We start from the raw sequence: 44471 nt of genomic DNA on the forward strand, positions 1-44471 counted from the left end.
TTCATTGAGTATTAGAACATACAAAGGAGGTCGTCATGGACAATATCATCGATGTGTCAATTCCCGTTGCAGAAGTGGTGGACAAGCATCCAGAAGTCTTGGAAATTCTAGTGGAGTTGGGTTTTAAACCCCTTGCCAATCCCTTAATGCGCAACACAGTTGGTCGTAAAGTATCGCTCAAACAAGGTTCTAAGCTTGAAGGAACTCCTATGGACAAGATTGTCCGCACGCTGGAAGCAAACGGTTACGAAGTGATTGGGTTAGACTAATGGCAGATGAACGAATTCATGTCCTGCGGGATATTTTGTTAGAATTGCATAATGGCTCCTCTCCTGAGTCGGTTCAGGAGCGCTTTGATGCGACCTTTACAGGTGTTTCAGCCATCGAGATTTCCCTTATGGAGCACGAGCTGATGAACTCAGACTCAGGTGTCACCTTTGAAGATGTCATGGAACTCTGTGATGTTCATGCCAATCTTTTTAAAAATGCTGTTAAGGATGTCGAAGTTGCAGATACCGAGCACCCAGGTCACCCAGTTCGGATTTTCAAAGAAGAAAATCTAGCCCTCCGTGCGGCCTTGATTCGTATTCGGAGATTGTTGGATACCTATGAGTCTATGGAAGATGAAGAAATGCTGGCGGAGATGCGCAAGGGCTTGGTGCGTCAGATGGGTCTTTTGGGGCAATTTGACATCCATTACCAACGTAAGGAAGAGCTCTTCTTCCCCATCATGGAGCGCTATGGACACGATTCACCTCCAAAAGTTATGTGGGGAGTGGATGATCAGATCAGGGAACTCTTTCAAACAGCTTTAGCGACAGCCAAGTCACTACCAGAAGTGTCAATTAGCAGCGTAAAAGAAGCTTTTGAAGCTTTTGCGACAGAGTTTGAAAGTATGATTTTCAAGGAAGAATCTATCCTTCTCATGATTCTCCTTGAGTCCTTTACTCAGGATGACTGGCTTCAGATTGCGGAGGAGAGCGATGCCTATGGCTATGCTATTATCCGTCCGTCTGAGAAATGGGTGCCAGAACGCCAGAGTTTTGTTGAGGAAAAGAGTGAAGAGGAGCCTGTACAGCTAGATACGGCAGAGGGTCAAGTTCAGCAGGTTATTGATACGCCAGAAGGACAGTTTACCATTACCTTTACCCCTAAGGAAAAGGAAGCAGTGCTGGACCGCCATAGTCAGCAGTCTTTTGGTAATGGCTATCTTTCAGTCGAGCAGGCTAATCTCATCCTCAATCACCTCCCCATGGAAATTACCTTTGTCAATAAAGACGATATTTTCCAGTATTACAATGACAATACGCCAGCTGATGAGATGATTTTCAAACGAACGCCGTCCCAAGTCGGGCGCAATGTCGAACTCTGTCATCCGCCTAAGTATTTGGACAAGGTCAAGGCTATCATGAAGGGACTTCGTGAGGGGACCAAGGACAAGTATGAAATGTGGTTCAAGTCTGAGTCGCGAGGTAAGTTTGTCCACATCACCTATGCTGCAGTACACGATGAAAACGGAGAATTCCAAGGTGTACTGGAATACGTTCAGGATATCCATCCCTACCGTGAGATTGATACGGACTATTTCCGTGGATTAGAATAAGGAGAAAAAATGAGTTACGAACAAGAATTTATGAAGGAATTTGAAGCTTGGGTCAATACCCAAATCATGATTAACGACATGGCGCACAAGGAAAGCCAAAAAGTTTACGAAGAAGACCAGGACGAGCGTGCCAAAGATGCCATGATTCGCTACGAGAGTCGCTTGGATGCTTATCTGTTCTTGCTTGGTAAGTTTGAAAACTTCAAAGTAGGCAAGGGATTCCATGATTTGCCAGAAGGCTTGTTTGGTGAGCGAAATTATTAAACGAGAAAGATTCTTGATTTTTCACTAAAATCTTGATAGAATGTTTATGTTAAATCCTTGTCAGAGCAGGGATTTTTTATTGAAAGGATTTTATCATGTCAAAGAAACTCAATCGTAAAAAACAATTGCGAAATGGCCTCCGTCGCGCAGGTGCCTTTTCAAGTACTGTGACTAAGGTTGTAGATGAGACAAAAAAAGTCGTGAAGCGTGCAGAACAGTCAGCAAGCGCAGCTGGTAAGGCTGTTTCTAAAAAAGTTGAACAAGCAGTAGAAGCTACCAAAGAGCAAGCTCAAAAAGTAGTTAATTCTGTAGAAGATTTTGCAGCAAATTTGGGTGGACTTCCACTTGATCGTGCCAAGACTTTCTATGATGAAGGAATCAAGTCTGCTTCAGATTTCAAAAACTGGACTGAAAAAGAACTCCTTGCCTTGAAAGGAATCGGCCCAGCTACCATCAAGAAATTGAAAGAAAATAGCATCAAGTTCAAGTAATTTTTCTTTAGTCTTGCATTTCCGAGAAAAACTTGCTACAATAGAGCCATTAGAGGTGTTTTGAATCCCACATTTTACAGAAAGTGGCAGCGCTGAGAAGTCCACAAATGTGTCAAAACTGGTTGCTAATGACTGAAAAAATGAAATATTTCTGTCTTTTTATTTTAAAGACTAAAGATGCGGGCTTGGCCCGAAATTGGGTGGTACCGCGGATAAACACATTCGTCCCTGTCATGTAGATGGCAGGGATTTTCTTTTGCGTCTTAGTCAAAGGAGCTTGTTATGAAGCAATCTTTTAAAACAAGTAAACTCTATTATGGTTTTCCTATCTTCATTTTGGGGTATCAGGATCAGAATTTTGGACACAATATTACGACCTGTAGCTCCTCTTATAGCTTGGGAGATTGGCTAGCCATTGGTGTCGGAGCTGAGGAAAATGCGGCTGAGCAAATCAAGCATTACCAGAAGTTTACTGTGAATATTCCTGATGAAAATCTCATGCTCGAGATGGAGCAGGCTGGTTTTATCAGTCATAGAGAGAAATTGAAACACCTGGGGCTAGACTACGAGATTTCTGAACGGACTCAGGCACCGATTTTAGAGGTTTGTCCAGTCGTGTTAGAATGTCAGGTAGATAGGATTGATGAGGAAGAGGGAATTTGTCATATTTTCGCTAAGATTGTTGAGCGATTTGTTGACCCAGAACTTTTGGATGAAAAGGGACATTTTAGAAATGACCGTTTTGCACCTACTTACTTTATGGGGATGGCCACCAGCGCGTTTATCGCTATTTAGATGACCGAGTAGACCCTATGGGGAGCTTCATTAAGAAAGCGAGGATGAAGGATGTCAAGAGCTGAATTACCAGAACGATTAGAAACCGAACGACTCGTCCTACGAGTTCGTACAGTGGCAGATGCTGAGGATATCCATACCTACGCTAGTTTGCCAGAGGTCGCCTATCCAGCAGGTTTTCCTCCAGTCAAGACCTTGGAAGATGAGATTTATTATCTGGAGCACATTCTTCCGGAGCGTAATCAAAAGGAAAATCTCCCAGCAGGCTACGGGATTGTCGTCAAAGGAACGGATAAGATCGTTGGCTCTGTCGATTTCAACCATCGCCATGAAGATGATGTGCTGGAAATCGGTTATACCTTACACCCAGACTATTGGGGGCGAGGTTATGTGCCAGAAGCAGCGCTTGCCTTGATTGACTTAGCCTTTAAAGATTTGGGTCTTCACAAGATTGAACTAACTTGCTTTGGATATAACCTTCAAAGTAAACGAGTCGCGGAAAAGCTTGGCTTTACCCTCGAAGCTCGCATAAGAGACCGAAAGGATGTTCAAGGAAACCGCTGTGACAGTCTGATATATGGCTTGCTGAAGAGCGAGTGGGAGGTGATTTGATGCATCTTTTCATCATTGGTGCTCCAGCATCAGGAAAAATGACCATTGGTCAAGAATTATCTCGACTGACGGATGCTACCCTATTTTATAACCATCAAGCCATTGATTTTGCACTAGAAATCTATCAGGACTATACAGAGGAAATGTGGGAATTTGTTCGTGGAATCACTTTTTCATTCCTTGGAGCAAGTGCAAGAAATCAGCGATCAGTAATTTTAACAGATGTAATTGATTTTTCAAATCAGTATCAGCTGATGTATTTAAAGCAAATTCAGAATTTGTTGGATGATTATCATCAAGAGATTCTTTTTGTTGAGTTGGAAACAAGTCTTGAAGAGTGCATACGTCGAAATCGAACGGAGAATCGATTAAAGCACAAACCCTTAAAACGGCATATTGAGGTATCTGAAAGAGAAATTTTAGAGACCGCTGAAACACTTCAATTAAATTCCCAATATCAACCGAATGAGTTGCACCACTACTTTAAAATAAATAATACGAATTTGTCTGCAGAAGAAGCTGCTAAGCAAATTCAAAATAAAATGAATACAATAGAGAAAGGACACACACATATCTAAACAACTTCATGAAGACGTTCTCAAGACTCAAGAAGTTCAAAAGTCTCAATCTTTTTCGTTCGTGATTCCTACCACCAAATGTAACTGGAAAACTCTACCTTAATCGCGCTTGGAGTACACCCTTCAAAGTAAACGAATCATAAAGAAACTGGGATTTCCCATTTAAGCCTGTATCCGAGGTCGTAAGAATATCCAATACAGCAGAGGTAGAGTTTGATTTATTGAAGAATGAGTTAGAGGAGAAAATAGATGGCTAAAAAGAAAAATAGAAAAAAGAATTAAACCGCCAGCAAAAGTTGGATATCAAAGTCGTTTCTGAAGAAGAGGTTGTCTGGACAGAACTACTGGCTAAAAAACCAACTTTTGTAGAACGTCGGACCATTCAAAATTTCGATGAACTACATACAACAGTGATGCAATATGCTGATGAACATGGAGAGTATCCAGATGTTCAGCTAATCAATTACCAACTGAAAAATAGGATTTTTGATTAGAATCAGGATCATGCTTTATTTAGAGAAGCTATGCATACTCCAAATACACAGAAGCGAAATGAACTGTTAAAACAAGTTTTAAAGATCAATCCAGATTATTTTGCTGCTGATTTTCACCCATTCTTATCAGAGGTTGAAGATTTTGATTTACCAACCTTTAGATTAGATTTAGGAGGCAAAGATTGAAATTAATGTATTATTTTAATACTGACAATAGATTGAAGAATCTTTTTGCTCAAACTTGGAAAATACTTATGTATGCGCTAACGTATTTTCCAATAATATCTCTAATTGTATTCTGTCTTACCGATTTTAAATTAGTTATAATTTTACAATTTGCCTTGATACTAATATATGTGTTTAACTATAAAAATCGATTTAATAAGTTTAGAGTTTTTCTTACTAAAAGTACTAAATCTTTAGCTTTTATGAACGCATGGGATGGAATATTTTGCGGAATCTTGACTTACATTCTTTATAACCTAAATCTAGTTGAATCAACTTTAATCAACTTATCTCAATATTTTTTTATTAATTATGGCATAAGTAAAAATCACATAAATAACTGGATTATCATTGTAATACTTTTAATATTACCATTTGTATTATCTGTTATAAAAACTGTAGGATCAATCAAGATATTTCAAAAAGTTAATAAAATAGATATCGTAAAGGGAAAGACACTGTGGAATGTATATGCCACGATGCTTATTATTTCGTTTTTATGGTATTATATCTATATTTATTACTTTATTTCTAATGTTATTGATTTTCATTCTGATTTAATAACTGACATTCTTATGTTCAGTTCACTTATTGCACTTTATTTAATATGCTGGTGGATGATTTATAATCTAATTAGACATGGTGCAAAAGATACCAAAGAAGTAATAGCATCATGGTTAATTGGTTCAATCTGTATATTACTGTTAGCAGTATTTAATCAAGTTGAAAATGAATTAATAAATGCTTTAACATGGTTTTTGCCAATTTTAATTCCTAGTCTAATTGGAGAAATAAATTCTCAATTCGATACAAAAAAACATAAGAAAAAACCAATAAGAACTGAGAAAATGGATAGACACCTCTATCGAACTCAACTATATGGTTTTCTTACTCTATTAATGTTGAGTATTATTCCAAAGTTAACCGAAATTATTTGGGGTTTAAAGATTAAGAAGAAATTGGTCGAATTTATAACTCCCGAAGCTGATTGGATGTCTGAATTATTTGCCTCAACTATAATTATTTTCGTTTGTTTCATATTATCATTAGTTATTGGGAAGATTATAATTTGGTTATTACAATATTTCTATTTAAACACCTATAATGGATATTACGTGTATCGTGACAATATGCATAGTATATTAATAAATCGTAGATATAAAATAAATATTCATAAAAGGAGAAAAAATAATGTCTAAAGAACTTTCACCTAAATACAATCCAGCCGAGGTTGAGGCTGGTCGTTACCAAAAATGCCTTGATACGGATGGTTTCAAGCCGTCAGGAGATCAAAAGGCTAAGCCTTATTCAATTGTGATTACCACCACCAAACGTAACTAGAAAACTCTACCTTAATCACACCTGGGGTACAACCTTCAAAGTAAACGAATCACAAAGAAGCTTAGATTTCCCGTTCAAGCCTGTAGCTGAGTCCCGAAGGATATCTAAGTCAGTTGAGTCGAATCTATTGCAGGATGAATTAAAGGGGAAAATAGATGCCTAAAAAGAAAAATAGAAAAAAAGAATTAAAACGCCAGCAAAAGTTGGATATCAAAGTTATTTCTGAAGAAGAGGCTGCTTGGACAGAAATCATGGTCAAAAATCCAACTTTTGTAGAACGTCGTACCATTCAAAATTTCGATGAACTACATACAGCAGTGATGCAATATGCTGATGAACACGGAGAGTATCCAGATGTTCAGCTAATCAATTACCAACTGAAAAATAGGACTTTTGATTGGAATCAGGATCATGCTTTATTTAGAGAAGCTATGCATACTCCGAATACACAGAAGCGAAATAAATTGTTAAAGCAAGTTTTAAAAATAAATCCAGATTATTTTGCTGCTGATTTTCATTTATTCTTATCAGAAGTTGAAGATTTTGATTTGTCAACTTTTAAAAAAGTATTGGATTTTGAAATTCTAGTTTTAGAAAAATGGAAAGTGAATGGATACAATAGTTGGAATTATTTTGAAGCACGCTCTATCCTGTCTGCTCTGATGTTTCTGATTGAGTATTATATGATGGAGAACTTCAATTCTAAGGCTATAGAATTGATTGACCTATATTTGAGTAAGCGACCAGAACGGTTTCCTCCTAATTTTGTCTTCTGTATGCTTTCCTTGTATCATATCACCGGTCAGGAGCTAAAGGTTGAGCGTTTCTATCGTGAAGAATTGAATAAAGGGAAACGGGATGATACCATTCTTATTCATGCCATCATCTCTGCTTTTTCTCAAGGAAAAATTGAAGAAGCAAGTCAGCTATTTGCAAAATTAGTGGAAATAAATGATGAAGCTGTTGAATTCTTTATAGAGGAAGATTGGCAATTCAAAGTTATAGATATAGAAGACCAAGAATGCTATTGTTCAAATTCAGTTGAATCGCTACAAGCTAGTTTGTATCCTCTGTTTGATTATTTACTAGAAAATATTATTTTAACGAAATTTTTAACAAACGAATCCAAGAAGTTCCGTCGTAAACCAGTATTTTCGAATCATTCCAGTATGATAAGAAGTTTATCCAAGGTAAACGACTGGTACTCCTTTATGAGCGAGGAAAAAATGAAGGGAATTCGGATGGATTTTGTTCACATCTTTGTTGAAAATGGGATTCGTACGTCTTCAGATTTCAAAAAATGGACTGAAAAAGAAGTTCTCGCTTTGAAGGGAATTGGTCCCGTAACCGTTAAAAAGCTGAAAGAAAACGGCATAAAGTTTAAGAAAGAGAAGTAATTGTTTATGGAAGGGGGGAGGTGAAATTGTCTTGAATGAAATTTCTAATTTCATCCTGTATACTACACCAAATGGCGACGTTCAGCTAGATATCCTTTTACAAGATGAAAATCTTTGGTTGACTCAAAAAGGTCTTGCAGAGCTCTTTGGAGTTGAACGAAGTGTCATTACAAAGCACTTAAAAAACATTTATGATAGTGGTGAGTTGGATAAGGTGTCAACTTGTGCAAAATTTGCACAGGTTCAACAAGAGGGAAATAGAACTGTCCGACGTGAACTTGAATATTACAATCTGGATGCTATCATTTCAGTTGGCTATCGCGTAAATTCCAGCAAGGCTACTCAATTTAGAATTTGGGCAACCAAGACCTTGAAAGAATTTATCATCAAAGGTTTTGTTTTGAATGATGAACGCTTGAAACAAGGACAGACAGTTTTCGGACAAGATTATTTCCGTGAACTTTTAGAACGAATTCGCTCTATTCGTTCTAGCGAGCGCCGAATCTATCAACAAATTACGGATATCTTTGCCGAATGTGCCATAGATTATGATCGAAACTCGGATATTACTAAAAACTTCTATGCTATGGTGCAAAATAAATTTCATTATGCAATTACTGGAAGTACGGCTGCAGAAATTATCTATCAGCAAGCTGATGCTAGTAAAGAAAAAATGGGATTAACTACTTGGAAACATGCACCTGATGGACGAGTGCTCAAATCAGATGTAACGGTAGCCAAAAATTATTTGCAAGAAAAAGAAATTCGACAACTAGAGCGAACTGTTACAGCCTATTTTGATTATATCGAGGGTTTAGTTGAGCGCCGTAATACGTTTACAATGCGAGGATTGGCAGATAGTATTGATCGCTTTCTATCCTTTAATGAATATGAAATCTTAGAAGGAAAAGGAAGCATTTCCAAGAAACAAGCAGACTCAAAAGCCATCCAAGAGTATGAAAAATTTAACCGAACTCAAAAAATTATATCGGACTTTGATAAACATATTCTGAAGATAATGAGAGAAAGTTAATGTAAAATTTTTATACAGTTTCTTTTTTACTAATAGAAGATACTGAAAAAATCAGATGTGCTGAATCAAGGCATATCTTCTACATACTAATTTTATTTAAAGATATTAACTAGAAAGGACAAACACATGTCTAAAGAACTTTCACCTAAATACAATCCAGCCGAGGTTGAGGCTGGTCGTTACCAAAAATGGCTTGATGCCGATGTTTTCAAGCCTTCAGGAGACCAAAAGGCTAAGCCTTATTCAATCGTGATTCCACCACCAAATGTAACTGGGAAGCTTCACCTTGGTCACGCTTGGGATACGACTTTGCAAGATATCATCATCCGTCAAAAACGCATGCAAGGTTTTGATACCCTTTGGCTTCCAGGGATGGACCACGCGGGGATTGCCACTCAGGCTAAGGTTGAGGAGCGCTTGCGTGGCGAGGGTATTTCCCGCTATGACTTGGGTCGTGAGTCTTTCTTGACGAAAGTCTGGGAATGGAAAGACGAATATGCCACTACTATCAAGGAACAATGGGGTAAGATGGGGCTCTCTGTAGACTACTCTCGTGAGCGTTTCACTCTTGACGAAGGTTTGTCAAAAGCTGTTCGTAAGGTCTTTGTGGACCTTTACAAGAAAGGGTGGATCTATCGTGGTGAATTCATCATCAACTGGGACCCAGCTGCACGCACAGCCCTTTCTGATATTGAAGTTATCCACAAGGATGTCGAAGGTGCCTTCTACCACATGAACTACATGCTGGAAGACGGATCTCGCGCCCTTGAAGTTGCGACCACTCGTCCTGAGACCATGTTTGGGGACGTTGCGGTTGCGGTCAATCCAGAAGACCCACGCTACAAGGACTTGATTGGTAAAAACGTCATCCTTCCAATCGCTAATAAACTAATCCCAATCGTTGCAGACGAACATGCCGATCCCGAGTTTGGTACTGGTGTTGTTAAAATCACGCCTGCCCACGATCCAAACGACTTCTTGGTTGGTCAACGACACAACTTGCCACAAGTCAATGTTATGAACGACGACGGAACTATGAATGAGCTTGCCTTCGAATTTGCAGGCATGGACCGTTTTGAAGCTCGTAAGGCAGTCGTGGCTAAGTTGGAAGAAATCGGTGCCCTCGTTAAAATCGAAAAACGTGTCCACAGTGTTGGTCACTCAGAGCGTACAGGTGTAGTGGTGGAGCCACGCTTATCTACGCAATGGTTCGTTAAGATGGACCAATTGGCCAAAAATGCCATTGCCAACCAAGACACAGATGATAAGGTAGAATTCTACCCACCTCGTTTCAACGATACCTTCCTCCAATGGATGGAAAATGTCCACGACTGGGTCATCTCACGTCAGCTCTGGTGGGGTCACCAAATCCCTGCTTGGTACAATGCTGAGGGTGAAATGTACGTCGGTGAAGAAGCTCCAGAAGGAGACGGATGGACTCAGGACGAAGACGTTTTGGATACTTGGTTCAGTTCTGCCCTTTGGCCATTCTCAACCATGGGCTGGCCTGATGTCGACTCAGCAGACTTCAAACGATACTTCCCAACTTCAACCTTGGTTACAGGTTACGACATCATCTTCTTCTGGGTGTCTCGTATGATCTTCCAATCTTTGGAATTCACTGGCCGTCAGCCATTCCAAAACGTGTTGATCCACGGTCTTATTCGTGACGAGCAAGGACGCAAGATGTCTAAATCTCTCGGTAACGGGATTGACCCAATGGATGTCATTGAGAAATACGGTGCGGATGCCCTTCGTTGGTTCCTTTCAAACGGTTCTGCACCAGGTCAAGACGTGCGCTTCTCATACGAGAAAATGGATGCTTCATGGAACTTCATTAACAAGATTTGGAACATCTCTCGCTACATCCTCATGAACAATGAAGGCTTGACCCTTGAGCAAGCAACTGCCAATGTGGAAAAAGTTGCCAACAAGGAAGCTGGAAATGTCACAGATCGCTGGATTCTCCACAACCTCAATGAAACCATCGGAAAAGCAACTGCCAACTTTGACAAGTTTGAGTTTGGTGTGGCTGGACACATCCTCTACAACTTCATCTGGGATGAGTTTGCGGACTGGTATGTTGAGTTGACCAAGGAAGTCCTTTATAGTGACAACGAAGAAGAGAAAGTCATCACGCGTTCTGTTCTCCTTTATACTTTGGATAAGATTCTTCGTCTCCTTCACCCGATCATGCCATTCGTGACAGAGGAAATCTTTGGACAAATCTCAGAAGGCTCTATCGTGACAGCTGCATACCCAACTGTTAATCTAGCCTTTGAAGACCTTGCGGCTCACACTGGTGTGGAAAGTCTCAAAGACTTGATCCGTGCCGTTCGTAATGCGCGTGCGGAAGTAAACGTAGCACCAAGTAAGCCAATCACAATCCTTGTTAAGACTAGCGATAGTGACTTGGAAGCCTTCTTTAACAGCAATGTCAACTACATCAAACGTTTCACAAATCCAGAACACTTGGAAATTGCATCAAACATCCCTGCACCTGAACTCGCAATGTCAAGCGTCATCACAGGAGCAGAAATCTACTTGCCACTGGCAGACCTCCTCAATGTCGAAGAAGAACTGACTCGTCTCGACAAGGAACTGGCTAAATGGCAAAAAGAACTAGATATGGTGGGCAAGAAACTCTCTAACGAACGCTTCGTCGCCAATGCTAAACCAGAAGTCGTCCAAAAAGAACGCGACAAACAAGCCGACTACCAAGCCAAATACGACGCGACAGTTGCACGTATTGATGATATGAAGAAGTTGGTGAAGTAGTGTGAAGTGAGATATACTTGGAAGATGATTTACACCTCACACCTGCTTTTTTATGTAGTTTGTGTTAAACTGATAGTACTGCCTCCATGGTGAAAGGAGAATATATATGAAACTAACAATAGAAAATATAGGTAATGTAAAGAATGCAGAAATTGAAATAAATGGAATTTCAGTTATTGCAGGTCAAAATGGCACTGGAAAAAGTACAATAAGTCGTTCTTTATTTTCAATATTTAGTGCCAATTATGATGTTATAAAAAAAATTTCTAACGATCGAACTAAAGCAATTAATGATTTTTTAGAAGACTATCTCTCTGATATCGAAATGAATCGTAAAAATAATTCTGAAATAGGGATTGCTAGAAGAATCGTTCCGAGTTTCCTTTATACAGAATTGACAAAAATCATTTCAAAAAATTTATTGATATTTCTTGATAAAAATTATAGTGAACATAATAATGAATCCCTTAAGAAGAGTATCATTGAATCAATTAATGAATTCAATAAACGAAATTCAAAATACTTTGTATTAAATATTAAGGATTTGGACCTAAATGTTTTATCTGAAAATATAAAAGAAATTCTATCTCAGTCAGACCAATCTATCTTTAACCAAATTTTAACTGCTCATTTAACTGATGAATTTCATAATCAAATAAATAATATATACGACCCATTGACAGGACTAATTTCTTTAAGAATAAAAGATGAACAAATAAATGTTGAAGTTAACAAAAATAGAGCTACTGCAGATAAATTGATAAATTTTAAAACAGATGTAGTATACATAGATGATGCTGCTGCAATAGTTGAAAATTTATTTTCAACTAAATTTTTAAATAAATTTTCAACTAAATTTTTAAATGAATTTTTAAATAAAATTGATTTAAAATTGGATCATAATGCTCATTTAATGGAGCAGCTTAGAGATGAAAGAAACAACACTTACACATTACGAGCTAAGATAACTGACAGATTAAATTTGGTGTTTAATGAAATAAATCATATATTGAAGACTGATATTGTTAATAGTTCAGAAGATGAGGAAGATGAAAAAAAACTTAATATAATCAATTATTCTTCAGGTATGAAAACGTTCTATTTAATTAAATCTCTTTTAGAAAATGGTGTGATTAGAGAAAATGGGACACTCATTTTAGATGAACCAGAAGTCCATTTACATCCAGAATGGCAATTGAAATTTGCTGAAATTATAGTATTACTTCAGAAAGAATTTGGATTACATATCTTAATCAATTCCCATAGTCCTTATTTAGTTGAAGCGATTGATATATTTAGCAAAAAAAATGATACAAATGATTCTGTTAAGTATTATCTTGCTAATAGTTCTATTGAAGATGTTACTGACTCGATTGATAAGATTTATGAGCAAATGTATGTTCCTTTAAATCGCCTTGAGGAGCTAGCGGAGGATTTTGATGGTGAGTAAAATAATTTTCTCTATATTACATGATTTTAATATTAGATTTTCTGAATGTCGTAGCGATATTAAAACCTGCTCATATGATTCTGATTCTAACTATAATTTGGTAAACTCTAAATATACTTGTTATAATTTTGATAAGATTTCAGAAATTATTTTTAAAAAACATAGCTTTGATAAATGGCAATCTGTAGATACAATTCTGCCTCTTCTTCCTGTAGATGCTGATAGTAAATTATATTTAATAGAGTTTAAGAATTCAAAAAATATTCCATATGCTAACGTTAGAGCTAAAATATTATCGAGTTTGTTCCTACTAGAAAATTTTTATGGATTGCAAAAAACTGATTATAAAAAAATAGTGACAGTTACTGTAGTTAAATCACAAAAAGGTAAAAGACATTTAAATGAAATTAGACAACATCAGGCAAAAATAAGTGGTAAGTCACCTTATAAAGTTGAAAATTTTAGGGCTTTAGAAGATTTTTATGGAATTGAATCTTTTAAATATCCCCCTGAAAAATTTATAGAATTTATAGAGAATAATAATTTAGTCAGTTAAAATTAAAATACTAAAATTTTATAGCTTTGATTAAAAACCAGCTCACTACACAACAACCCCTCTAAGTTCGAACCGCTCTGAGAAGTACAACATTGCAGTTTCTTCTCAGGTGTTGGGGGATTTGAACAAACCAACGAGTTCAGAGTGGTGTATCCTATGAGTTTGATAAGTATGCAAGCTAGAATTATTCATTTAATCAAACCATTCATCCAAAAGGCATTACAAATGAGTGCATGGGATGTTGAGTATAACTCTTTTATTACTTCTTCATAGAACTTATTATGAATGTTTTTTATAGTTCACCCCAATTTCACCATTTACCGATGACACAGAAAAACAATTGAAAGGATATTTCTATGCAACCAACTTACAACATTGACAACCCAAACTTGTCTTATGAAGCTAAGCGTGACTTATGGCGGATAGGTTTTGGTCTGCAGAAAGTTGACAATCTAGTGCCATCAGCGTATATGGAATCTTTGGCTGAGAAACAGTCCCGGGGTGAACTGACTTACGAGCAGGTTTATGAGGATGCAACGGCTTATCACCATACTATTGATGCAAGTACGGAAGAGGCAGACTTGGTTTCTCTACGTATTGTAGAACTATTGTCTCGAAGAGGCTTTAGCTTTAGTCCTGCGACCTTACTTGCTATTCATAAGGAGTTGTTTCAAGATATATTTGAACCCTCTATTCCGGTGGGGCAATTTCGTCAGACCAATATCACAAAGAATGAACCTGTTTTGAATGGTGAAAGTGTTGTGTACTCTGATTACTCCATGATTCAAATGACCTTGGATTATGATTTTAATCAGGAAAAACAAGTTGCATATGCGACACTAACTCAGGCGGATGTGGTTAAACAAATCCAGCATTTTATTTCAGGAATCTGGCAGATTCATCCATTTCGCGAAGGAAACACTCGGACAGTAACGGTCTTTTTGATTCAGTATCTTCGTGAGTTTGGTTTTGATATTGATAATACACCATTTCAGCAACATGCCAAGTATTTTCGTGATGCCTTGGTATTAGATAATGCAAAGATTTTACAGCGACGTCCTGAGTTTTTAACAGCTTTTTTTGAAAATCTCTTGCTCGGTGGTCAAAATGATTTGTCTTCAGAAAAAATGTATCTAGATTTAGACCTCGATTTTTCATAATCCTAATACTGAGTAAACATTGAATTTTAGGAAAAAATGAAGCAAATATTCTCACAAGAAAACGTATATCATCAAAGTTTTAGGTCACTTGATAATATGCGTTTTTTGAATTTTATAGACTGCTCGTTTAAACTCTATTTACCTCGTACATTCCGGAGCGAGACGGAATATTAGCCACATACAAAATGAGTACTATTAGGATTTTATTTTCGTGTACAATTTCAGCTATTCTTGTTATAATCAGCCTATAGGAATCAAGGAGGTGATTGTTATGGCTGTTTTTGTGTCTTTGGATGGAATTGTGGTAGAAGTACTTGATGTCTTTTCTTCTTTTAATGGGGATAGTGAGTTTTTCTTGTGTAAACGTCTTAAAGACAAGAGTCAGTTTGTTATGGAACGCTCTCGGTTCGAGGAGATGTTCCAACTTCAAAGTAGTCACTTGACGACGCAAGAAAAATTACAATTGTTTACCTCCGTGTTTGCTGGCCGTTTTGATGTTTATGCTAAGAGTTTTATCAATGATCAAGGGAAAATTCAGTATTTTCCATCCTATGATTATGGTTGGAAGCAGTTGTCACCTGAAAAACGGAGTTTCCAGACATTGACGGATTCCGTTTTGAAATCTCATTTTCGTGGGGAGACAGCTATCGGTATCTTTCCTATGCACTTAGATGATAGCTGTTATTTTTTGGTACTTGATTTGGATGAAGGAGATTGGAAAGAAGCTGGTTTAACCATTCGAAGAATAGCCAGGGAACGCCAGATGGAAGCCCATTTAGAGATTTCTCGTTCGGGTCACGGACTCCATATTTGGTTCTTCTTTGAGGAAGCGATTCCGAGTCGAGAGGCTCGCTTGTTTGGAAAGAAACTGTTAGAACTGGCAATGCAGGAAAGTATGCAACTGTCCTTTGATTCTTTTGATCGCATGTTTCCAAATCAGGATGTTCTTCCTAAAGGTGGATTTGGTAATTTGATTGCCCTTCCTTTTCAAGGAGAAGCTTATCATCAAGGGCGAACGGTCTTTGTGGATGAACAGTTTCAGCCTTATGAAGACCAATGGAGGTATCTACAAGAAATTCAGAGGGTTTCAACTGCTAAAGTGGCACTGTTAATCCAAGAGGAGTTAGGTAAGGAAGAATTGGATAAGGAGTTGAAGGTCGTCTTATCCAATATGATCCAACTTGAAAAATCGTCTGTGACACCCAAGACACTGTTTTTCTTGAAAAATATGGCTTCATTTTCTAATCCCGAATTTTATTTAAAGCAGGCTATGCGACAGCCAACCTATCAAATTCCTGAGCGAATGTATTTATTTGGAGAATCCGATCATTATTTATGGCTGCCAAGAGGTTTGCTGTATCCATTGCAAGATAAATTTAATACTCTTCGAAAATCTCTTCAAACCACGTCAGCTTCGCCTTGCCGTACTCAAGTACTGCCTACGGCTAGCTTCCTAGTTTGCTCTTTGATTTTCATTGAGTATGAGCAGGGATCTGTGGAAGATAGGAGAAAGGTACAAAGGTCTATTAGAGTGGAATTTAAGGGAGAACTCACTTTTGAGCAAGAGTTAGCCCTGTCAGATATGACTTCTAAAGAAAATGGTTTACTTCATGCGGAGACCGGTTTTGGAAAGACCGTTTTAGGTGCTGCTCTTATCTCTGAACGGAAAACAAAAACAATTATCCTAGTTCATAATAGGCAACTCTTAGACCAGTGGCTGGATCGCCTAAAGTGTTTTTTGACTTTCGAAGAGGAAGAAGCTACCCGTTATACGCCATCAGGTCGTGAAAGGGTAATAGGCTATGTCGGGCAGTACGGTGGGACTAAGAAATGGTTGAGTGGACTGGTTGATGTCGTTATGATCCAATCTCTATTTAAGTTGGAAAATAGTCAAAGTCTTTTGGATGAGTATGAGATGATGATTGTGGATGAGTGTCATCATGTCTCTGCCTTGATGTTTGAAAAAGTTGTTGCTCAGTTTAGAGGGAAGTATCTTTACGGTTTGACGGCTACGCCTGAGCGTAAGAATGGTCATGAGCCTATTGTTTTTCAGAGAATTGGTGAGATACTCCATACTGCTGATAAGAGGGAAACGGATTTTAAACGGCAATTGCAATTAAGATTCACTTCTTTTGGTCATTTGGAGATTGAAAAGACCAAAGCAAGTAATTTTATACAGCTTAGTGATTGGATTGCTACTGACTCAGTGAGGAATCAGTTGATTATCAAGGATATTCTAGACCAAGTGGCAGAAGGGCGGAATATCTTGGTTCTAGTCAATCGAATTCAACAGATAGATGTCTTTGAAAAGTTATTGAAAGAGAAAGAGGTTGATGACTGTTATATTATTAGCGGAAAAACCAAAGTCCGAGATAGAACAAGTTTAATGGAGACGTTAGAACAGTTAGATAAAGGGTTTGTTTTATTGTCTACTGGAAAATACATTGGCGAAGGTTTTGACTTGCCTCAGCTAGACACGCTTATATTGGCAGCACCCTTTTCTTGGAAAAATAATTTAATTCAGTATGCAGGTCGGATTCATAGAAACTACAAGGATAAGTCTTTGGTGCGGATTTTCGATTATGTGGATATTCATGTTCCTTATTTAGAAAAGATGTTTCAGAAACGACAAGTAGCTTATCGAAAGATGGATTATCGTGTCATCGAGGGTGAGGAGAAACAATTCGTTTATGTTGATAGTAGATATGAGAAGGTGTTGAGAGAGGACTTGGCAGGGGAAAGACAGGAATGTCTGCTTATTTTACCTTATGTGCACCAGACAAAACTGATGAATTTTCTAAAAGAATTTAGGATTAGTCAAATTGAGATATGTATACCAGAGACGGTTGCAAATAAAGCATGGCTAGACCAGTTGAAGAGCCAGAAAATTAAAGTATCTTTTACTCAATCAAAAATAGTCACGCCTATTCTTTTGGTAAACAAGACCATTGTTTGGTATGGCGCAATGCCATTATTAGGGAAGGTAGATGAAATGACCATATTACGTTTGGAATCAGCTAGTATAGCTTCTGAACTAGTGGCAGGTTTACGATAGAGAAAACTTTTAAAAATTTCTATGTATGATTTTCATTTCTTTAGTGAGGCTGTTGACATTTTCACATTCGAATCACACAAAATAAAAAAATTTCTACAAGTACTTGACAAATAGATTGAAATATCATAAAATAAAAACGGTTACAGAGTTATTAATTATTTAAGCTTCATGTCACCATTAAAAATTGAAATAAAAGGATGTTATCACTAATACAAGTGAGCAGGAACCTATTTAATCACATCAGAAGAAGTTTCTTGATGTTTTTAAGTAGGTTCCTTTTATTTTAAAAGGGAAATTTTATGATCATAAAACGAATACTAAACCACAATGCCGTAATTGCGCAAAGTAAAAAAGATATCGATATTCTTCTTTTTGGAAGGGGAATAGCTTTTGGAAGAAAAATTGGAGATAAAGTAAATCCAATTGATATTGAGAAAAGTTTTTTTCTCAAAAATAGAGATAATATGACCCGTTTTACAGAGATGTTTATTAACGTTCCTTTGGAGTTGGTGTACATTACCGAAAAAATAATTAACCTAGGTAAAATAACATTGGGTAATAATTTTGATGAAATTATCTATATTAATTTAACGGATCATATTTCTTCGAGCATAGAACGTTATAAAGAAGGGATTATTATTTCGAATCCCCTACGCTGGGAAATCTCGAAATATTATAAAGAAGAATTTGAGCTTGGGAAAAGGGCTTTACAAATAATAAAAAAAGAGTTAGGTATTGAACTTCCAATTGACGAAGCTGCATTCATAGCGCTACATTTTGTTAATGCTAATTTAGAAAATAATTTTCAAGAGTCGTATAAAATCACTGAAATAATTATGGGAATTGAGAAAATCATTCAAGATTTCTATTGTACTGAGTTTAACCAAGATTCTATTGATTATTATAGATTCATAACTCATATAAAATTATTTGCCCATCGCTTGGTTGAAAATACAACTTATTGTGACGATGATGATGAAGACTTGTTAGCATTAATGAAAAATAAATATCCTAGAGAATATGAATGTGGTGAACAGGTGGCAATGTTTATACAAACTGAGTACAATTATTTGCTGACTTCTAGTGAATTAGTTTATTTGATGGCTCATATTCGTCGTTTAACAAAAAATTTAGATTAATAGAATAGGAGAATACCATGAGTTATAAAGATACAGTACAAAAAATCCTCGATGTAATTGGAGGCGAAAAAAATGTCAATAGAGTTACCCATTGTGTAACACGTTTAAGATTAGAATTAAAAGATGAAAATTTAGTCAATGATGATGATGTGAAGAAGATACCAGGTGTAATAGGTATTATGAAAAAGAATGGGCAATATCAAATTATACTTGGTAATGATGTAGCCAATTATTATAAAGAATTCATTAAACTTGGCAATTTTGAAACAGATTCAGTTGATCAAGGGCACAAAGGGAATATTTTAGAAAGAATCATTGAATATATCGCTGGTTCCATGACTCCAATCATTCCAGCAATGTTAGGGGGAGGTATGCTGAAAGTCTTGGTAATTATTTTACCAATGCTTGGTATATTGCAATCAGATTCTCAGACTATTGCTTTTTTGACATTTTTTGGGGATGCTCCATATTATTTCTTACCGCTGTTATTAGCTTATTCTGCATCACAAAAATTAAAAGTAACATCTACATTAGCTATGTCTGTAGCAGGTGTACTTCTCCATCCAAATTTTGTTCAAATGGTGCAATCAGGGAATCCTCTTAGTTTATTTGGTGTACCTGTGACACCAGCTAGTTATGGTTCGTCAGTCGTTCCAATTCTTATTATGGTTTGGTTGATGAAATATATTGAAAAAATGATTGCTAAATTAACACCAGCTGTTACTAAGAGTTTTTTGCAACCTACGCTAGTATTATTAGTATCAAGCTGTATTGCCTTAGTTGTAGTCGGACCTATTGGAGTAATTGTTGGTGAAGGATTATCAAATCTAGTTGGGCAAATGTATGGTGTAGCTGGATGGCTTACATTAGCTATTCTTGGCGCTATTATGCCATTTATTGTTATGACTGGAATGCATTGGGCTTTTGCACCTATTTTTTTGGCGGCATCTATTGCTACTCCAGACGTATTAATTCTTCCAGCAATGTTAGGGTCAAACTTAGCTCAAGGGGCTGCTTCGATGGCTGTTGCATTAAAGAGTAAAAATAATAATACAAAACAAATTGCTTTTGCAGCAGGTTTCTCAGCCTTACTTGCAGGGATTACCGAACCTGCATTATATGGTGTGACTTTAAAATATAAAAAACCGCTTTATGCAGCTATGATTGGTGGTGGATTAGCGGGATTATTTGCAGGTCTTACTAGTGTTAAAGCATATCTATTTGCTGTCCCAGCTTTGATAGCGTTGCCTCAATTTATTTATTCTGATGTGCCATCAAATATTGTAAATGCTTTAATTGTGGCAGTCATTTCGGTTGTTATTACCTTTGTATTAGCTTATATATTTGGAATCGATGAAGAAGGGAGTTCTAGCAATTTAGAAGTTGAAGTTGGAGTTTCAAATAAAAAAATGATATTTTCTCCTATATCAGGAGAAATCATTCCGTTAAGCGATGTCCAGGATAAAACATTTTCAGATAAACTAATTGGAGACGGAGTAGCGATTATCCCAAGTGAGGGTAAGGTTTATGCACCATTTGATGGGAAAATTACAAATATTTTTCCGACTAAGCACGCAATTGGATTGAAGAGTGATGAGGGTGTTGAGTTACTAATTCATATTGGATTAGATACTGTTGAGCTAAAAGGTCAAGGTTTTATTAGTCATGTAGAAGAAGGAGACAGAGTTTTCAAAAATCAGTTGATTTTTGAAATGGACTTAAATTTAATCAAGAGTAAAGGCTACGAAACAGTTACACCAGTAATTGTAACGAATACCAACGATTTTCTAGATGTATTAGTATTACCTAATAATCAGACAATCGAGCATTCTAAGGAATTACTGGTAATATTATAATGGAGGAAAGTTATGACCATTTTTCCAGATGATTTTCTTTGGGGTGGAGCTGTTGCAGCTAATCAAGTAGAGGGAGCATATAATGAAGATGGTAAGGGATTATCAGTTCAGGATGTGTTACCCAAAGGTGGATTAGGAGAAGCAACAGAAAATCCTACAGAAGATAACTTAAAATTATTAGGTATTGATTTTTATCATAAATATAAGGAAGATATATCCTTGTTTTCTGAAATGGGCTTTAATGTTTTTCGCACTTCTATTGCATGGAGTAGAATTTTTCCAAAAGGAGATGAGGAAGAACCTAACGAAGCTGGTTTGAAATATTATGATGAATTGTTTGATGAACTACATGCTCACGAGATAGAACCACTTGTAACTCTTTCACACTATGAGACTCCATTATATTTAGCAAGAAAATATCATGGATGGATTGATAGGAGAATGATTCATTTTTATGAAAAATTTGCTCGAACAGTTTTAGAAAGGTATAAAGATAAAGTTAAATATTGGCTTACATTTAACGAAGTAAACTCTGTTTTGGAATTACCGTTTACTAGTGGAGGAATAGATATACCTAAGGAGAATCTTTCGAAACAAGAATTATATCAAGCTATACATCATGAGTTAGTCGCTTCGAGTTTGGTTACAAAAATTGCTCGAGAGATTCATTCAGAGTTTAAGGTGGGATGTATGGTATTAGCTATGCCAGCTTATCCAATGACTCCAAATCCAAAAGATGTATGGGCGACTCATGAGTATGAGAATCTAAATTATCTATTTTCAGATGTGCATGTTAGAGGTTATTATCCGAATTATGCAAAAAGATATTTTAAGGAACATGACATTAACATAGAGTTTGCAGCTGAAGATGCAGAGTTATTAAAAAATTATACCGTAGATTTTTTATCCTTTAGCTATTACATGAGTGTGACTCAATCTGCTCTTCCAACACAGTATAATTCAGGACAAGGGAATATTATTGGTGGTTTAGTAAATCCTTATTTAGAGTCTTCTGAGTGGGGATGGCAAATTGATCCAATTGGACTACGTATAATTTTAAATAGATATTATGACCGTTATCAAATCCCATTATTTATAGTAGAAAACGGATTAGGTGCTAAAGATCAACTAATAAAAGATGAATTTAATAACTTAACAGTCCAAGATGATTATAGAATTCAGTATATGAAAGAACATTTATTGCAAGTAGCTGAAGCTCTACAAGATGGTGTGGAAATTATGGGCTATACGTCTTGGGGATGTATTGACTGCGTTTCTATGTCCACTGCACAGCTTTCTAAGAGGTACGGTCTCATTTATGTTGATCGAAACGATGATGGAAGTGGTACATTCAATCGATATAAGAAAATGTCCTTTACTTGGTATAAAGGAGTGATTGAATCAAATGGAGAATCCTTATTCAAATAGTTTGTTTATTGATGATTAGATATTATCACGGTTAAGGCAGCATCTCATTAAATATGAAATAAAGAGGTTTGGAAGACATCAAATTCTAAACCTCTTTATTTTATAGGGGGATTAATTAATTTAATTTTGTTACAGAGAGCCGATTATAAATAGTTAACTTAGGATAGATTGGTTATATATAGTAGACTGAATCTAAAATAGTACGAAACAATTGCTAAAACGTTTATAGAAATTAATTTTACTTTCCCAATCGATTTGTTTTCATCTTATTTCAATCCGCTATAAAGTTAGATAAGAATAAGCTAACAAGCAGAAGTAAGATAGGTCTTGCAAGAATGGTAAAAATCTGATAAACTAAGTAGTAATTGAATAGGAATCTGAAAGACTAGTAGCCCAAGGGAAGTATATCAGGGAGGAGAGCCGTGACTGCAAGCTCTCTATATGAAAGCTGGGTGAATTCACTTGCGCATGGATTTAGAAATGAAGGTCTGACTTGTCAGATGAAAACGGATGGTACCGCGTGTCAACGCTCCGAGTGGAGTTTTTGGCATGTGGTTTTCTTTTTATCTACGAGCGACTGATGGAGGAATTATGTCAACTATTGAAGAACAATTAAAAGCGCTTCGTGAAGAAACGCTGGCTAGCTTGAAGCAGATTACTGCTGAAAATGAAAAAGAGATGCAAGATTTGCGTGTCTCTGTCCTTGGTAAAAAGGGTTCGCTCACTGAAATCCTCAAAGGGATGAAAGATGTTTCTGCTGAGATGCGTCCAATCATTGGGAAACACGTCAATGAAGCTCGTGATGTCTTGACAGCAGCTTTTGAAGAAACTGCTAAGCTCTTGGAAGAAAAGAAAGTTGCAGCTCAATTAGCAAGCGAGAGTATCGATGTGACCCTTCCAGGTCATCCAGTTGCGACTGGTCACCGTCACGTTTTGACACAAACTAGTGAAGAAATCGAAGATATCTTCATTGGGATGGGTTACCAAGTCGTGGATGGTTTTGAAGTGGAGCAAGACTACTATAACTTTGAACGTATGAACCTTCCCAAAGACCACCCAGCCCGTGATATGCAGGACACATTCTATATCACAGAAGAAATCTTACTCCGTACTCACACGTCTCCAGTTCAAGCGCGTGCTATGGATGCCCATGATTTCTCTAAAGGTCCTTTGAAAATGATCTCACCAGGGCGTGTGTTCCGTCGCGATACGGACGATGCGACCCACAGTCACCAATTCCACCAAATCGAAGGCTTGGTAGTTGGGAAAAATATCTCTATGGCTGACCTTCAAGGAACCCTTCAGTTGATTGTGCAAAAAATGTTCGGTGAAGAGCGTCAAATCCGTCTGCGTCCATCTTACTTCCCATTCACAGAGCCATCTGTTGAGGTGGATGTTTCTTGCTTCAAGTGTGGTGGAGAAGGCTGTAACGTATGTAAGAAAACAGGTTGGATCGAAATTATGGGGGCCGGTATGGTTCACCCACGTGTCCTTGAAATGAGTGGTATCGATGCGACTGTTTACTCTGGATTTGCCTTTGGTCTTGGACAAGAGCGTGTAGCCATGCTCCGTTACGGAATCAACGATATCCGTGGATTCTACCAAGGAGATGTCCGCTTCTCAGAGCAGTTTAAATAATGATTAGAAAAGTAGAAATGGTAGATGTTGAGGTGTTGGCTAAAATTGCCAAACAAACCTTTCGTGAAACATTTGCTCATGATAATACGGAAGAGCAGTTACAGGAATACTTTGAAGAGGCTTATAGTCTGAGAGTTTTATCAACTGAGTTGGAAAATCCTGACTCCGAAACCTATTTCATTATGCATGAAGAGGAGATAGCTGGTTTTCTCAAAGTCAACTGGGGAAGTGCTCAAACTGAGAGAGAATTAGAGGACGCTTTTGAAATTCAACGCCTCTATGTGCTACAAAAATTCCAAGGATTTGGATTCGGTAAGCAACTGTTTGAATTTGCTCTTGAACTTGCTACAAAAAATAGTTTTTCTTGGGCTTGGTTAGGTGTTTGGGAGCATAATACAAAAGCTCAAGCGTTTTATAATCGATATGGTTTTGAAAAATTTAGCCAACATCATTTTATGGTTGGTCAAAAAGTAGATACGGATTGGTTACTGCGAAAGAAATTAAGGTAAGAAGAGGATTCTTCTATTGAAATGATAGGAAAGGAAAAGAACCAGTGTGGCAATGGTCATTCTGGAGAACTAAATTATGCTTGTATCTTATAAATGGTTAAAAGAATTGGTGGACATTGATGTGCCATCACAGGAGTTGGCTGAAAAAATGTCAACCACAGGGATCGAGGTAGAAGGTGTCGAATCACCGGCTGCTGGTCTCTCAAAAATTGTCGTCGGTGAGGTCTTGTCCTGCGAAGATGTGCCAGAAACTCACCTTCATGTTTGTCAGGTTAACGTTGGCGAAGAAGAAGCCCGTCAAATCGTCTGTGGTGCCCCAAATGTGCGTGCTGGTATCAAGGTTATGGTGGCTCTTCCAGGAGCTCGCATCGCTGACAACTACAAAATCAAAAAAGGAAAAATCCGTGGTTTAGAGTCACTTGGAATGATCTGTTCGTTTGGCGAATTGGGAATTTCTGACTCAGTTGTGCCTAAGGAATTCGCAGATGGCATCCAAATTTTGCCAGAAAATGCCGTTCCAGGTGAGGAAGTCTTCTCATACCTAGACTTGGATGATGAAATCATCGAACTGTCTATCACACCAAACCGTGCAGATGCCCTTTCTATGCGTGGAGTGGCTCACGAAGTGGCAGCTATCTATGACAAGGCAGTCAACTTTAAAGAATTTACTCTTTCAGAAACTGACCAAGCTGCAGCAGATGTTCTTTCTGTGGGCATTGATACAGACAAGGCGCCTTACTATGCAGCTCGTATCTTGGATAATGTGACGATTGCACCAAGTCCACAATGGTTGCAAAACCTTCTCATGAACGAAGGAATCCGTCCTATTAACAACGTAGTGGACGTGACAAACTACATCCTGCTCTACTTTGGTCAACCAATGCACGCCTTTGACTTGGATACCTTTGAAGGGACTGACATCCGTGTGCGTGAAGCGCGTGCTGGTGAAAAATTAGTGACTTTAGATGGTGAAGAACGTGACTTAGAGGTGAATGACTTAGTTATCACTGTCGCAGACAAACCAGTAGCCCTTGCAGGTGTTATGGGTGGTCAAGCAACAGAAATCTCTGAAAAGTCTAGTCGTGTCGTCCTTGAAGTTGCTGTTTTCAATGGCAAATCTATCCGCAAGACAAGTGGTCGCCTGAACCTTCGTTCAGAATCGTCTTCTCGATTTGAAAAAGGCATCAATGTGGCAACAGTTAATGAAGCCCTTGATGCGGCAGCTAGCCTGATTGCGGAACTTGCAGGTGCGACTGTGCGTAAAGGTATTGTTTCAGCTGGGGAACTTGACACATCAGACGTAGAAGTTTCTTCAACTCTTGCTGATGTTAACCGTGTCCTCGGAACTGATCTTTCTTATGCTGATGTAGAAGACGTCTTCCGTCGTCTTGGCTTTGGTCTTTCTGGAAATGCAGACAGCTTTACAGTCAGCGTCCCACGTCGTCGCTGGGATATCACTATCGAGGCAGACCTCTTTGAAGAAATCGCTCGTATCTATGGCTATGATCGCTTGCCAACCAGCCTTCCAAAAGACGATGGTACAGCAGGTGAATTGACAGCCACACAGAAACTCCGCCGTCAAGTTCGTACCATTGCTGAAGGAGCAGGTTTGACAGAAATCATCACCTACGCTCTGACTACTCCTGAAAAAGCAGTTGAGTTTACGGCTCAACCAAGTAACCTTACTGAACTCATGTGGCCAATGACAGTGGACCGTTCAGTCCTCCGCCAAAATATGATCTCAGGTATCCTAGATACAGTTGCCTACAATGTGGCTCGTAAGAACAAAAATTTGGCCCTTTACGAGATTGGAAAAGTCTTTGAACAAACAGGTAATCCAAAAGAAGAACTTCCAAATGAAATCAACAGTTTTGCCTTTGCCTTGACAGGCTTGGTTGCTGAAAAAGATTTCCAAACAGCAGCAGTTCCAGTTGATTTCTTCTATGCTAAAGGAATCCTAGAGGCGCTCTTTACTCGCTTGGGACTTGCAGTGACTTATACAGCAACAGCTGAAATTGCTAGCCTTCATCCAGGTCGAACAGCCGTGATTTCACTCGGTGACCAAGTTCTTGGTTTCCTTGGTCAAGTGCATCCAGTCACTGCTAAGGCTTATGATATTCCAGAAACGTATGTAGCTGAGCTTAACCTTTCAGCTATCGAAGCTGCGCTTCAGCTAGCGACTCCATTTGTAGAAATCACCAAATTCCCGGCAGTCAGCCGTGACGTTGCCCTTCTCCTCAAGGCAGAAGTGACTCATCAAGAAGTTGTAGATGCTATCCAAGCTGCCGGCGTGAAACGTTTGACAGATATCAAACTCTTTGACGTCTTCTCAGGTGAGAAATTGGGACTTGGTATGAAGTCCATGGCTTATAGCTTGACCTTCCAAAATCCAGAAGACAGCTTAACGGACGAAGAAGTCGCACGATATATGGAAAAAATCCAAGCGTCTCTCGAAGAAAAAATCAATGCAGAAGTGCGTTAAACGATAGTATGATACAAATTCCCCCTCTAGTTTATGAACACTAGAGGGGTGATTTTATATAATACTCAATGAAAATCAAAAAGCAAACTAGGAAGCTAGNNACGAAGTCAGTAACCATATGTCTAAGGTAAGGCGATGCTGATGTGGTTTGAAGAGATTGTCGAAGAGTATAAAATAATTAAAATGTGATTTCTGTAAAAATACATCTATGATCAGAGTTTTGAAAACTTACAATGTCTAAATCTTTAACATAGTAGTGGTTTTTAGGCAATAAAATATGATCTATTGTTGCATTAAAAAGTTTTGGACTTTGGCTATTCCAAGTTCCTCTTTCAAAAGGTGGTAGTGCATTTAATGCGTCCCTATGAGAGCTTATTTTTGCAAGTGCTCCATGACGCATAGTTGCATTAAAATCACCTGCAATAATAGCCTTTGGATATTTTGAAGCCAATTGATTATGAATGATGTTTAAGTCTTGCTTCCAGATTTCCATTAAACCTGGCAGAGGAGGAGCAGTATGCAAAGCAATGATATCTGGTATATTTTGTTTTCTCGAATGTAATACAATTGTCCCGAACCGTGTTGTATGGAAAGTTTTAGCTTCTGTATAGAAACCATAACTTTTCTTGACAATCACAGTCACAGGAGCTATTCCACTGTCAGTAGGTGGAGAAGTAAAAATATCATAGTTGGCTATAGAAAGTCCAACTTGATGAAACAATAGTTTGATTCTCTGGTTTTCTTGCTCACCTCTGATATTGGTAGCTAGTTCAGGGAATATAGCCATATCGGCATCAAAATGGCTAAAAATTCGCTCAATATGTTGTGCTTCTATTTGATTAGCGACGTTCCAAGTTACTAATTTTAAGGTTTTAGTCTTATTTGATACGGAAGAAAGGGTTTTATCTGTTCCGAATAATAGTAATATGAACGATAGTAAGAGAAAGATGCTAGAATAAAACCGTATTTGTTTATTTTTCTTGTAAAAAGATAGGGAAAAAAATACGAAACTTAAAATAGAAACCATAGTTGCAGTAGCTAAGGGGAAGGCATAAATCTGTGCCAAGATAGGTCTGGTAGATAGCAAAATATTAAGATTAGAAGATGGAAAAAAAGAATAAGCTATGATAGGGATAGCAAAGAGAATGACAGAAAAGGCAGAGAGAAATATTTTAATCATTGTATGAGTACCTCGATTTGCAATGGTTGCTCGGAGCTAATGTGACTTTGTGACTTTACTTGATTGATACTCTTTTTCTTGTCTTCCTTATAGATTAAGTACAACCCAAGTAAAAAAAAGTCCAATTTAAGATTGAAATGATTAAAAGTCACGGAGATGCAAGACAATTATACTACAAAAGGCAAACATTTGACAATCGATAGTCGTCGCTTAATCGAACGATGGAAAAAGGGTAACTTCTCAAAGTAACTTCCACTTGGCTAGCCGAAGTGGAAATTAGTCTAAAACGGATTTTTATGGTGGAATTAAGTGTGAGACGTTTGAGTTAGAAATGAGGTCTACTATGACAAAACATAAACACCTTACCCTTTCAGACCGTAATGATATCCAATTAGGCTTAGAGCGCGGTGAAACCTTCAAAGCTATTGGACAACTTATTCTAAAAGACCCGACTACTGTTTCTAAAGAAGTCAAACGAAATAAACAAATTAGAGACTCTACCTCTAACAACCTTCCTTGCCCTCTACTCGACAAAGCTCCCTTTGTCTGTAACGGCTGCCCTAAAAGAAGACAAAACTGTGGCTATCAGAAAATCTTCTACCTCGCTAAGCAAGCTCAAAAACAGTACGAACAAACTCTTGTTGAAGCTCGTGAAGGAACTCCTCTCAATTCCAAGACCTTCTGGGAAATGGACAAAGTCATTTCTGATGGGGTTAAAAAGGGACAACACATCTATCATATCCTCAAAACTCATAACCTTGATGTCAGCTCCTCAACTGTCTATCGACACATCCGAAAAGGATACCTATCTATCGCTCCTATTGACCTAGCCAGAGCCGTTAATTTCAAAGAAAGACGGAAAAATAAGCTACCTTCCATCCCTAAAGAAGCTAAAAAAGGCCGTTCCTATGAGGATTTCCAAAACTATTTAGCCCTTAATCAACTAGACTCTTGGCTAGAAATGGATACAGTTCTGGGGAGGATGGGAGGGAAAGTCTTACTCACCTTCAACCTGTCTTTCTGTAACTTTATCTTCGCTAGACTTCTGGATAATAAAACTGCCCTTGAGGTTACCAAACACCTCTATGATATCAAGAACACTCTTCACCAAGCTGACAAAGATTTCTTCCAACTCTTCCCTGTCATTCTTACCGATAATGGTGGAGAGTTTGCAAGGGTTGATGACATCGAAATGGATGTGCGAGGAGAGAGTAAACTCTTCTTTTGTGACCCTAATCGCTCTGACCAGAAAGGGAGAATTGAGAAAAATCACACGCTGATTCGAGACATTCTACCTAAGGGAACTTCTTTTGACAATTTAACTCAAGAGGACATCAATCTCGTTTGTTCGCATGTCAACAGTGTCAAACGCGCTGCTTTGAATGGAAAGTCAGCCTATGAACTCTTTGCATTTACCTATGGAGAAGAGATTCCTAAGCTTCTAGGCATTTCTAAAATATCTGCAGAAGACGTCTGTCAGTCTTCTAAATTACTCCAACATACGTTCTAAAAACTAATCTTCAACCCCATTCAAACGTCTCACACTAACTTCCACCATAGTGGAACTTAATCTGAAACGCTTTCAGATGAGGGGATTTTGTGCGCTCTTTTTTTCTATTTCTTTCAGCTATAAAAGCAATGAAATCAAGCATTAGTAAAACCAGTGGAACTTACCCTGACACGGATTTCCACTGGTTTTTAGGATTTTTATCAGACTAACTTCCACTTGGATTAGCAGTGGAACTTAGTTTGGGAATTTACCCGATGGAAAAAAGAAGGGAAATCAAATAGAGAAATCGCCTCTTTACTTGGAAAAGCTCCTCAAACTATCCATACTGAAATCAAGCGTGGGACAGTCCGACAATGTCTTGGAAAAGGACGCTTTAAAGAGGTTTATTCTGCCGACTATGCTCAACAGTCTTATGAAAATAATCGCAAGCGCTCGGTCAAGAAATCAAGATTGAACAAGGAGCTGAAGGAAAAGATTCTCCACTATCATAACCAAAAATTTTCGCCTGAAATGATGGTCAAGGCTAAGGGCGTTAACGTGGGAATTTCTACCATCTACTACTGGATCCATCATGTAAAATTGGGGTTAAGCAAACAGGAACTGCTTTACCCTAGAAAAGGAAAAGCGCTTAAGAAACAAGCTGGCACCAATTTTAAACCCGCTGGTCAATCTATCGAATTATAATTCGCTCATTTTTTCAAAAAATACATAGACGTAAAAGAAAGAGGGTTAAGAGATGAAGAAGAGTGCTATTGGGAGTAATTGGAAGGATGTCCGGTCTCAACTCTTTACCAAGGAGGAAATCCTTGAAAGTGATATGCGAGTGGCTATCATGAGTGAGCTGATTGAAGCCAGGCATGAGCAAGGAATCAGTCAGAAAAAGCTAGAAGAAGTCAGTGGAATAAGCCAGCCTGTCATAGCTAGGATGGAAACAGGCAAGACTAGTCCTCAGTTGGACACAGTCTTAAAAGTCCTAGCCAGTTTAGGAAAGACACTAGTAGTCGTCCCACTCGAACAGGAAAAGAGTTGATTAGAGTAGACTCATACTCAATGAAAATCAAAGAGCAAACTAGGAAACTAGCCGTAGGCTGTACTTGAGTACGGCAAGGCGACGTTGACGCGGTTTGAAGAGATTTTCGAAGAGTATTATAGTCTTTTCTAATAACAAGCCATAGTCACTTATAAGAATTACTAATAAAGCGTTTGAAGAGCATAACTGAAATAAAGCTATAAAACACGCTATACAAAGGATTTGAGGCATTTGTCTCAGGTCTTTTTCTTTTGTTTAAAACAGATATATAGTTTCAAACTATATCAAAGCCTAATTTTTTACAATTATACAGATGATTTCTTTTCTGTTAAGATAGTTTCAACAACAAATTTTGGAGGACACATCATGTCAACTACAATCATCGGTTTCCCTCGTTTGGGTGAATTCCGCGAATTAAAATTTACAACTGAAAAATACTTTAGAAAAGAAATCTCAGAGGAAGAACTTTTAGCAGCAGCAAAAGACTTGCGTGCTAAACACTGGAACATTGTCAAAGAAAAAGGCATCACTGAAATCCCATCAAATGACTTTTCTCACTATGACAACTTCCTAGATGCAGCTTTCCTTTTCAACGTAGTACCTGCATCCGTTCAAAACTTGGACTTGTCTGACCTTGAGCGCTACTTCGCTTTGGGACGTGGTTACCAAGGAGAAAAAGGGGACGTTCGCGCCCTCCCAATGAAGAAATGGTTTAACACTAACTACCACTACATCGTTCCTAAATTTGAAAAAGACACTCAAGTCAAACTTGCAGGTCACAAGATTTTTGATGAGTTTCAAGAAGCCAAAGAACTTGGATTGAACACTCGTCCTGTTCTTGTAGGTCCCTTCACTTTCCTTCAATTGTCAGACTTTGAAGAAGGTGTGAAAGCAGAAGACTTCGTAGACAGCTTAGTTGCTGCTTACCAAGAAGTTTTTGCAAAATTGGCTGAACTTGGTGCGACTCGCATCCAATTGGATGAAGCGGCTCTTGTAAAAGACTTGACAGCTGAAGAAAAAGCTCTCTTCTTGAACCTTTACAACAAACTTTTGGCTGACAAAAAAGGTCTTGAAGTATTGCTTCAAACTTACTTCGGAGATGTTCGTGACGTTTACGCTGACCTTGTGAACTTGCCAGTAGATGCTATCGGTCTTGATTTCGTTGAAGGTAAGAAAACTCTTGAATTGGTTAAAGGTGGCTTCCCAGCTGACAAGACTCTTTATGCAGGTATTGTCAATGGTAAAAACATCTGGCGTAACAACTACGAAAAGAGCTTGGCTGTTCTTGAGCAAATCCCAGCTGAAAACATTGTGTTGACAAGCTCATGCTCGCTTCTTCATGTGCCATTTACAACTGCTAATGAAGAATTTGAACCAGCAATCTTGAACCACTTTGCCTTTGCGGTTGAAAAATTAGATGAGATCCGTGATTTGGATGCTATCCGCAATGGTCAAGGTGAAGAAGCACTTGCAGCTAACAAAGAACTCTTTGCGACTGAACGTGTGGGTGAAAATGCTGAACTCCGTGCGCGCATCGCTGGTTTGACAGACGCAGACTACACTCGTTTGCCAGCATTTGCAGAACGTGAAGCTATCCAAGAAGAAGCTTTCAAACTTCCAGCTCTTCCAACAACAACTATCGGTTCATTCCCTCAAACTAAAGAAGTTCGTGCTAAACGTTTGGCTTACCGTAAAGGTGAATTGTCTCAAGAAGAGTACGATGCTTTCCTTGCTGAAACGATCGATGAATGGATCAAATGGCAAGAAGATATTGACTTTGATGTCCTTGTTCACGGTGAATTTGAGCGTAATGACATGGTTGAGTACTTCGGTCAAAACTTGTCAGGTTACCTCTTCTCTAAAAATGGTTGGGTACAATCATACGGTATGCGTGGGGTGAAACCACCAATCATCTGGGGTGATGTCACTCGTCTTAACCCTATCACTGTTAAATGGTCTAGCTATGCACAAAGCCGTACAAACAAACCTGTTAAAGGTATGTTGACTGGACCTGTTACCATCCTCAACTGGTCATTCCCACGTGAAGACATCTCTATCAAGGATTCTACTCTTCAAATCGCTCTTGCTATCAAGGATGAAGTTCTTGACCTTGAAGCTGCTGGCGTGAAGATCATCCAAATCGACGAGGCTGCTCTTCGTGAGAAATTGCCACTCCGTCGTAGCGACTGGTACGAAGACTACCTTGACTGGGCAATTCCTGCCTTCCGCTTGGTACACTCAACAGTAGCGTCAGATACACAAATCCACACTCACATGTGTTACTCAGAATTTACAGATATCATCCCAGCTATCGACAACATGGATGCAGACGTTATCTCATTTGAAGCTAGCCGTTCAAACCTTGAAATCTTGGACGAACTCAAAGCGAAAAACTTCCAAACAGAAGTGGGACCTGGGGTTTACGATATCCACTCACCTCGTGTGCCAAATGAAGGCGAAATCGACAATACAATCGAAGCTATCCTTGCTAAAGTGCCAAGCAAGAAAGTTTGGATCAACCCAGACTGTGGTTTGAAAACACGTGGTATTCCAGAAACAAAAGAAAGCTTGATCCGCCTTGTTGAAGCAGCGAAAGCTGCGCGTGAGAAATTGTAAGATTAGATTTCTCTCCATACAATGGTTGTTCAAAAAGAAATCAACTAGAAAAGGTTATTACATATGTCACGCCAAACACCGTCACTCTCATTTGAAGTGTTCCCTCCCAACCCAGCCGTGGGTAATGATAACATTATTTCTGCTCTTCAAGATATGCAGGAGTTGGCTCCCCACTTTATCAGTGTAACTGCCAGCAATAATAAATTTAATATCAAGGAAACGACGGTCCGTTTGGCTGACTTTATCCAAAATGATTTGGCGATTCCGACTATTGCTCACTTGCCAGCTATCTATTTGAACAAGGACAAGGTTGCTGAAACCATTGCAGACTTGGACAAGGTTGGGGTGCAGAAAATCTTGGCTCTTCGTGGGGATATTATTCCAGATGTGGAACCACAAAAGGATTTTCGCTACGCAACGGACTTGATTGAGTTCATCAAGGAACAAGCCCCTCACTTTGATATTGTTGGCGCTTGCTATCCAGAAGGCCATCCAGATTCACCAAATCAGATTTCAGATATTCAAAATCTTAAGAAGAAAGTAGATGCAGGTTGTTCGAGCCTCGTAACTCAGCTTTTCTTTGACAATGAGCGTTTCTATGATTTTCAAGACAAGTGCATCTTGGCTGGGATTGATGTTCCCATTCATGCAGGAATTATGCCAATTCTGAATCGAAATCAGGCTCTCCGCCTCTTGAAGACTTGTGAGAATATCCATCTTCCACGCAAATTTAAAGCCATCTTAGACAAGTATGAGCATGACCCTGAGTCGCTCAGAGCAGCAGGACTTGCCTATGCGGTGGACCAAATCGTGGACTTGGTAACTCAGGATGTTGCAGGTGTGCATCTCTACACTATGAACAATGCTGAAACAGCAAAATACATCCATCAAGCAACCCATGCCTTGTTTAATCATCAGTCTCTAGGATAATAAAAAGAAAACCATTCTTCTCAAGTGAGGGGAATGGTTCCTTTTTAATGGTAAAGACCGCACTTTTTTAAGAAAAATATGATAAAATAGACTCTGTACGTACTTGATACAAAGATGAGGGTATTTGGGTTTCAAAGGCTTTGTCAATTCTCAATTTTATGACAGAAATTTTTTCATAATTTGTTCTTTTCAGTATTTAGTTTGAGCGACACGAACGAGTCAAATCGATATCATTTGACGAGAGAGTTAGTAAAGCATTTAGCTAATCGCCTGATAGCGATTAGCGTGAAAGGATTAGATGCTTTAGCATCAAACCTTTCTAATGATTTGTATCTTGAGTAATTGAACACGGGCTAAATCCCTAGTGAAAAAGATAGATTTCCTGGTGCGCATCGCACACTGCGTCAATCTCCTATTTTCATACGGGATTCTTCACGCCCTTAGTATCTTGATCTTTGTAGGCAAGGCGTATAATTTCATCAATCCAAAGGGGATTAAAATGACAAAACAAGTGTTTCAAACGACTTTTGCGGGTCGTGAGTTAATTGTAGAGACTGGTCAGGTTGCTAAGCAAGCAAATGGCTCTGTTGTTGTACGTTACGGTGAGTCAACTGTCTTGACTGCTGCCGTTATGTCTAAGAAAATGGCAACTGGGGATTTCTTCCCACTCCAAGTCAACTACGAAGAAAAAATGTATGCGGCTGGGAAGTTTCCTGGTGGCTTTATGAAACGTGAAGGACGTCCTTCAACAGATGCGACCTTGACAGCGCGTTTGATTGACCGTCCAATCCGTCCAATGTTTGCGGAAGGTTTCCGTAATGAAGTCCAAGTCATCAATACAGTGCTCTCTTATGATGAAAATGCATCTGCACCAATGGCAGCTATGTTTGGTTCATCCTTGGCACTCTCTATTTCAGATATTCCATTTGACGGACCAATCGCTGGGGTACAAGTGGGCTATGTAGATGGCCAAATCATCATCAACCCAAGTCAAGAACAAGCAGAGCAATCGCTCCTTGAATTGACAGTAGCAGGTACCAAGCACGCCATCAACATGGTAGAGTCTGGTGCCAAAGAATTGTCAGAAGAAATCATGTTGGAAGCCCTTCTTAAAGGGCATGAAGCTGTTAAAGAATTGATTGCCTTCCAAGAAGAAATCGTTGCTGCTGTCGGTAAGGAAAAAGCAGAAGTGGAATTGCTTCATGTGGACGCTGAATTGCAGGCTGAAATTATCGCAGCCTACAACAGTGATCTCCAAAAAGCGGTTCAAGTAGAAGAAAAATTGGCTCGTGAAGCTGCGACTCAAGTAGTGAAAGACCAAGTGACTGCCGTTTACGAAGAAAAATATGCGGACCACGAAGAATTTGACCGTATTATGCGTGATGTGGCTGAAATCTTGGAACAAATGGAACACGCTGAAGTGCGCCGTTTGATCACAGAAGACAAGGTTCGTCCTGACGGTCGTAAGGTCGATGAAATTCGTCCTTTGGATGCGGTTGTTGACTTCCTTCCTCGTGTACACGGTTCTGGTCTCTTCACTCGTGGGCAAACTCAGGCTCTTTCAGTCTTGACCTTGGCTCCGATGGGAGAAACTCAAATCATTGATGGTTTGGATCCAGAGTACAAGAAACGCTTTATGCACCACTATAACTTCCCTCAATATTCTGTAGGGGAAACAGGTCGTTACGGTGCGCCAGGTCGTCGTGAAATCGGTCACGGTGCCCTTGGTGAGCGTGCTCTTGCTCAAGTCTTGCCAAGCTTGGAAGAATTCCCATACGCTATCCGTCTAGTAGCAGAAGTTTTGGAATCAAACGGTTCTTCATCTCAAGCTTCTATCTGTGCGGGAACTCTTGCCCTTATGGCTGGTGGTGTGCCAATCAAGGCGCCAGTAGCTGGTATTGCTATGGGACTTATCTCAGATGGAAATAACTACACAGTATTGACAGATATCCAAGGTTTGGAAGATCACTTTGGAGATATGGACTTCAAGGTTGCAGGTACTCGTGATGGGATTACAGCCCTTCAAATGGATATCAAGATTCAAGGGATTACTGCAGAAATCTTGACGGAGGCTCTTGCTCAAGCCAAGAAAGCGCGTTTTGAAATCCTTGATGTCATTGAAGCAACCATTCCAGAAGTTCGTCCAGAATTGGCTCCAACTGCTCCGAAAATTGATACGATCAAGATTGATGTGGACAAGATTAAGATTGTCATCGGTAAGGGTGGAGAAACCATCGACAAGATTATCGCTGAAACAGGTGTTAAGATTGATATAGACGAAGAAGGAAATGTGTCTATCTACTCTAGTGACCAAGATGCTATTAACCGTGCCAAAGAAATTATTGCTGGTTTGGTTCGTGAAGCCAAAGTGGATGAAGTTTACCGTGCTAAAGTCGTTCGTATCGAGAAATTTGGTGCCTTTGTTAACCTCTTTGATAAGACAGATGCCCTTGTTCATATCTCTGAGATGGCTTGGACTCGTACCAATCGTGTAGAGGATTTGGTAGAAATCGGGGATGAAGTTGATGTTAAGGTTATCAAAATTGATGAAAAAGGCCGTATCGATGCCTCTATGAAGGCTCTTCTACCTCGTCCGCCAAAACCTGAGCATGATGAAAAAGGTGAAAAGTCTGAGCGCCCTCACCGCCCACGTCATCAAAAGGATTACAAACCTAAGAAAGAATTTACAGAAACACCAAAAGATTCAGAATAAGAAAAGGAGAAATGTATGGGGTGGTGGCGCGAAACCATTGATATTGTAAAAGAAAATGATCCAGCGGCCCGCACCACTTTGGAGGTTTTGCTGACTTATCCAGGTGTCAAGGCCTTGGCGGCCCACCGTCTCTCGCATTTTCTCTGGAAGCACGGCTTCAAACTATTAGCTCGTATGTACAGTCAGTTTTGGCGCTTTTGGACTCAGATTGAGATTCATCCAGGAGCCCAGATTGATTCAGGTGTTTTTATTGACCATGGTTCTGGTCTGGTGATTGGAGAGACAGCGATTGTTGAAAAAGGCGTTCTTCTCTATCACGGAGTGACTCTCGGGGGAACAGGGAAAGACTGTGGCAAACGCCATCCGACTGTACGAAAGGGAGCCCTCATATCAGCCCATGCCCAAGTTATCGGGCCTGTGGAAATTGGTGAAAATGCCAAGGTCGGTGCTGCAGCAGTTGTCGTAGCAGATGTACCTAGTGACGTGACGGTTGTCGGTATTCCGGCTAAGATTGTCCGTCTTCATGGTAAGAAAGATGAGCCTGTCATTCACGAAGTCGAAGAAAAACGAGAGTATTATGTCAATAAACTCGAGCAGGCTAAAGATGCCAGTCATAGATCGTCTGGTTTGTAGAGGATACCTATATGATTCAAGCAAGAAACAAGTTAAGCCAAGAGGAGTTATCTGAGGCGAAAAAACTAATTAACTGTTGCCAAAACTATGACGGTACCTATCGTGATCCCTATCTCTCTAACATGCTTAATTTTGACCCAAACATGCCCGCCTTTTTCCTTTATTATGAAAAAGGCGAACTTGTTGGTCTCTTAACTGTTTATGCAGATGATCAAGATGTGGAAGTGACGATACTGGTTCATCCAGATCATCGCCGTCAGGGAATTGCGCGTGCTTTGTTTGCGAGTTTTGAGAAAGAAACAGCTTCTTTCTCTATTTGTTCAGTCACTTTTCAGACAGAGCGTATTTTTCTAGAGCGTCATCCTGATTTTGTCAATAATTGGGGATTGGTCGAGGATGAAGAGACAGAAACCTGGTTAGGTAAGGATAGAAGACCATATCAGTTAGGAAATGTTTCCAATCTTTCCAATCTTGAAGTTTTGTTAGCAGATAGTTCGTATCAGGATCAAATTAGTCAGTTAAAATTTCAGGCATTTTCAGAGGAACATGAATCTAGAGAAGTTGTGGATAGATATGTCGCTGAAGCTCTGAAGGATCCAGAAAGTCGCTTGTATATTTTGTTAAAAGACGGTCAGGTTATTGGAACTTGCACGGTAGATTTATCGACTAATACGAATTACTTCTACGGTTTAGCAATATTGGAACCTGAACGTGGGAAAGGCTATGGAAGCTACTTAGCAAAATCCCTTGTCAACCAACTAATTGAGCAAAATGATAAGGAGTTCCAAATTGCAGTAGAGGATAGCAATGTAGGTGCCAAACGTTTGTATGAAAAAATTGGCTTTGTCAAACAGACTCAGGTGGTTTATCTGAATGAGAAAGGAGCAAGGGATTCCGAAGTGTAGAGATATTCGGACTGAAATTCAATTGAACTCTTAGTGATGAAACTAAGTGTTCTTGGATTTTGGTTTTCCTGACTATTATTTTATGATTAAAATCTATGACACCATGTCTCGTGATTTGCGAGAATTTGTCCCGATTGAGGACGGCAAAGTCAAGATGTATGTTTGTGGGCCAACCGTGTATAACTATATTCACGTGGGGAATGCCCGTTCGACGGTAGCTTTTGATACCATTCGTCGCTATTTTGAGTACCGTGGGTATGAGGTTGCCTATATTTCCAATTTTACGGATGTGGATGATAAGATTATCAACCGTGCCAAGGAAGAAGGCATTACGCCACAGGAGGTTGCGGACAAGTACATCGCTGCCTTTCGTGAGGATGTGACAGCCTTGGGCGTCAAACCTGCGACCCGACATCCGCGTGTAGTGGAGTTTATGGCTGACATCATCCGCTTTGTGGAAGATTTGATTGAAAAAGGCTTTGCCTACGAGAGCCAAGGGGATGTTTACTTCCGTGTGGAAAAATCCCACAACTATGCTAAATTAGCCAATAAAACCTTGGAAGATTTGGAGCTAGGTGCTTCAGGTCGTATCGATGAAGAAACGGCACGTAAGGAAAATCCTGTAGACTTTGCTCTATGGAAAGCTGCTAAACCAGGCGAGATTTCTTGGGACAGTCCTTGGGGACCTGGTCGTCCGGGCTGGCACATCGAGTGTTCAGTCATGTCGACAGAGATTTTGGGCGACACCATTGATATTCACGGTGGTGGAGCTGACCTAGAGTTTCCTCACCATACTAATGAAATTGCCCAGTCTGAAGCTAAAACAGGCAAGACTTTTGCCAACTACTGGATGCACAATGGCTTTGTCAATATTGACAATGTCAAGATGTCCAAGTCTTTGGGGAACTTTATCACCGTACACGATGCCCTTAAAACTCTTGATGGGCAAGTGCTTCGTTTCTTCTTTGCGACTCAACATTATCGCAAGCCTATCAACTTTACAGAAAAGGCAGTGCGTGATGCAGAGACTAATCTCAAGTATCTGAAGAATACTTACGAGCAACTATTTACAGGAAACGTGGATACCCAAGAATTACAAGCATTTAAAGATAAGTTTGTGGCGGCTATGGATGAAGATTTTAACGCTGCCAACGGTATCACAGTTGTTTTTGAAATGGCCAAGTGGATTAACTCAGGTAACTATGATGCAAGTGTCAAGCAAGCTCTTGCAGATATGTTAGAAATTTTTGGAATTGTCTTTGTTGAGGAAGCTTTGGATGCAGAGATTGAAGACTTGATTCAAAAACGCCAAGAGGCGCGTGCCAATCGTGACTTTGCGACAGCAGACCAAATCCGTGATCAATTGGCTGCTCAGGGAATTAAGCTCCTTGACACCAAGGATGGAGTGAGGTGGACACGTGATTGATGTCAATCTCATTAATGGGATTGCGCTAGCCTTTGAAGGAGATGCGGTTTATTCCATGTATATTCGTCGTCACCTCATCCTCAAAGGCATGACCAAACCCAATAAACTCCATCAAGAAGCGACCAAGTATGTGTCGGCCAAGGCTCAGGCTCGCCTGATTTCCCTCATGTTAGAGGAGCAAGTCCTAACGGAAAGAGAAAAAGAAATCTACAAACGTGGCCGCAATACCAATAGCCACACAAAGGCTAAAAATGCCGATGTGGTGACTTACCGCATGTCCACAGGTTTTGAAGCTGTGATGGGCTATCTCCATATGACTGAAAATTTGGAACGTCTTGAGAGCTTGATTTGGTGGTGCATCCAAAAAGTGGAGGGCTAGGACATGATGACAAAAGAACTACAAGACTGGTTTCCTGAGGCTCAGATTTCAGACCAACCAGTAGAGAAAGAGGGCTATCTCACTCTCCCTTTAGCTTCTCAGCAGTGGATTTTGCTGGAGAAAGCTGGGCTCAGTGAGCGTGAAAAGCAGTTGATTTCCCTTTTGACCCAGCAGGAGCAGGCTCGTTCGCTCAATCCTTGGTATTCCTATCTGATTGAGGGGAAGGGTCAGGCACCGCAAACTTTTAAAAAGATTCAGTTGGTGTATTGCCATCTTTCCTATTTTCAGCAGGAAAATCTGGCTTCTTGGCTAGATATGATGCGGACTCTTTTTCCGAATTGTCAGACGGTGCTTCAGGTCGGAGCTCAGGATTATGTTTTCGTGCTGCAACAAGATAAGTACACCTCTGTACGTTCAATCTTATCTGATACGATTGAAGCGGTTGAATATGACTTTGGACTTCGTCTCTCTATCATGTTAGGCCAGGTTTGGTCTCAGGCAAGACATCAAGCCCTATCAGACTTGATTAAAGCAGAGAGAGATTTATTTAAGACTTGGTGGCGTCAGGGTCACCAAGGTGTTCATACTTTTTCTCAGCTCTATCTTTGGAGTATGGGAGAAAGACTCGTGGACTTGAGAGTAATCAAGGAATGTCTACACCAGATGATTTTGGATCAAGATCAGATTCAGGAAATCATTCTCTCCCTTTGGGAAAATAGTGCTGTCCTAACAAAAACAGCCCAGCAACTCTATCTGCACCGCAATTCTCTCCAATACAAAATTGATAAATGGGAAGAATTGACAGGGCTACAGTTGAAGGAATTGACCGACCTGACCCTGTGTTATCAATTGATTTTAGGTTCTTTGTCAACTATAGTTGGTTTGTAAAGAAGTTAATATTTGGAGAAGAGGATTGCATCTTCTCCATTTTTATGTGCAGAGTTATAGTGGATTGATGCTGTCAATCGAAAGTGATGATGTCCCAAAAAAATGGTGAGATTGAGGGCAATTATTTTGATTTCATCAGGGATTGCATGTTTTGGTTTTCGATTTCTGTTTCCGTGTCTGAAGGCTTCTTTTCCTTTCTGTTGATAGGCTAGTAGCAGACGATTGATTTGTCTTTCAGAAAGATTCAGTTCGACACAGGCTCGATTCTTTGTTTTCTTTCCTTGGTCTATAGCTTTTATCACAAGATATTTTTTCGTTTCATTCATATTCAGTTGGATACTTTTCATACGACTATTTTATCAAATGGGACATTTTCACGTTCGATTTACTAAAGACATTCTCACATTCGAATTACAAAACCGAAAAAATAAAATGTTTTTCCTTGCAAAATTCGGGGGGGGGGTGGTATAATTATCACTAGACTGTATATTCTTCATAGGAGGTACAGTGGGGTAAATAGTCGTAAGTTGCTATTTATATATTAGACTTTCCTGCGAAACAAAATATGGTAGAATAATTCTATGAATTATGAAGCAAGTAAACAACTAACTGATGCACGATTCAAGCGTCTTGTTGGTGTTCAGCGCACGACTTTTAAAGAGATGTTAGCTGTATTAAAACAGCTTATCAACTTAAACACGCAAAAGGTGGAAGAAAACCTAAACTAAGCCTAGAAGACCTTCTTATGGTCACTCTTCAATATGTGCGAGAATATCGAACTTATGAACAAATTGCGGCTGATTTTGGTATCCACGAAAGCAACTTACTCCGTCGGAGCCAATGGGTTGAAGTAACTCTTGTTCAAAGTGGTTTTACGATTTCAAGAACTCCTCTCAGTTCTGAGGACACGGTAATGATTGATGCGACGGAAGTAAAAATCAATCGCCCTAAAAAACAATTAGAGAATTATTCTGGTAAAAAGAAATGCCACGCTATGAAGGCTCAAGCGATTGTCACAAGTCAAGGGAGAATTGTTTCTTTGGAGCTCGCTGTGAACTATTGTCATGATATGAAGTTGTTCAAAATGAGTCGCAGAAATATCGGACAAGCTGGTAAAATCTTGGCTGACAGTGCTTATCAAGGGCTCATGAAGATATATCCTCAAGCACAAACTCCACGTAAATCTAGCAAACTCAAGCCGCTAACAGCTGAAGATGAAGCCTGTAACCATGCGCTATCTAAGGAGAGAAGCAAGGTTGAGAACATCTTTGCCAAAGTAAAAACGTTTAAAATGTTTTCAACAACCTATCGAAATCATCGTAAACGCTTCGGCTTACGAATGAACTCGATTGCTGGCATTATCAACCGTGAACTAGGATTCTAGTTTTGCAGGAAGTCTAGTTTTACAATCTACAAGTTGATTCACTTTCTATTATGTATTATTATGATAGTGGTAAACAAAACAGAGAGGAGTTCTATATGACACCAGAAGAAGTCTATATGACAGAGTGATTGGAAAAGCAAATCACCTGCTTTCAGGGGAAAAGTTTCCAGCATCGCAGACGCTACAAGGTCTTGGAGATTGCTGAGATTGTTTCCGGTTTTTTGATTGCGATTTTTTGTGCCATTCCCATGCCGGGCGATTACTATCGCCTTGTCTCTGTTGTGCTTTCAAGCATGGGGTTGCTTTGTGAGGGATTGCTTGGTATTTATAATAGCAAGGAACACTGGATATCCTATCAGAAGGCAGCGCAACTTTTAGAACGAGAAAAGTTTCTCTACCAGTGTCTGACTGAGAAATAAATACGCAGGTGAAAGCAAGCCTTTTACATTCTTTGTCAAGATCTGTGAAGGGATAATCTCTGACGAAATAATCAAGTGGGAAGGCATCCAGTCTAAAGAAGCGGGTGTGCCTGCGGAAACTCCACTCCAATGCAAGAAAAATCGAGGGGGTAAAAGAAAACCTATAGTCAGGGAAAGAATAGCCTGACTGGAAAGCAGTATGAAAAAATGGAATTTACAGCGTAAAACAACTCAAGGTCCGGTTTGTTTTTTGTGCTTAAAAGACAGGAACTTCCTTGAAACTTGAGTTTGTCTCGGTGCATTTGAAAGAAAACTCAGTTTAGACGGAGACTGTTAAACAAGCTTATGGTCTAACCAGTACGGATGTGGTTGAGTAGCTAGTAGATGGTTTTTTAGAAATGGAAAGAGTGCAGATTTCAATGTTTCAACACCTAAAGGAAGATAACTAGGAGGTGATTAAGGTTAAAACAAAACGGATAAATGGTGATTTATTTTCAGGTCTTATCGCTGATGTCGACGAAGAAATCATGAATAGCGATGACAATCGTTTAGCTATCGATAGGATTGTCATCCAACATAATGGCGGTTTGAGCGATGAAGGAGCACCTGGTATGTATCTACAGGCGTTGGTACCTCTGCTTATTACCAGGCTTGGACTATCCAGAGCATGGTTTTTGCCCTGTAGGAGTCTTTGCCATCATTGATACCCAGGAAGCAGACGGCTACACTTGAGGCTTTCTGAAGTCAGAAAAAAGCTGGCTGGCCTTGGAGTTCACAGAAAGAATTACTTAGAACATAAGGAGAAAAATAATTGTTGAAATTGATACAAAATAAGAAAAAAGGTGGAGAGAAAGCCTTTCGCTACTCTCTCAGAAAATTTAAATTTGGCGCGGCATCGGTTTTAGTCGGACTTGCATTTTTAGGTCTTGGTTCGCAAAAGGTGTATGCGCACTATATTGCAGATGATAATATAATATATTTAGGAGATTCAAAATCCGAGGCTAATGCCGCCAGACAAACAATGAAAATTAGAACCGAGATTTCTCGTGGAGGAACACACGTTAAGTACACGATAATTTTTAATGATAATTATGAACTATGGCGTCGGCCGGGCTTGAATGTTTGGTTGCCAGAAGGATTAAGAGAAGAAACCATAACAATAAAAACCTTTACTTCTGCTGGTGTTACAGGAGGAGGAGGAAAAGAATTTCGCTTGAAAAATGATCTGAATTTGACCAATTTTAAATCCCCCACAAGAGAGCTTCTGAAACCACCTCATCGAGGCGGAAATAAAGCTAATTGGGATAAATTCTGGACTAATGTTACATCTACAGGATCGGGTTCAGAAATCGCAACAAAATGGAAAGATCAAAACTTATTGTCGTTCGGATTGAATTCTTGGGAAAACAGAAGTCACAATGCTTATAAGTGGGAGATTGAAGCAGATGCAAAAAACGGTGTAGTTCTTTCTCAACTTCCTATTCTCGCAGGAATGGAGAATTGGGATAACGGTTATCCTCGATACGTCTTATCAGGGCCAGATGAAACGGCAGACACCGATGGAGACGGTTTCC

37 protein-coding genes and 4 pseudogenes are annotated in these 44471 nt (G+C 39.1%); 39 read left to right on the forward strand and 2 right to left on the reverse strand.

The annotated features are described in order from the left end of the window. Positions 1–35 precede the first annotated feature (35 nt). The 24 genes and pseudogenes from HT678_RS06440 (at position 36) to pheT (ending at position 26884) form a co-directional block, all read left to right on the forward strand. Positions 36–269 carry a DUF1858 domain-containing protein gene (locus HT678_RS06440; RefSeq protein WP_000368739.1) on the forward strand — a complete coding sequence of 78 codons (234 nt, stop codon included), beginning with the start codon at positions 36–38 and terminating at the stop codon, positions 267–269. Further along, positions 269–1603, forward strand: coding sequence for a DUF438 domain-containing protein (locus HT678_RS06445; RefSeq protein ID WP_050971556.1), 1335 nt, complete (start codon positions 269–271; stop codon positions 1601–1603). Before HT678_RS06440 ends, HT678_RS06445 begins: the two co-directional genes overlap by 1 nt. Before the next feature lie 9 nt (positions 1604–1612). After that, complete coding sequence (locus HT678_RS06450) at positions 1613–1867, forward strand: DUF1912 family protein (protein WP_023933271.1); 255 nt, start codon at positions 1613–1615, stop codon at positions 1865–1867. Positions 1868–1962: 95 nt separating this feature from the next. Beyond that, positions 1963–2358, forward strand: a complete 396-nt coding sequence (locus tag HT678_RS06455) for a helix-hairpin-helix domain-containing protein (RefSeq protein WP_138703250.1) — start codon at positions 1963–1965, stop codon at positions 2356–2358. A 282-nt stretch (positions 2359–2640) separates the two neighbouring features. Beyond that, positions 2641–3218, forward strand: a pseudogene (locus tag HT678_RS06460) (flavin reductase family protein). Beyond that, a complete protein-coding gene (locus tag HT678_RS06465) occupies positions 3205–3765 on the forward strand; it encodes a GNAT family protein (RefSeq protein WP_023933266.1) in 561 nt (186 codons plus the stop codon). The pseudogene HT678_RS06460 and the gene HT678_RS06465 overlap by 14 nt, the downstream one beginning before the upstream one ends. Then, positions 3765–4343, forward strand: a complete 579-nt coding sequence (locus HT678_RS06470; protein WP_031222973.1) for an AAA family ATPase — start codon at positions 3765–3767, stop codon at positions 4341–4343. Before HT678_RS06465 ends, HT678_RS06470 begins: the two co-directional genes overlap by 1 nt. Before the next feature lie 296 nt (positions 4344–4639). Beyond that, positions 4640–4837: a hypothetical protein gene (locus HT678_RS06475; protein ID WP_007284866.1), complete on the forward strand. Its 198-nt coding sequence runs from the start codon at positions 4640–4642 to the stop codon at positions 4835–4837. 30 nt (positions 4838–4867) lie between these two features. Further along, a complete protein-coding gene (locus HT678_RS06480) occupies positions 4868–5023 on the forward strand; it encodes a hypothetical protein (protein ID WP_004237269.1) in 156 nt (51 codons plus the stop codon). A 5-nt stretch (positions 5024–5028) separates the two neighbouring features. Continuing rightward, positions 5029–6261: a beta-carotene 15,15'-monooxygenase gene (locus tag HT678_RS06485; protein ID WP_119947207.1), complete on the forward strand. Its 1233-nt coding sequence runs from the start codon at positions 5029–5031 to the stop codon at positions 6259–6261. Continuing rightward, positions 6254–6403 carry a hypothetical protein gene (locus tag HT678_RS06490; RefSeq protein WP_172929682.1) on the forward strand — a complete coding sequence of 50 codons (150 nt, stop codon included), beginning with the start codon at positions 6254–6256 and terminating at the stop codon, positions 6401–6403. Before HT678_RS06485 ends, HT678_RS06490 begins: the two co-directional genes overlap by 8 nt. Before the next feature lie 155 nt (positions 6404–6558). Next, positions 6559–7800, forward strand: coding sequence for a hypothetical protein (locus HT678_RS06495; RefSeq protein WP_172922321.1), 1242 nt, complete (start codon positions 6559–6561; stop codon positions 7798–7800). 31 nt (positions 7801–7831) lie between these two features. Further along, positions 7832–8833, forward strand: a complete 1002-nt coding sequence (locus HT678_RS06500) for a virulence RhuM family protein (RefSeq protein ID WP_001002884.1) — start codon at positions 7832–7834, stop codon at positions 8831–8833. 126 nt (positions 8834–8959) lie between these two features. Continuing rightward, complete coding sequence (locus HT678_RS06505) at positions 8960–11611, forward strand: valine--tRNA ligase (RefSeq protein ID WP_166731068.1); 2652 nt, start codon at positions 8960–8962, stop codon at positions 11609–11611. A gap of 106 nt (positions 11612–11717) precedes the next feature. After that, positions 11718–13061, forward strand: a complete 1344-nt coding sequence (locus tag HT678_RS06510; RefSeq protein WP_000778677.1) for an AAA family ATPase — start codon at positions 11718–11720, stop codon at positions 13059–13061. Continuing rightward, on the forward strand, positions 13051–13617 hold the full coding sequence (locus HT678_RS06515) for a hypothetical protein (protein ID WP_000253751.1): 567 nt from the start codon (positions 13051–13053) through the stop codon (positions 13615–13617). The genes HT678_RS06510 and HT678_RS06515 overlap by 11 nt, the downstream gene beginning before the upstream one ends. A gap of 356 nt (positions 13618–13973) precedes the next feature. Then, positions 13974–14777: a Fic/DOC family protein gene (locus HT678_RS06520; RefSeq protein WP_023936623.1), complete on the forward strand. Its 804-nt coding sequence runs from the start codon at positions 13974–13976 to the stop codon at positions 14775–14777. Positions 14778–15048: 271 nt separating this feature from the next. Next, complete coding sequence (locus tag HT678_RS11540) at positions 15049–17832, forward strand: DEAD/DEAH box helicase family protein (RefSeq protein WP_000268100.1); 2784 nt, start codon at positions 15049–15051, stop codon at positions 17830–17832. Positions 17833–18131: 299 nt separating this feature from the next. Next, on the forward strand, positions 18132–18971 hold the full coding sequence (locus HT678_RS06535; RefSeq protein WP_000584530.1) for a PRD domain-containing protein: 840 nt from the start codon (positions 18132–18134) through the stop codon (positions 18969–18971). Positions 18972–18988: 17 nt separating this feature from the next. Then, positions 18989–20827, forward strand: a complete 1839-nt coding sequence (locus HT678_RS06540) for a beta-glucoside-specific PTS transporter subunit IIABC (protein WP_000120574.1) — start codon at positions 18989–18991, stop codon at positions 20825–20827. A gap of 12 nt (positions 20828–20839) precedes the next feature. Further along, the gene (locus HT678_RS06545; RefSeq protein WP_000151847.1) at positions 20840–22255 is read left to right on the forward strand and encodes a glycoside hydrolase family 1 protein; all 1416 of its coding nucleotides are present in this window, start codon (positions 20840–20842) and stop codon (positions 22253–22255) included. Between the two features lie 591 nt (positions 22256–22846). Then, a complete protein-coding gene (pheS, locus tag HT678_RS06550) occupies positions 22847–23893 on the forward strand; it encodes a phenylalanine--tRNA ligase subunit alpha (protein ID WP_050265989.1) in 1047 nt (348 codons plus the stop codon). Beyond that, complete coding sequence (locus tag HT678_RS06555) at positions 23893–24402, forward strand: N-acetyltransferase (RefSeq protein ID WP_000619957.1); 510 nt, start codon at positions 23893–23895, stop codon at positions 24400–24402. Before pheS ends, HT678_RS06555 begins: the two co-directional genes overlap by 1 nt. 76 nt (positions 24403–24478) lie before the next feature. Beyond that, positions 24479–26884 carry a phenylalanine--tRNA ligase subunit beta gene (pheT, locus tag HT678_RS06560; RefSeq protein WP_172924725.1) on the forward strand — a complete coding sequence of 802 codons (2406 nt, stop codon included), beginning with the start codon at positions 24479–24481 and terminating at the stop codon, positions 26882–26884. A 178-nt stretch (positions 26885–27062) separates the two neighbouring features. On the opposite strand, the gene HT678_RS06565 is transcribed toward pheT, so the two are convergent. Further along, positions 27063–28064 (reverse strand): endonuclease/exonuclease/phosphatase family protein, encoded by a 1002-nt coding sequence (locus HT678_RS06565; protein ID WP_172924727.1) that lies wholly within the window; start codon positions 28062–28064, stop codon positions 27063–27065. A 343-nt stretch (positions 28065–28407) separates the two neighbouring features. On the opposite strand from HT678_RS06565, the gene HT678_RS06575 reads away from it, so the two are divergent. From HT678_RS06575 to HT678_RS06625, 11 genes and pseudogenes are all read left to right on the forward strand, one after another. Further along, positions 28408–29574 carry an IS30 family transposase gene (locus HT678_RS06575; protein ID WP_166727949.1) on the forward strand — a complete coding sequence of 389 codons (1167 nt, stop codon included), beginning with the start codon at positions 28408–28410 and terminating at the stop codon, positions 29572–29574. 252 nt (positions 29575–29826) lie between these two features. Continuing rightward, a pseudogene (locus HT678_RS06580) lies at positions 29827–30252 on the forward strand (helix-turn-helix domain-containing protein); the annotation flags it as partial. A gap of 58 nt (positions 30253–30310) precedes the next feature. Continuing rightward, positions 30311–30604, forward strand: coding sequence for a helix-turn-helix transcriptional regulator (locus HT678_RS06585; protein WP_172922116.1), 294 nt, complete (start codon positions 30311–30313; stop codon positions 30602–30604). Between the two features lie 366 nt (positions 30605–30970). Beyond that, complete coding sequence (metE, locus tag HT678_RS06590; RefSeq protein WP_172923543.1) at positions 30971–33220, forward strand: 5-methyltetrahydropteroyltriglutamate--homocysteine S-methyltransferase; 2250 nt, start codon at positions 30971–30973, stop codon at positions 33218–33220. Between the two features lie 63 nt (positions 33221–33283). Then, positions 33284–34150 (forward strand): methylenetetrahydrofolate reductase [NAD(P)H], encoded by an 867-nt coding sequence (metF, locus tag HT678_RS06595; protein ID WP_050265982.1) that lies wholly within the window; start codon positions 33284–33286, stop codon positions 34148–34150. A 499-nt stretch (positions 34151–34649) separates the two neighbouring features. Then, entirely contained in the window at positions 34650–36863 is a 2214-nt protein-coding gene (gene pnp / locus HT678_RS06600) for a polyribonucleotide nucleotidyltransferase (RefSeq protein ID WP_054393154.1), read from the forward strand. 15 nt (positions 36864–36878) lie between these two features. Beyond that, positions 36879–37496: a serine O-acetyltransferase gene (cysE, locus tag HT678_RS06605; RefSeq protein ID WP_000539991.1), complete on the forward strand. Its 618-nt coding sequence runs from the start codon at positions 36879–36881 to the stop codon at positions 37494–37496. Positions 37497–37507: 11 nt separating this feature from the next. Continuing rightward, a complete protein-coding gene (locus HT678_RS06610; RefSeq protein ID WP_050267722.1) occupies positions 37508–38401 on the forward strand; it encodes a GNAT family N-acetyltransferase in 894 nt (297 codons plus the stop codon). Between the two features lie 82 nt (positions 38402–38483). Continuing rightward, a complete protein-coding gene (cysS, locus tag HT678_RS06615; protein ID WP_050259796.1) occupies positions 38484–39827 on the forward strand; it encodes a cysteine--tRNA ligase in 1344 nt (447 codons plus the stop codon). Further along, positions 39820–40206, forward strand: a complete 387-nt coding sequence (locus tag HT678_RS06620; RefSeq protein WP_000567930.1) for a Mini-ribonuclease 3 — start codon at positions 39820–39822, stop codon at positions 40204–40206. The genes cysS and HT678_RS06620 overlap by 8 nt, the downstream gene beginning before the upstream one ends. Before the next feature lie 3 nt (positions 40207–40209). After that, the gene (locus HT678_RS06625) at positions 40210–41094 is read left to right on the forward strand and encodes a PucR family transcriptional regulator (protein WP_000988346.1); all 885 of its coding nucleotides are present in this window, start codon (positions 40210–40212) and stop codon (positions 41092–41094) included. Positions 41095–41234: 140 nt separating this feature from the next. On the opposite strand, the pseudogene HT678_RS06630 reads toward HT678_RS06625, so the two are convergent. Then, a pseudogene (locus tag HT678_RS06630) lies at positions 41235–41420 on the reverse strand (helix-turn-helix domain-containing protein); the annotation flags it as partial. A gap of 255 nt (positions 41421–41675) precedes the next feature. On the opposite strand from HT678_RS06630, the gene HT678_RS06635 reads away from it, so the two are divergent. The 4 genes and pseudogenes from HT678_RS06635 to HT678_RS06650 all read left to right on the forward strand — a co-directional run. Continuing rightward, positions 41676–42478 (forward strand): IS5 family transposase gene (locus tag HT678_RS06635; RefSeq protein WP_172924729.1). Its coding sequence is split into 2 segments (ribosomal slippage): positions 41676–41769 and positions 41769–42478, totalling 804 coding nucleotides; the frame shifts between segments, so codons are not numbered across the junction. A gap of 128 nt (positions 42479–42606) precedes the next feature. Further along, positions 42607–43084, forward strand: a pseudogene (locus HT678_RS06640) (DUF4231 domain-containing protein). Positions 43085–43491: 407 nt separating this feature from the next. Further along, positions 43492–43629, forward strand: a complete 138-nt coding sequence (locus HT678_RS06645) for a hypothetical protein (protein ID WP_153300005.1) — start codon at positions 43492–43494, stop codon at positions 43627–43629. 79 nt (positions 43630–43708) lie between these two features. After that, the coding region (locus tag HT678_RS06650) for a YSIRK-type signal peptide-containing protein (protein WP_172924731.1) at positions 43709–44471 on the forward strand (763 nt) is incomplete at its 3' end.

Source organism: Streptococcus sp. 3167 (assembly GCF_013277175.1).
GTDB lineage: Bacteria > Bacillota > Bacilli > Lactobacillales > Streptococcaceae > Streptococcus > Streptococcus pseudopneumoniae.

Bases quoted from the DNA above. Each gene is read 5' to 3' on its own strand.
- HT678_RS06575 (WP_166727949.1), top strand. From the start codon at position 28,408: ATGACAAAACATAAACACCTTACCCTTTCAGACCGTAATGATATCCAA.
- HT678_RS06505 (WP_166731068.1), top strand. From the start codon at position 8,960: ATGTCTAAAGAACTTTCACCTAAATACAATCCAGCCGAGGTTGAGGCT.
- HT678_RS06440 (WP_000368739.1), top strand. From the start codon at position 36: ATGGACAATATCATCGATGTGTCAATTCCCGTTGCAGAAGTGGTGGAC.
- HT678_RS06645 (WP_153300005.1), top strand. From the start codon at position 43,492: ATGAAGGAGCACCTGGTATGTATCTACAGGCGTTGGTACCTCTGCTTA.
- HT678_RS06465 (WP_023933266.1), top strand. From the start codon at position 3,205: ATGTCAAGAGCTGAATTACCAGAACGATTAGAAACCGAACGACTCGTC.
- HT678_RS06515 (WP_000253751.1), top strand. From the start codon at position 13,051: ATGGTGAGTAAAATAATTTTCTCTATATTACATGATTTTAATATTAGA.
- HT678_RS06470 (WP_031222973.1), top strand. From the start codon at position 3,765: ATGCATCTTTTCATCATTGGTGCTCCAGCATCAGGAAAAATGACCATT.
- HT678_RS06480 (WP_004237269.1), top strand. From the start codon at position 4,868: ATGCATACTCCAAATACACAGAAGCGAAATGAACTGTTAAAACAAGTT.
- HT678_RS06555 (WP_000619957.1), top strand. From the start codon at position 23,893: ATGATTAGAAAAGTAGAAATGGTAGATGTTGAGGTGTTGGCTAAAATT.
- HT678_RS06625 (WP_000988346.1), top strand. From the start codon at position 40,210: ATGATGACAAAAGAACTACAAGACTGGTTTCCTGAGGCTCAGATTTCA.
- HT678_RS06540 (WP_000120574.1), top strand. From the start codon at position 18,989: ATGAGTTATAAAGATACAGTACAAAAAATCCTCGATGTAATTGGAGGC.
- HT678_RS06455 (WP_138703250.1), top strand. From the start codon at position 1,963: ATGTCAAAGAAACTCAATCGTAAAAAACAATTGCGAAATGGCCTCCGT.
- HT678_RS06585 (WP_172922116.1), top strand. From the start codon at position 30,311: ATGAAGAAGAGTGCTATTGGGAGTAATTGGAAGGATGTCCGGTCTCAA.
- HT678_RS06495 (WP_172922321.1), top strand. From the start codon at position 6,559: ATGCCTAAAAAGAAAAATAGAAAAAAAGAATTAAAACGCCAGCAAAAG.
- HT678_RS06535 (WP_000584530.1), top strand. From the start codon at position 18,132: ATGATCATAAAACGAATACTAAACCACAATGCCGTAATTGCGCAAAGT.
- metF (WP_050265982.1), top strand. From the start codon at position 33,284: ATGTCACGCCAAACACCGTCACTCTCATTTGAAGTGTTCCCTCCCAAC.
- HT678_RS06545 (WP_000151847.1), top strand. From the start codon at position 20,840: ATGACCATTTTTCCAGATGATTTTCTTTGGGGTGGAGCTGTTGCAGCT.
- pheS (WP_050265989.1), top strand. From the start codon at position 22,847: ATGTCAACTATTGAAGAACAATTAAAAGCGCTTCGTGAAGAAACGCTG.
- cysE (WP_000539991.1), top strand. From the start codon at position 36,879: ATGGGGTGGTGGCGCGAAACCATTGATATTGTAAAAGAAAATGATCCA.
- HT678_RS06565 (WP_172924727.1), bottom strand. From the start codon at position 28,064: ATGATTAAAATATTTCTCTCTGCCTTTTCTGTCATTCTCTTTGCTATC.
- pheT (WP_172924725.1), top strand. From the start codon at position 24,479: ATGCTTGTATCTTATAAATGGTTAAAAGAATTGGTGGACATTGATGTG.
- HT678_RS06450 (WP_023933271.1), top strand. From the start codon at position 1,613: ATGAGTTACGAACAAGAATTTATGAAGGAATTTGAAGCTTGGGTCAAT.
- HT678_RS06485 (WP_119947207.1), top strand. From the start codon at position 5,029: ATGTATTATTTTAATACTGACAATAGATTGAAGAATCTTTTTGCTCAA.
- metE (WP_172923543.1), top strand. From the start codon at position 30,971: ATGTCAACTACAATCATCGGTTTCCCTCGTTTGGGTGAATTCCGCGAA.
- HT678_RS06510 (WP_000778677.1), top strand. From the start codon at position 11,718: ATGAAACTAACAATAGAAAATATAGGTAATGTAAAGAATGCAGAAATT.
- HT678_RS06490 (WP_172929682.1), top strand. From the start codon at position 6,254: ATGTCTAAAGAACTTTCACCTAAATACAATCCAGCCGAGGTTGAGGCT.
- HT678_RS06445 (WP_050971556.1), top strand. From the start codon at position 269: ATGGCAGATGAACGAATTCATGTCCTGCGGGATATTTTGTTAGAATTG.
- HT678_RS06520 (WP_023936623.1), top strand. From the start codon at position 13,974: ATGCAACCAACTTACAACATTGACAACCCAAACTTGTCTTATGAAGCT.
- cysS (WP_050259796.1), top strand. From the start codon at position 38,484: ATGATTAAAATCTATGACACCATGTCTCGTGATTTGCGAGAATTTGTC.
- pnp (WP_054393154.1), top strand. From the start codon at position 34,650: ATGACAAAACAAGTGTTTCAAACGACTTTTGCGGGTCGTGAGTTAATT.
- HT678_RS06610 (WP_050267722.1), top strand. From the start codon at position 37,508: ATGATTCAAGCAAGAAACAAGTTAAGCCAAGAGGAGTTATCTGAGGCG.
- HT678_RS11540 (WP_000268100.1), top strand. From the start codon at position 15,049: ATGGCTGTTTTTGTGTCTTTGGATGGAATTGTGGTAGAAGTACTTGAT.